This window comes from Paenibacillus flagellatus, from assembly GCF_003217775.1.
GTDB classification, from domain to species: Bacteria; Bacillota; Bacilli; order Paenibacillales; family NBRC-103111; genus Paenibacillus_AB; species Paenibacillus_AB flagellatus.
Window position 1 is genome coordinate 57,672 of record NZ_QJVJ01000010.1, and the last position, 56,501, is coordinate 114,172.

A 56,501-nucleotide genomic window follows, 5' to 3' on the forward strand; every position below is an offset into this window, starting at 1 on the left:
ACGGAAGCTCCGCCGTCGGGGGACGTTTCGCCTCCGCCGCCCCGAAGCGCCCATACGGCGACAAGGACGGCCAGGATCGCCGCGAACGCGGCGCCGGCGATGATCGTGTTGCGGTTGAAGCGCATGCGTAAACTCCTTTCTGCCTTGTCGAATCATTCCTAAGTCTATCATTTTTCCTATCACCCCCACAAACGATTTTGCCGGGTCGAATGGATTTATCAGTACCGGGAACCCTTCGCGAAGGTTCAGGACTCAGGCGCGCATGAGTCTTTACCCGAATCGAGCTACATACAACACGAACCGACATCGAACGATTCCAATAATCGATCATGGGGAGAGGAAGAAGAACATGAAACGAGTGCTGAAACAGGCGGTTGTTACGACGATGACGCTGGCTATGGTAGTAGGAGGCGCCGCATCGGCGTTCGCCGATTCGAAGGGGAAGGGCAACGACAAATGGAACGACCGCGGCAACGGCTGGAAAACCGAGTCGAAAAACAACGGCAACAACGGCGGCAACGGCAACAAATTCAACATCATTATCAACTTCAACGACCTGAACGGCGGCGACGTCGAATGGGCGCTTAAAAATATCGCCAGCTTGGCGTCGAAACGCGTATTCGAAGGCTACGAGGACGGCACGTTCAAGCCGAGAAGCACGGTCAGCCGCATCGAGGCGATCACCGCGGCGGTCCGCCTGATGGGACTGCGCGAGCAGGCCGAATCGCAGGCCGAAATGAGCACGGACCTCAACTTCAAGGATGCCGACAAAATCGAGAAGCAGTATCCGTGGGCGGTCGGCTACGTAGCGGTAGCGGCCGAAAACGACCTGTTCTCCGAGGCGGACGCTTCCGTTCAGCCGGAGAAGGCGGCGGATCGCCTGTGGGCGACGACGCTGCTCGTGAAGGCGCTGAAGCTGGACGCCGAAGCGAAGGCGAAAATGAACACGAAGCTGACGTTCAAGGACGCCGACCAAATTCCGGCAGGCTCCGTCGGCTACGTGGCGGTAGCGGTCGAACGCGGTCTCGTCAACGGCTTCGAAAACAATACGTTCCGTCCGAACGAGCCGGTTACGCGGGCCCAGCTGGCGGCGCTGCTCGACCGTACGAGCGACCAGATGCCGGATCAGGAGCAAAACGTCGTAACGGGCACCGTAGCCGCGGCCGTGACGGGCAACGCGCTCGTCTTGACGAAGGGCGGAACCAGCACGACGGTTGCGCTCGATCCGAACGCGTTCATTTTCCGCAACGGCGTGCGGGTCGCGCTCGGCGCCATCCAAGTCGGCGACGAAGTGCGCGTCAAAACGTTCAATAACGTCGGCATCTACGTCGAAGTGACGAAAATGGCGACGCCCGCCGTCGACTTCACCGTGAGCGGCCGGTTGTACTCGCTCGAGTGGAACCAAGGCAAAATCAGCAAAATCGGCGTAAATACGGCCGTGTACGGCTCGACGACGCCGACGCTTCAATACTACAACGTCGATCCGAACTACACGGTGATCGGCAACGCGGCGCTTCTCGTCTACGATCATAATATCGAAGTGAAAGGCCGCAACCAAGTCGTCACGTCGATCGAAATCAAGTAACCTGCACGATAGATACCGAAGCACGGTCCGGACGCAACCGTTCGGGCGGAGGAGAAACGAAAAGGTTGGAACGGCGGAAGAGCCGCTTCGCAGGCCGATCGGGCTTGCGGGGCGGCTCTTGGCCGTCTGCCCCGACGGGCCGCTTCGCTGCCGCATGCGGTTGACAAGGGAAGCGTCGCATGCTAATATACCGATTAAATAGATAGGAATAATATAATATCGGCCCGACCGGACGTCCGGAGGCTCCTGCGAACCCGATTGCCACGGCCGGTTCGCGGGGGCCTTTCGTTTATGGCCGGCGGCCGATGCGGGGAGGGAATCGAGATGCGCAACAACGGCGCCGTTCGGCCCGCCGAGGCGGTTGCGGATCCGGCTGCGGATCGAGCGGCCGATCCGGAAGAGGCCGCCCACTATCCCGACCATCGCTTCGTCCGGCTCTGCTTCGAGCGGCACGGCTTGAACAAGGGGATTTACAATGCGATTGACGAATGGTTTTACGACCGGGGATGGACGGATATCGCCGAGAGAAGGAAGCTCATTTTGCGCTTTCTCGAGCAGACCGACCCGAAGCGGGACGATTCCGAATTCGCGGCTCGCCGGTTTTTGAAGTTCGGCAAAGGCCAGCTGGTCCATACGCTGGAAAAGTTTGCGCGTCATGCGCCCGCTCCGGCCGGAATCGTCAAGCGGCCGGCAGCGGACGCTTGAAGAAAGCGACGATCCGTCCTCCCGCCGGGACGACGGATACGAGCTGCCAGCCGTAGCGTCCCCAGTGGGACAACGCGTCGTCCAACGACCAGCTGTGCGTCTGGCCGTCGTCGTCCTCGCCGCGCAGGCAATCGCCGATCGACACGTCCGTCGCGTATTCCCACCCGGCTTCTCCCGGCGCGAAGCGGAAGTCGTCCGGGAGCGGCTGCCGTTCGGTCGGAAGGTCCCATCGGACGCGTACGGAGGCGTCGGACAGCGCGGCGACGATGCGTTCCCGCTCCGTCTCTTCCAGGGCGAACAGTCGCGGTGCCCGGGGGACATGAAACGCCCGGTGCGAATGGTACACCTGCAGCACCATCGTGCCGATCGGCGCGCCTTCGCCGTCTTTGACGACGTACCAGACGCACCGCTCCCTCTCCTCCGGAGGCCCCCAATTTTCCACGGAATCGTTCCGATTGAAGCCTCCTTTCACGATATAGCCCTCCGCGGTCAATTGCTCGAACACCGGCGCCATGAACTGCTGGATCCAGACGCCGTAGGCGCGGTCTCCGTACTGCGCGAACAAGCCCGCCAGCTCCTCTCGACGTTCCTCTAACACGGATTTCCAAGAAACGGACATGACGGTTCGGAGCTTTCGAACGACGGAATCGAATACAGGTTGAGTCATAACAACATCTCCTTTTAATTTAACATTGTTAAATTTAATTTAATACCGTTAGATTAATCCGATATGATATAATTGTCAACAAAAAAATATCGGGGTGACGACGTGGCCAGAAGAAGAATTCATCGTCCGTCTGAGGAACGGGACGAGGGACGCGAGGAGCCGCTCCATACGCCGCTCGACCGGTCGCGCATCGTGAACGCGGCGCTTGCGGTGCTGCAGGCCGAAGGGCTGGAGCGGATCAGCATGAGGAACATCGCGGAGCATCTCGGGGTTAAGGCGGCCGCCCTGTATTATCACGTGAAGGACAAGGAGCAGCTGCTTCATCTGCTGGCGGAGAAGATCGGCTCGGAAACGGAGCTTCCCGGCGAAGAGCTGCCGTGGCGGGAGCGGCTTTCGCAATGGGCGTTCGGCTTCCGCGGGACGCTGCACCGGTACCGGGACGCCGCCGCGATCATGGGGGCGACGATCGCGGCGGGCCCGAGCCGGCTCGACCATATCGAATTTTTGTTTCGAACGTTGAGCGAGGCGGGGTTCCGGGACGAGCACGTCCCGTGGCTTGCCGCCATGCTGAAAAACTACGTGACCGGCTTCGCCGACGAGGAGGCGCGGCTTGCCGACCGGGCGCGGCGGGAGGAGACGAATGCGGACGGACTGGCCGACGCTTACGCCGGGAAGTTCCGGGCGCTCGCGCCGGACCGGTACCCGCATATGATCCGGCTCGCGTCCCGCACGACGGCGGTCGAATGGGAGCGCGAATTCCGGTTCGGGCTCGACGTCTTGCTCGACGGCTTCGAGGCGAAGCGGCCGGTCCGCTCCGACTAGTCGACGCCGTCCCGAATCTTGACCGAACAAAAAAAGGTACAAATGTACGTTATTTCGCCGAAAACTCGCGTTTTCGCTCCGAATAGCGTACACATGTACCTTTTTGTTAGGCATGGCGGGATTTACTTCGCCGTTACTTTCTCCACATCTTTCACGCCGGCGTAAATCGAATCGAACAGCTCCCCCAGATGCTCGACCTCGATGCACGAGAAGGCGACGCGCAGATCGGTTTCGCCGAGAGCGATCGTACCGATGCCGTATTGGTCGAGCAGGTGGACGCGGAGCGTCTCGGCGTCGACCGTCTTCAGCTTCAGACACATGAAGTAGCCCGAGTTGAACGGATAGTACGTCCAGGCGTCATCGAACTTGCCGCTGTCGAGCAGCTGCTTCGTCCGGTTGGCGCGGGCTTTCATGATCTCGAACTTCTCCTTGCGCTGCGCCTCGAAGTCCGGCGATTGCAGCGCGCGCAGGACGAACGTCTGCGACGGGTGCGGCCCGCTCGAAATGGTCGCGCGGATAATGCCGACCGTCTTCTGCTCGAGCGCGCTCAGCAGCTTCTCGCTCTCCGCCGCGTACGTGATGAAGCCGACGCGGAAGCCCCAGACGAACTCTTCCTTCGTCGCTCCGTCGACCTTCACCGGCAAAATGCGCGGATGGATGCCGGCCAGCTGGCCGAACAGCGATTCGTGCAGCGAATCCTCGAAGAACAGGCTGAAGTAGGCGTCGTCGGTGACGGCTACGATGTTGATGCCGGCTTCGGCACCGGCGAGCAGCGCGGCGACGATCTCGTTGCCTTCCTCCGCGTTCGGCGTATAGCCGGTCGGGTTGTTCGGGAAGTTCAGCACGACGATCGCCTTGCCCTTGCTCTTCTGCGCCAGCACCGCTTCGCGCAGCGCCTTCGCGTTGAACCGGTCGTTCTCGTCGTACAGCGGGAAGTTGACGATGTTCGCGCCGCGGCGGACGTTGAAGCACAGCTCGTAATTCTCCCAGTTTTTGTCCGGGAAAATGACCGCGTCGCCCTCGTCCGCGAACAGGTCGGCGACGATGCTGAGACCGTGCGTCAGCGCGTTCGTCACGACCGGATTGCCGTATGTTTTCCCTTGCAGCGAAGGGTTCTCGATCAGCATTTTATCGCGCCAAGCTTTGCGCAGCTCGGGCTTGCCTTCCGGCGGCGCGTACGGGTAAATGTCTTTCGGGTCGTAGGCGCTCAGCGTTTCCTGGATCGCCTTCAGATGCATCGGCTTGCCCTGCTCGAGCGCGATGCCGATCGTGGCGTTGAACTTTTTCGCCTTCGCCTTCGCTTCGGCCGATTGGCTCAAGATGCCTTCCTTCGGGAAATAAATCGCTTTGCCGAGTCCCGACAGCATGTCGAATACGTGACGGTTTTCCTGCTCGATCGTTGCGTTCAGTTGTTTTACCAAATCGTTCATGGGGTCCATCCTTCCAAACCGCGATAATGGTCACTGCAGCAAGTGTCGCCTTATTATACCATTTCGCTCCGGGGGAGTCACCCGTCGATTCCGCGCCTTCGCGGCCGCCTGCCGCCGCCTGCGGACGCATACTCCGTTTCCTTGCGCGGCAAGGCCGGATAGCCGGATTATTGCTTGTTCAGGACGAGCTCCAGCCGGACGGTCAAGTCGTTTTGCGTATCGAGGACGACGGCGTGCGGGTTTTTCATCCCGAAGTCGGCGAACGTGACGACCGTCTGCCCCGACAGCTTCAAGGCTCCTTGCTCGTACAACGCATTGGAGTCGAACGTCACTTCCTTCTCGATGCCCCGGACGGTCAGCTTGCCCTTCAGCTTGAACGGAGCGACCGCGCCTTCCTTCCATTCGGCGGGCAGTCCTTCGAACGACGTCGCTTGGAACGTCGCGGTCGGGTGGGCGGACGCCTGCAAATAATCGTCGCCCTTGACGTGGCCGTCGCGCTGGCCGTTGCCGGAGCTGAGCGAACTGATATCCACCTCGCCCTTGCCCTGCATGCGGGACGGATCGGCCGTATCGACGATCCATTCGCCCTTTACCTTGTCGCCGACGAAGTTGACCGTTTCTTTCGACGTCGTAACGGAAAAATACACTTTGGACGCGTCGGTCGTCGCCCACGTCCCGTTCAACTGCTGCGGCTGCACCGAAGCGGACCCCGCCGCGGCGGCGCCGCCCGCGCCGGAGGCTTGTCCGGCCGCCGGGATGACCTGCTCGATCTCCACATGGTTGCCGGCGTAATAGTCGTACGCCGCATAGCCGCCGACGAGCAGCGCGACGGCCAGACCCGACGACAGCAGGACGGTTTTTCGTTTTTGGTTCGATTTCGATTTCATTATGGTTCCCTCCGGTTTCCTATGTCTATTTGGGGTTCGGACGAGATCAGTGTACCAATGTTCGATGTCGAGAATATGTCGGCTCGCTGAAAAAATAAGGAAATCGGCCATCATTTGACGGATGAGCCGTCTGCTGGTATACAATGAGGGCAAGGACAAGCGGAAAGGATGGGGCGGATGCGGACGGTACTGCTGGTCGAAGACGAAGAGGCGATTGCGCGCGTGCTGGCCGCTTACTTGAAGCGGGCCGGCTTCTCCGTGGAGCGCGCCTGGGACGGGGAGGAGGCGCTGCGGCTGTTCGACGCCGGAACGCCGGACATCGTCCTGCTGGACGTCATGCTGCCGGAAACGGACGGGTGGGAGGTGCTGCGGCGAATCCGCGAGCGGAGCAGCTGCCCGATCATCATGGTGACGGCCAAAGGCGACATTCAAGACCGGCTGGAAGGGCTGAACCGGGGGGCGGACGACTATATGTCGAAGCCGTTCGTGCCCGAGGAGGTCGTCGCCCGCGTCCAGGCGGTGCTGCGCAGGCCGGCGCGCTGGATCGAGGGCGGGGATATGCGACACTTCGGCCGCCTGTCGGTCGACTTCGCGGCCCGCCGCGTCTGTCTGAACGGGGCGGAGGTGCAGCTCAGCCCGCGCGACATGTCGCTTTTTCTGTTTTTGGCCGAATATCCGAACCGTACGTTTACGCGCGAGCAGCTGATCGAGCAAGTATGGGGGATCGATTACGACGGCAGCGACAGAGCGGTCGATTTATCCATCAAGCGATTGCGTCAGGCGCTCTCCCATTGGCCGGCCGGCGAAGGGGAGATCCGGACGCTGCGGGGAACGGGGTATCAGTTTTGGGTGGGCGAATGAAGTCGACTTCGATTTTGTCGTATTGGACGTACCGGTATTTGCTTATCTTGTGCGTCGGCCTCGTGCTGGTCGCGACGGCGGCGGCCGTCTGGGTGCGCCAGACGACGATGGACAGCCGGATGCGGATGACCGGGCTGCTGGCGCAGGAAATCGCCGAACGGGTATCGTCCGAAGGAAGCTCGCCGGTCATTCCCGAGTCGCTGGACGCGTTGATCGAGAAGCGCAAACGGTTTTTCAACCTGAGCGACGAGCTGTGCGTGACGATTACCGGCAACGGCGGCGTGCTGCTGTACGCCGATCGGGCGATGTCGCCCGGCGAGCTGCGCAGCCGGCTGACCGAGGATTTGTCGGAATCGGCGGACGACGACTACGTGACCGTGTCGTCTCCGGTCGTCAACAAGGCGGGAGCGACGATCGGCCACGTCACGCTGCTGCAGTCCAAGAAGGCGCTGACGTTCATTCCGAACGAAAACCGGCTGCTCGCCGTCCTGCTGACCGGGCTCGCCGCGCTGGGCTGGCTGACGATCTACCTGCTGTCGCGCAAGCTGTCGCGGCCGATCCGGCAAGTGGCGGAGGCGGCCAGACAAGTGAGCCAAGGGCGGTACGACGTCCGGCTCGAGGGCGAATGGCGCGAACGCGAAATCGGCGAGCTCGTCGGGTCGTTCAAGCATATGGCGGCGCGGCTGAAGCAGTTGGAGGACTGGCGGGCGCTCATGCTGGCCGGACTGACGCACGAGCTGAAGACGCCCGTCACGTCGGTCAAAGGGCTCATCCACGCCGTCCGGGAACGGGTCGTCGACGGCCAGGAGGCGGACGAGTTTCTCGATATCGCCTTGAAGGAGACGGGGCGGCTGCAAAGCATGGTGTCCGATCTGCTCGATTACAACGCGCTCGCTTCGGGCTTCGTCAAGGTGCGGCGCGACGAGCTGAACGCGACGGCGCTCGTCGCGGAAATCGTCCACCAGTGGAACGTGATGCAGGACGGCGAAGAGACGGCCGCCGTGCCGGAGCTGCCGGAGGCGAACGTCCCCGTCGCCGGCGACGCTTTGCGCATCCAGCAAATCGTCGTCAACCTGCTGAACAACGCGAAGGACGCTCGGGTGCCCGGGCGCCCGCTGCGCATCGCCGTCGGCCTGCGCCGGGAAGCGGGCGGCGTCGAGGTGGTCGTCTCCGACAACGGGCAGGGCATACCGGAGGAGGAACGGGGGCTCGTGTTCGAGCGATTTTTCCGCGGGGAGCGGAAGCGCGACAAGGTGCGGGGACTCGGCTTGGGGCTGACGTTCAGCCGGATGCTGGCGTGCGCGATGGACGGCGACCTGCGGCTCGTGAGCAGCTCGGCGGAGGGGACCGTATTCGCGCTGCGCCTGCCGGCCGGGGGCCGTTAAGCGCGGGCGGTAAGGAGCGGGCAGGGCGCGCGCCACTTTGCGGCGGTGCCCGCCGGCGTGAGCGAAAAGCGCGCATCTTTTGCGGCGATGCCCGCAGGCTCGCGGGGGCGGCCTTCCCTTCGCCGCCGACGTTCCCGTTAGCAGGCGCCCTTCCCTCGGGTAGGCGGAAAAATCGGGGTTGGAAGAACGGGCGCTGGTGTGGTAATCTGGATATGGGCTTTTCCGTCTCAAAATTTAAACGTTTAAATTAAAGACGGACGTCATCATCATCGTCAATCGAAGAGGAGGAGCTTGTACGTGGAAATTCGGTTCGCATCCCATCCGCAAGACGTCAAGCAGTACGATACCGACCGTCTCAGAAAGCAATTCATGATCGAAACGGTGTTCGTTCCGGGCGAAATTCGTCACGTATACAGCCATGTGGAACGGTTCGTCATCGGCGGGGCGGTTCCGCTCCAAGAGCCGCTTCGTCTCGAAACGGACAAATCGGCCATCGGCGTCGACTATTTCCTGCAGCGGCGGGAGATCGGCATCATCAACGTCGGACCGGCCGGCTACGTGACCGTCGACGGCACGGAGTACGAGCTCGGGACGAAGGACGGCTTGTACGTCGGCATGGGCAACAAGGACGTGACGTTCCGCAGCGCCGACCCGTCCAACCCGGCGCGCTTCTATATGCTGTCCACGACGGCGCATACGTCGTACCCGACCGCGAAGGTCGGCATCGAGCAGGCGGAGCCGGTCCATCTCGGCAGCCTCGCGCAGTCGAACGAGCGGACGATCTACAAATATTTCCACGCCCAAGGCGTGCAGACGTGCCAGCTTGTCATGGGCATGACGCTGCTCAAGCCGAACAATATGTGGAACACGATGCCGAGCCATACGCACAACCGCCGGGCGGAAGTGTACTTCTACTTCGACATGCCGGACGACGGCGTCGTCTTCCATCTGATGGGCGAGCCGACCGAAACCCGCCATCTCGTCGTCCGCAACGAGCAGGCGATCATCTCGCCGACGTGGTCGATCCACTCGGGCGTCGGGACGAGCAACTACACGTTCATCTGGGGCATGGGCGGCGAAAATCTGGACTACACGGACATGGACCCGGTCCCGATGAAAGAGCTGAAATAACGATCGGCGCAAGCCGAACGAAACGAATCCCCGTACGGAGCAGAGCGGGCCCGCAAAGCCGCCTCGCGCCGCCGGGGATTTTTCGTTTGCCCGCCGCGCCTAGCGCGGTACCGGACGGGAATGCGGGACGGAGCGTTCGCGGGCCGAAAAACGTCCGCCGCACTCATGCCGCTTCCGATGCCGCCATAGTTATGTATAGAATGGGTCGCCGACGCCAATACCAACATAATAAAGGACGGGAATTCCCGACGGCCGTGCGGTTTGTACCGGTCCTATCCGGCATTTGCGGGTCGATAGGGCGGTAGCCGCGGTTATCGCTGCCATCGACAATCGGTTACGATTTTCTTTTTTTCATGGGATCGGTTACAATGAATGGACACTGTCACTTTATGGCTGTCGCCGAGTTTCTGGGCGGGAAGGGGGACGTATGAATCCGAAACTTAGAGCCGCCGGTGTGATGATCCGCGATTTCGAAGCGGGGGACCCCCGGTACGGAACCGAACGGCAAGTGCTGGTGCAATGCGACGAGGACGAATCGTTTTACCGGTTTGCCGGCGGAACGGTGGAATATGGAGAGACCGCCTCCGAGGCGATCGTGCGCGAATTTATGGAGGAATACGATCTGGAGGTTCGCGTCGGGCCGCTGATGGCGGTGAACGAGCATTTTTTCCAATATTACGGCAAGGAGCATCATCAGGTGACGCTGATTCATCTGTGCGAGCTGGAGCATACGAACGACATTCCGGAGCCGCTCTGGCACAAGGAGCATTCGTCGGTCAAGCTCGTCTGGCGCACACTGTCCCAGCTCAAGCGGCGGCCGGTTTATCCGGAAGGCATATTCGCCCTGCTGGACAAAGATGCGCCCCCGATCGCCCACTTGGTGACCGGGAGAGGCCCCAGGTAAGCCGGCGTAAAGGTTGAAGCGGTTAGGCACTTCTATTCGTAGTCAAAGACGGCGTTCGCAGGCGGCATTCGCGAAGGAGGAGAGAGGCTCCGGCGATGCGGGCTTGCGGAACGCCCCGGTTGACTCCGGATAAGAGGATCTAACCGCTTCTTTATTGTTTCTCGGCGCTTGCGAGGGCGAAGAATCCGCTATCAGTCGAACGGGCAGCGGCCCGAGTAGCGCTCCATCAGTCCGGCGGTTTCGAGGTCGGCTTCGGCTCCGCGGCGCTTCAGGCCCCCGCACACTTGCTCGAACCGTGCGTCGTTCAAATGTTGGCCGAAGGCGAACTTGGCGGTCGTCGAAACGGCGTCGAGGCGCAGCACGGCTACCCCTTCCAGCCTCGGCTTGTAAGCCGGATCCGCCGGATCGATCGGATCGTATCCGCCTTCCGGCTGCAGCTTGCGCATGAGCGCCCCGAGCGCCTCGGCTTTTTCCGCCGGGTCTTCGACCGGCACGATCCGCCCCCGGATGAGGACGGACTTGAAGTAGGCCGTCGCCGGGCAGGCGAGCTTCGGATCGCTGAAATACGACGGTACGATCGCGTATTCCTTGCTGACGCTGAAGGCAACGTTGCCGCTTTCGCGGATCGCGTCCATTTTGTGCCCGACCTTGCTGCCGTGCAGGTAGACGCTTCCCTCGTGGTACACGTAATTGATCGGGACGGCGTACGGCCACTCTTCCCCCCGCATGGCCAGCGTCCCATAGCTCATCTCGGACAGAAACGATCCGATTTCCTCCTCGGACGTCATTTCGTAGGCCGCTCTTCTCATCGGCTCGCGCTCCTTCCGGCCCCTCGATGGGGCATGTGCTTATCCCGTCGTCCAGGCGGGATTTCTGCTATAATAGTCGAAAAGGTGGCTGCGGAAAAGTGCCAATTTCGATGCAAACGAGTAGGCCATTCGGTGCGACCGACGTTAAAGGGAAGCGAGGGGGGAACCGGACATGACCGATTTTCATGTGCCGTTCCTGTCTTATTCGGAACGGTATCCGCTCAAATACGAGGCGCTGTACCACGCCATCAAAGATTCGATCGCGGACGGCAAGCTCGAGTACGGCGCCAAGCTGCCGTCCAGCCGGGAGCTCGGGAAGCTGTACGCGCTGTCGCGAGGCATCGTCAGCCAGGTGTACGACATGCTCGCCTCGGAAGGCTACGTCGAGAGCGAGGTCGGACGGGGCACCTACGTGGCGTACCGCCGCGACCGGATGCCCGCCGCGGACGAGGGCGGCGGCCGGGAGTGCGATTTGTCGGCATGGGGGCGGCGAATCGCCGCGGAGCCGCCGCACCCGTCCCCGGAGCCGAAGGCGCCGATTGAATTCGCGATCGGCTACGGCGACAAGTCGTTGTTTCCGACGACGGCGTGGAACCGGGCGCTGTACGCGCAAGTGCGGCGGATGGGCGACGTCTCCGACGGCGACGTCTTCGCGGCGGAAGGGCACGAGCCGCTCCGCGAGGCGGTCGGCCGCCACCTTCGCCGGGTGCGGGGCATTCGCGCGGACGCGTCGTCCGTCGCAATCGTGAACGGGTCGATGCAGGCGATCGGGCTGCTGACCCAGTTGCTTGTCGAGCCGGGGGCGCCGGTCGTCGTCGAGAACCCGTGCTACTCCGGCTTTTTGTCGGCGATCGCGGCGGCCGGCGGGCGTCCCGTCGCGGCGGAGACGGACGAGCACGGGATCGTGCCGTCCGATTGGGACGCCAAGCTGCTGTTCGTGACGCCGAGCCGGCAGTTTCCGACCGGCGCGGTGCTCGGTCTGGAGCGGCGCCAGCGGCTGCTCGCCTGGGCGGCGGAACGGGGGGCGATCGTCGTCGAGGACGACTACGACAGCGAGTTCCGCCACCGCGGACGGCCGATCGAGCCGCTGAAGGCGCTCGACCGCGACGACCGCGTCGTCTACGTCGGCACGTTCACGCGGACGATGATGCATCATTTCCGCATCGGCTACGCGGTGCTGCCCGCCCGGCTCCGGGAGCCGTTTCTGCGCGCGAAGCGGCTGTTCGAGCCGCACCCGGCGTCGATTCTCGAGCAGCGGGCGCTCGCCGCCTTCATGAACGGCGGCGAGTACGAGCGGCATTTGCGCCGTCTGGGCCGCGTCTACAGCCGCAAGTTCGAGCTGCTCCGCGGCTTGCTCGCGAGCGAGCTGGCGGGCGCGTTCGCGCCGGTGCCGTCCGACGCCGGGCTGCACGTGTTCGCCCGGTGGCGCGGCTCGGCGGAGTCGTACGGCGCGTTCCGCCGGGACTGCTTCGACGCGGGTGTCGCGTGGTCGGACGGGAGCCGCTACTACGCGGAGCGTCCCGTCGCGTCCGCCTGCTTCGGCTTCGCGCATTTGAGCGAGGCGGACATCGCGGAGGGCGTGAGGCGGATGCGCGAGGCTTGGGAGCGGCGCGGATAGCGTCGGGGAAAGCGGCCCGAAAACCGAACAAAAGCCCCGCCCCGGCGCGAAATCACGTACAACCGTACGCTATTTCGCCGGGAACGGGGCTTTTTCGCCGCACGGCACCGGCACGGCACGACGCCGGGCTTACTTCGCGTGCAGCCGGCCGAGCGCTTCGCCCATCTTCACCTTCGAGCCGACCGCCAAGTCCGGACGGGGCTCGAAAATGCCGTTCTCGGTCAGCAGGACGACCGTCGAGCCGAACTCGAAATAGGCGAGGTCGCCCCCGCGCTCGAGCCGGTCGGGCAGCGGCTCGACGTAGCGGATGCTGCTGACGTTCATCGCGCCGACCTTGACGACGGCGATTTCGCCGAACTCGTGATCGATATACGTAATAAGCCGCTCGTTGCGGCTGAGTACCCGCTTCATATGGCGCAAGCCGAAATCGTTCACGGGGTAAACCTTGCCCTTCACGTGCTCCTTCTCGAGCACGTTCCCCGTCGCCGGCGAGTGGATGCGGTGGTAGTCCGTCGGGCTCAAATACAGCACGAAAAAGAACCCGTTCCGGTAATTGACCGTTCTCGGGGACCGGTTGAGCAGCTCCTCCACGGTGTAGCTCTGGCCCTTGACGTCCAGCATCGTCCCGGCTTGGATCGCCCCCATCCCGGTAATGAGCGCGTCGACCGGACTGAGCAGCGCGTCCGGGGCTTCGTCGAGCGGACGCAAGCCGGGCTTCAACCGCCGGGTGAAAAATTCGTTCAGCGTCCGGTATTCCCCGATCGCTTTCTCCGCATCCTCCAATCGGATGCCGTACGATTTGGCGAATTGGGGGATGAGCAGACGGCTGGCCCCCGATCGGGCGAAAGCGCCGGTGATGCGGGATATCCATTTGCGCGAGGATAGCTCGGTCATGAGTCGAAATAACGGTTTCATTCTCGCCCACCTTACGAAAGTAATCCCCGGGTCGGGGCATGATCTATTCTATTATCTTGACACATCGCCGCCCGCAACGCAACTGGGGCTCCCGCCATTGGCGCGCAACAAAAAAAAGCAGCCGATCAGCTGCCGGCGGCGGCGTCCGGGCGCTCCGGCCGTTTCCCGCTCCGTTTATACTCTTGGCACGACAAGCAGGTGGCGGCGTTCACCAGCACCGGGATGGCGCAGCCGGAATATTTGACGCAGTGAACCGGCGTTTTGTCGTCGGGGTCTTGGGATATTTGCACGCAAAAACGGCAGCCGGCGATCAGTTGCTGCGTGACGTTCAGCATCGTCTGCTTCAATCGAACGGTATCGTCCATGCGCAAAAGGCTCCTTCGAAAATTCGGTCGCGGCCAAACGGCTTCGAAGCCGACGATCGGCAAGCCGCGGCAAGGCCACGTTAATAGTACCATACCGGCGAAGCGATTGTCACTATTTGGAAAACGGCCCGATGTCTCCCGCAAACGGCATCATTGACAATCGCCCGAATCGTGTTAATATAAATGTGTCACTAGGGGAGCCCGTCGGGGCTGAGATTGGATGCGCGCATCCTAGACCCTTCGAACCTGATCTGGATGATACCAGCGTAGGGAAGTGGGACACCTGACCTTTCGAAACGATATCGTTCCTTTCGAATGCGCGTCCACCTCTATGGGGTGGACTTTTTTTATTGTCAGCGGTCCGCGAGCTCGAACCCGGGGACAAATTCCGTTAACAGGAGAGGATCCACATGCCTTCCAGCACCAAAGCGCCGAAAGGGTTGAAGCTGACCGACATTTTGGTCACCGTCGTCATCGCCGTCGTGTTCGGCCTGATTTACCGCATATGGGGGCCCGTGTACGACATCGTCAAAATCGTCGGCCTCCAGGCCGAGCAGCTGACGTACGGCGTATGGTACATCGCCGCCACGGTCGCGTTTCTCATCATCCGCAAGCCGGGCGTCGCCTTGCTGGCGGAGGTGGCGGCCGCGCTGTTCGAAATGCTGATCGGCTCGCACTACAGCGTCGAGTCGCTGACGTACGGCATCGCGCAAGGCATCGGCGCGGAAATCGTGTTCGCTTTGTTCGCTTACCGCTCTTATTCGCTCGCGACGACGTGCCTGGCCGGAATCGGGGCGGCCGCCGGCTCGCTCGCCATGGACTGGTACAAAGGGTATCTCGTCGAATTGGCGGGCTGGAACTTGACGCTGTACTTCGTCTTCCGGCTGATCAGCGCCCTCGTCATAACCGGCGGCGTCGCTTATTATCTGGTCAAGGCGCTCGAGGCGACGGGCGTCACCCGGATCGTCCGCCCGGTATCGGAAGCGGACCGGCGCTCGCTGCACGATTGATTAACGAACGGAGGGGACGCTCATGGAAACGGCGGCGGGAGTCGAACGGTTGAGGCTGAAATTTCCCGGCGCGCCGGCGCTCACATTCCGGGATTTGACCTTCTCCGTCCGGAGAGGGGAACGCGTGCTGCTGCTCGGTCCGAGCGGCTGCGGCAAGTCGACGCTGCTGCAGGTGCTGACCGGCCTCATTCCGGAGGCGATCGACGTGCCGATCGCCGCCGATTCGATTCGGGTGCCGGACAAATGGGCGTACGTGTTCCAAGACCCGGACACGCAGTTTTGCATGCCGTTCGTGGACGAGGAGCTGGCGTTCGTGCTGGAAAACCTGCTCGTCCCGCGCGCCGACATGCCGCGGCGGATGGAGGCGCTGCTCGAGCGGGTCGGCCTTCGTCTCGACCGGCTGCATACGCCGATCGCGTCGCTGTCGCAAGGGATGAAGCAGCGGCTGGCCATCGCGTCCGCTCTCGCGCTCGAGCCGGACGTCCTGTTCGTCGACGAGCCGACCTCGCTGCTCGATCCCGAAGGGACGAAGCAGGTGTGGGAGACGATCCGCGAAGCCGGAGCCGGCCGAACGGTCGTCATCGTCGAGCACAAGATCGACGAAATCGTCGATTACGTCGACCGCGTCGTCCTGTTCAACCGGTCCGGCGAAATCACGGCGGACGGCCCGGCCCGGGACGTGTTCGCCGAGCAGGCGGACCGGCTCGTCGAGGACGGCATCTGGTATCCCGGCGTGTGGGACGATTACGTCCGAAGCGGCCGTTTTCCCGCTCGCGAGCGGGTAACCGCCGACGGGGCGGCACGGCCGGAGACGCCGCTCGTCCGGCTGAACCGGTTCGCCGTATGCCGGGGAAAGGACACGAAGCTGCGGGTCGAAGCGGCGGACATCCGCGCCGGGGAATGGATCGCCGTCGTCGGTCCGAACGGGGCGGGGAAAAGCACGCTGCTGCTCGGCCTCATGCAGCTGCTCAGGACGGAAGGCGAATATGCGCTGAACGGGCGACCGGCGGGAAGCGATCGGAGATTGTCCGACGAAATCGCCTTCGTGTTCCAAAATCCGGAGTTTCAATTCGTGACGAACTCCGTCTACGACGAAATCGCGTTCTCGCTGCGGCAGGACAAACGGCCGGAAGCCGAGGTCGAGGCGAAGACGGCGGAGCTGCTTGCCGCCTTCGACTTGGCGGACCGCCGGGACCATCATCCGTTCCAGCTGTCGCTAGGTCAAAAGCGCCGGCTCAGCGTCGCGTCCGCGATCGTGAAGGAGCAGCGCATTCTGCTGCTCGACGAGCCGACGTTCGGCCAGGACGCCCGCAGCACGTTCGCGCTGCTGGAGAAGCTGGAGAGCTGGCGCCGGCGCGGCACCGCGATCGTCATGGTGACGCACGACCCGGATATCGTGAGCCGGTTCGCGACGCGCGTCTGGGACGTAAGCGGCGGGGAGCTGCGCGCGGACCGGTCGCCGGAGCAATGGAAGGCCGCATTCGACGCGGCTCAGCCGGCGGGTCGCGATCGACGCGAGCCGGGACGCGTGCGGGAGGAGGAGCCGGAGCCATGCCGATAACGTTCGCGTACCGGGAAACGTGGCTGCATCGCGTCAATCCGACCTTGAAGCTGGCGCTGTGCCTCGCCTGGTTCGTCCTCGTCCTGTTCACGCACAATCCGAGCGTCATGGCGAACATGACCGCCGTCTCGCTGCTCGCGCTGGCGGCGTGGAGCGGCCATCCGGCCAAACGGCTCGCGCTGTACGTGCTGCCGGCGGTCATTCTGTTCGTCTCGTCGTCCACCTCCATGATTTTTTACGGCAAAGGGGAGACGACGTGGTGGGAATGGGGACTGATCCACGTTACGAAGGAAAGCTTTTATCGCGGCGTGCAGGTCGGCTTGAAGTCGTTATGCTTCGCGTTCGTCGGCTTGGCGTTCGCGCTGACGACGCGGCCGGTGCTGCTGTTCTATTCGCTCATGCAGCAGTGCAAGGTGCCGCCGAAATACGCCTACGGCTTCATGGCCGCCATGCGGCTGCTGCCGATGATGGCCGACGAGGTTCAGACGCTCCGCCACGCGCTGGCGGTACGGGGCGTCGGCCGGGAGCGGGGGCCGAAGGGCTGGTACCGCAAGGCGAAAGCGTACGCAGTGCCGATGCTCGCCCAGAGCATACGCCGCGCCCAACGGATCGCGGTGGCGATGGAGGCGAAGCGGTTCGCGGGAAGCGGCCGGCGAACGTACTATTACGAGGTCGGCTTCGGACCGGCGGACGCCGCGTTCGCCGCCGGCGCGCTGGCGGCCATCGCGCTCGCTTACTTGGCCGGCGTGCAGTGGCCGTACGTGGACGTGACCGACGTCCGATAAGTCGATGACGAAGGAGAGAGGACGATGTTATTTTCGAAACGGCTGCGGGAAGCGGCGGATGCGAGCTGGGAGGCCAGCTTCGCGCATCCGTTCGTCACCGGGATCGCCGACGGCGGCTTGCCGCTCGACCGGTTCAAGTTTTACGTGCTGAACGACGCCTATTACTTGTCCTGCTTCGCGCAGGTGCAGGCGCTCGGGGCGGCGAAGGCGCCGGATTTGCACACGGCGAACCGGATGGCCGCCCACGTGCAGGGGACGTACGGCGCGGAGCTGTCGCTGCACGAGAAGTTTTCCAAGCTGCTCGGCATTACGGACGAGGAGCGCAGCGCCTTCAAGCCGGCGCCGACCGCCTACGCGTACACGTCGCACTTGTTCCGCGCGGCGTATACCGGCCATCTGGGCGATATCGTGGCGGCCATTTTGCCGTGCTATTGGCTGTACTACGAAATCGGCGAACGGCTGAAAGGCTCGACGCCCGACGAGCCGATATACCGCGAATGGATCGCCGCCTACGGAGGCGAATGGTTCGGAGAGCTCGTGCGCGAGCAGATCGACCGGGTGGACGACATCGCGGACAAGGTGACCGAGTCGGACCGGGAACGGATGCTGTCGCATTTCGTGATCAGCAGCCGGTACGAGCTTCAGTTTTGGGAGATGGCGTACCGCAAGGAGCAATGGCCGGCGTAACGGTCCTCCATGAAAGCACGCTTCCGGACGAACGGGTATGGGCAAGGGCGCTTCTGCCGATGATGAAGGCAGAGGCGGTGATGAAGCATGAAAACGTTGATCGCGATCGGTACGATTGTCGGTCCCTTCGCGTTCGTCCTCCTGCGCTGGACGTCCGCCAAGCTGAGAACGGCGCTCGACGCGCTCGGCGTCGTCAGCGCTTTCGGGTTCGGCCTGCTGTCGGCGTTCGCCGTGGCCGACATCCGGGCGCACGGTACCGTATACGCGACGGAAGTGCACAAGCTGTTCGACAACCCGGCGTTTTTGGCGTTCGCCGGCTATTTGGGGCTGTATATGCTGTACCGGCTGCTGTGGAGCGCTTTCGCGTCGTTTCGCGAAGGCGCCCGCTAGCCGGCCTATCGTCAACGGAAACGAAGAAAAGAGTCCGACGCATCGAAGCATCGATGCGCGGACTCTTTTTTCGCCGTTGCGGTCGTACAAGCCGCCTCCCGCGAATACAATAGTACGGACATCGGCAGCGCTCTCGATCCGACTATCGGAAATCCGCGCCGCGGGAGGGAACAGGTTGAGCGTATTTTGGAGTTATCTCCTATTGGGTTTGTCGCTGGCCGCGCCGATCGGGCCGATCAACGCGGCCCAAATCCGCACGGGCATCCGATCCGGATTCGTCCAGGCGTGGCTCGTCGGACTCGGCGCGATGGCGGCGGACGTCCTGTACATGCTGCTCGTCTACATGGGCGTCGTCCATTTCATCGACATCGCGTTCATGAAGACGTTTCTATGGCTGTTCGGCTGCTTCGTGCTCGTCTATACGGGCGTCGAAACGCTCGTCGCCGCCGGACGGCTCCACGAAGGGGACGGGACGCGAAGCGACGGGACGAGCCTCCGATCGTTCTCCTCCGGCTTCGTCCTGTCGGCGACCAATCCGCTGACCGTACTGTTCTGGCTCGGCATTTACGGTTCGGTATTGGCGGAATCGGCGGCCAGCCTCGTGCCGGGCAAGCTGCTGCTGTACAGCCTGGCGATCGTGCTCGGCATCCTGCTGTGGGATTTGTTCATGGCGGGCACCGCTTCCGGGTTCCGGCGGCTGCTCAGCCCCCGGTTTTTAACGATCGTCTCGATCGTGTCCGGGCTGTCGCTTCTCGTCTTCGGCGCCTACTTCGGGCTGGAAGCTTTCCGAGCTTTGTTCGGCTAAAAACGAAACTCGCAGCCGGGGGTTCCAATCGGGCACGAAGGCGGCCCGGACGCCGCCGGCGGAGCCGGCCTCGCTGCGCTTCCACCGCTTCCGCATGATCAGGGCGACAAGCCCGATCGCCGCCGCGAACGCCAAGCTGACGAAGAAGCCGGGCCGGCTCGTCGGATGAAGCGTCGTGCCGGCGACGGCCAGGACGATCGCCGCCAGGCCGGTGTACCGGATCGCACGGAACGGGCCGGACGGGCGGACGAGCCTGCCGGCCGACAGCAGGATGAACAGCCAATTGTACAGCAGCATGAGCCCGGCCGCCGTCGTCACGACGACATAGACGGACTCGGGGATGAGGAACGCCGCCGTCACCGAGGCCGCCATTCCTCCGGTCGTCAAGGCGAGCGCGAGCACGGGAATGCGCCTGCGCCCCATCCTCCGGGCGAACGGACGCGGGGCGTCGCGATCCTCGGCGAGCGTCACGATCATGCCGGTTACCGCGAACATCGAGGCGATCATCGTGGAGAAGCCGGCGACGATCAAGATCGCATTGAACGCATGCGGTACGTACGGCAGGCCGAAGCCGCCCAGAGCGACGGCGAACGGACTTTGCTTCTCGGGAAACGTCCCCGGCGCCACGAGCGTCACGACGAGCGCGATCGAGCCGGCGTACAGAACGGCGAGCGTACCGAGCATGAACCGGCCGGCTTTGGGCGCTTCCTCCGGGTTTCGCAGCCGGTTGGCCATCAGGCCCATAATCTCGATGCCGCCAAACGCGTAAAACGCAAAAATCAGCGAGGACCACGTACCGAGCGCGCCGGCCGGAAACAGCGCCGCCGACGTCGCCGGGAACGCAGGGGGACGAGCCCCTCCGCCGAACGTCCCGAACAGCGCCAGCCCGGCCAAGACGAGAAACAGGGCGATGGCGGACAGCTTCACGACGGCGAACAGATGCTCCAGCCGTTCGAACCCTTTCGTCCCGGTCAGCATGACGAGAAGGGCGAGCGACGCATACGCCGCCGCGAACGTCCACATCGGCCACCCCGGCAGCCACAGCCGCGTGAACAGCGACAGCGCGGTCAGCTGGCTGCCCATAATGAGCAGCTCCGAGCAGCCGTACACCCATCCGACGCTGAAGCCGGCCCATCGTCCGAACGCCCGCTTCGCGTACGTCCGGAACGAGCCTTTCGCCGGCTCGGCGGCCGTCATTTTCGCCAGGGCGTCGTAAACCGCATACGTGCCGGCGGCCGCCAGCGCGAAGGCGAACAGGAACGAAGGCCCTCCGATCCGAAGCCCTACGCCCGACCCGAGGAAGTATCCCGTGCCGATCGTACAGGCGACCCCGAGCAGCGATAGCTGCCACCACTTCAACGGTTGCTCCGGCTTGCCGTCTTCTTTGCCTGCCACAGGTCGATCATCCTCCAACGGAATATCGGTTAACGTCAAACAAGACCAGTATCCCCAACTTTCTGGAAAATCCGCGATCGCGAAACGATCCGATGAGGGAACGAGTCCGTTGTGGTATGATAAGGACGTTTGGCGGAGAAAGAATAGAAAGGCAAAGTACCAATCGGACACCGGAGAGGAGAGCTTGGAAGGCATGAACGTGCTTATGATGATCGTGGTGCTGCTCGGGGGCGCGGCGACGGCCGTGCAGGCGGGCGTGAACGGCGTGCTGGGGCGCAAGGTGGGCACGATCGAAGGATCGTTTACTTCGTTTTTAATCGGAACGGTGGCGCTGTTCCTGGTCATGATCTTTCTCGGCAAAGGCAACGTGCTCCAAATCGTGTCGCTTCCGAAATGGCAGCTGACCGGAGGCTTGCTTGGCGCCGTATACGTCATCGGAATGGTGTTCGCCGTTCCGAAAATCGGCGTCGCTTCGGCGATGGTGGCCGTCATATCCGGGCAGCTGCTGACGAGCACGGTGCTCGATCATTTCGGGTTGATCAGCGGCAAGCCGATCCCGATCGACTGGCAGCGGGTGGCCGGGATCGTGCTGATGATCGCCGCGCTCGTGCTGTTCTATAAGAAGTGACGCAGCACCGCGTCCAATACACGATTGTAATACGCGGTCCCGTGCGGGACGAAATCGCGAACGCGCAAAAGACGGCGAACCGGCGACGGGAGGCCGTCTTTTCCCGTTTCCACGCCGATCGCCTCGACCTCGCCGGTCTGTCCGGCGAACAGCCGCGACGCTTCGGCCGCGTCGATCCGCACGAGCCCGACGACCTCGTCCGGCTGCATCGCATACGAGTCGAGGGGCTGGTCGCATGCGTACAAAAACGTATGGTAAAATTCCCGGTCGATCCACTGCGCTCCCTCCATCTCGACAGGCATGACCCCGATCGGGATCAAGTCGGCGAACGAAGCCCGCACGCCGAGCTCCTCCTCCAGCTCCCGCACCCCGTCCTCGACCGTTTCGCCGGCGAGCAGATGACCGGCGCACGTAATGTCGTACAGGTTCGGATTCGTGTCCTTGTCGGGATGGCGTTTTTGAAACAGGACCGACGGGCCTTGCGGGCCGCGCGCCACGATCCAGCATTGGAACGTCTTGTGCCAAAGCCCTCGCGCATGCGTCTCGCTTCGGCTTGCCGTGCCGATCCGGTTCATCCGTTCGTCGAATATGTCGAAAATTTCGTTCTTCATGTCGTATCCGTCTCCTGACCGATATGGTATAATCATGCAATTATAACACGAATACGGACAAGCGCGAACCGGTTCGAAGGGTGGCGGAGAGGGTGTCGGGAGCAGAGGAATCGAACGGATACGGGGAATGGAGCGGGCACGCGAACGGGAGTACGGAACCGGGCGGACGAGGCGAGGGCGGGAGGACGAGCATCGCCCTGATCGCGGCGATGGGCCGAAACCGGGTGATCGGCCGTAACAACGATATCCCGTGGCGGCTGCCGGCGGAGCAGCTTTATTTCAAGGCGGTGACGATGGGACACACGGTCGTCTCCGGAAGGAAAAACTTCGAATCGATGAAGCGCCCGCTGCCGGGCCGGCGGAACGTAGTCATGACGCGGGATCCGGCATTCGCGGCGGACGGCTGCGAGATCGTTCGTTCGGTCGAGGACGTGCTGGAGCGGTACGTTCAAGACGGGCGGTCCCCGTTGTTCATTATCGGCGGGGAGCAGCTGTACCGGCTGTTTCTGCCGCTTGCCGATACGATTTACTTGACTGTCATCGATGAAGAGTTCGAGGGGGACACGTTTTTCCCCGAATTCGATTCCGCCTTATGGGAGGAAACATCGCGAAGAACGGAACGGCGGGACGAACGGAATCCGCACGACCGCGATTACGTCGTCTACCGGCTGAGGCGCTAAGCGATCCGGTACGTCGCCCACCAGAAGCAGGTGGCGGCCTGTACGCGAAGCTCCGAGGCGTACGGGGTGAACAGGCCGATCAGCTCGTCGGCGGTGTAGTAGTTTTTGAGCACTTCGAACCGGGTACCGTCCGACAGCGTCCGCAGCTTGTACGTATCTTGCTCGCCGGTGCGCCGGACGAGCTCCCCGCCGACGCCGTCCACGTACATGTTGTCGGCCATGAAGACGACGGCGCCCGAGCCGAGACGGTCGTGCAGGCGCTGCAAAAATTCGGGCAGCCGGAGCTTGGGGACGTGGGACAGCCAGAAGTTGGCGAGGCCGGCGTCGAACGTGCCGGGAATGAGGGCCGGCTCGTACGCATCCGCCTGCCGGAAGCGGACCTTGCCCGGCGGAAGCGGCTTGGTCATCGCGATTTCGAGCGCTTCGGGCGTCAGGTCGGTCGCCGTGATCCGATCGGCGGAACGGGCCGCGCGCTCGGTCCAATAGCCGGTGCCGCAGGCGATTTCCAGCACGCTCCGCCCGCGGAGGGCGTCCCGCATGTCTTGCTCGAGATCGGCCAGCTCCTTGAGCCGGACGGGGTCGTCCCGATCGTAAACGCTTTCGTATTCTCTGGCGCGTCGGCTGTAATAATGCTGCATGGTGCCCCTCCCCGTTCGATAAAGTCGGTCCGCGGCGGCGCATCGGCGGGCCGCGGCCGTTTATCATCCTATCCCAACGACTCGGCTTGTCCAAGCTTTTCAAGCCGCATCGGGATTAAAATCTTTTGATGTTGCGGATCTCCTCGCGCTCTTGGCGCATTTTCTTCCGATATTGCATCTCCAGCCGGATCGAATAGGCGAAGCCGAGCACGCCCAGAATGACGATTCCGATAATGATTGGAGTGCTGTACGTCGTCAACACGTCAAGTCACCCCCTTCCGATTCCTACTTGTTGAAATTATTTCCATAGAACATATTTCAAATTATACACCATGTATTGAATAATCGGCAACATCATTTTGAACGAAATTTAAATCTCTTATACTGTAGGTCAGAGGTGATAGAACTCATGACTTTCGGTGCGAGATTGAAAAGCGCCAGAAACAGCAAGCGGCTCACCCAGCATCAAGTGGCCGACTCGCTCGGCCTCAACTATACGACGGTTTCCAAATACGAGAACGACAAGTCGCAGCCCGACAACGAAATCTTGCAGAAATTGGCGGCGCTGTACGACGTTTCGATAGATTGGCTGTTAACCGGCGACGCGGGCGGCGCCTCGTCCGGCGGCGCGAAATCGAAAGTGTACTTCGGCGGCGAGGTCGAGGAGCTGACGGAGGAGGAAGCGAAGCATTTGCGGGACAGCCTGGAAATGTTCCGCCTCCTGAAGGAGAAGCGGGCGAAGTACGAAAGCGGGCGTCACAACGGAAAATAGAGGAAGAGCCGGAACGATTTCGGAACCGGCGACAGGACGCATCTCCCGCCGGGGGTGCGTTTTTGCATGCGCGAAAAGCGATATGCGCACGCGAAAAGCCGGGGGACGGAGAAGTTGACGGCGCATTTGGGTCCAATTTACAATTGGATTGTACGGACAATCTTCGGCAACCCATCCTACGAACGAGAAGGAGGCGAGGCGTCGTGGCGAACGACGAAACGTTATGGAACGGCTTGGCCCGGTCGCTCGACTATTTGGAAAGCGCAAGACGCATTCTCGACAAAATCGGTACGACCCAATCGTACCCGATCGGCAAGGCGGTCGCCCTATGCGCGGAACGGATCGCGCGCGGCGGCTTGATCCATCTGTTCGGCAGCGGCCATTCGCGGATGGCGGTCGAGGAAATGTTCCCGCGGTACGGCAGCTTTCCCGGCTTTCATCCGATCGTGGAGCTTTCGCTGACGAACCACCATGCGGTCGTCGGCAGCAACGGACAGCGCCAGGCGATGTTTCTGGAAAACGTGGAGGGACTCGGGCAAACGATCGTTTCCAACTTCCGCTTCGGCCCGGACGATGCGATGATGCTGTTCTCGCACAGCGGCACGAGCTGCGTCGTCATCGATATCGCGCTCGAGATGCGCAGGCTCGGACTGCCCGTCGTCGCCGTCACGTCGCTCGAGCATAGCCGGCTCTCGGAGCCGAAGCACGGAAGCGGGCATAAGCTGTTCGAGCTGGCGGACATCGTCATCGACAACGGCGCACCGGCCGGAGACGCGATGGTCCGCATCGAAGGGCTAGACGTTCCGGTCGGACCGGGCTCGACGATCGGCAATACGGCGATCGTCAACATGATCAAGTGCGGCGTGGCGCAGCGGCTCGTCGAGCTGGGCCGTCCGCCCAGCGTCATCGCGTCGGAGCTCGTGGCGGGCCGCGAGCGGTCGAAGCGGCTGTTCGAGGCGGCGTACGACGAATTTCGCGAATCGACGCGCCGCTTGTAAACGACTACGGCGACGAAAGGAGCTGGTCCCATGCATTCGGCCCCCCCCTTCGAAACGGGCAATAGCGAATCGGCGCCGCTGTACGAGCGAATCGCGCGCGAGCTCGAGGCGGAGCTGCTGTCCGGCCGGTACCGGGCGGGCGACCGGTTCGGCACGGAGCGGGAGCTGCAGGAGCGGTTCGGCGTCAGCCGGGCGACCGTGCGCAAGGCGCTGGAAGGACTCGAGGCCGACAAGCGCATCGTGAGGGTGACGGGCAAGGGCATCGTCGTCGCGCCGTTCCGGCTCCGGGTCGAGCTGCCCGAGCTGCTCAGCTTCTCCGAGGAGATGAAGAAGCGCGGCCTCGTGCCGGGTACCCGCTTGATCGAGGCTAGAGTGAAGGAGCCGCCCGAAGAAGTCGGTTCCGAGCTCGGTTTGGCCGATCGGGAACGGGTGTTGACGCTGCGCCGCATCAGGCTCGGGAACGGAAAGCCCATCGCGTATACGGAAGCGTACGTTCCCGAAAGCGCGGGGTTGAGCGAGGCCGACGATTACGGCGGCTCGCTGTACGATCTGCTGTTCGCCGTATCCGGCCGGTGCGTGGAGGAAGCGCGGCAGACGATCGAGGCGGACGTCGCCGACGACCATTTGGCGCGTCTGCTCGACGTGAAGCCCGGCGCGGCGCTGCTCCGGTTCCGCCGGATCGGCTGCTGCGGGGACGGCCTCCCGCTCGTCTACGAGACCGGGGCCGCACGGGCGGACCGGTACTCGTACGAGATCCGGCTGAAGCGGAACGGACGGTAGGCAGGCGGCGCGTCCTCCCGAAGAGGCCGGAAGCCGCGAAACGCTTCGGCACGGCAGCGGTAAACCGCAAGGCGACTTTTAAGCCTTGCGGTTTTTTGTCATTCCCGAATGTGTCGAGGTTTGGGAAAATACGGTATTGACAAATTGACCTACACCTTGTAGTTTTATATTGACCTACACGGTGTAGGTGATAGAGGAGGGAACGCCTATGACGAAATGGCAGCGCATGTCGGAAGCGGAGAGACAGATTATGGACATCATCTGGGCCAGCGATCGTCCTCTCACGACTTCGGAAATTATCCGGAGACTGCCGGAAGAGAAAGCTTGGAAGCAAAATACGGTCATCACGTTTTTGGCCCGCTTGTCGGAGAAAGGAATCGTATCCGCCGAACGGATCGGCAAGGCGCACCATTACAAGCCGAGCGTCAACGAACAGGAATACGTCCGGCTTGAAACCAAGCAATTCGTACGGGACGTCCATAAAGGCTCCGTATTCGGCCTGGTCAGCGCCCTGTGCGACAACGGGGATTTGACGAAGGACGATATCGAAAGCCTGATGAAACGGCTGAAAGAAGAGTAGGTGAGAAGACGTGACTTTCGTTTGCTTGTCCCTGCTCGTCATGTCGGCCGTCACTTCGGCGCTGTATTTGGTTATGAAGCTTTGCGCCCGTTGGACGCATCGCTATTTCACGGCTTCGTGGCACTATTATTCGTACAATCTGCTTTATACGTTTTTGTTGATCCCTTACTTCGGCTTACTTCCGTTTTTGGGCATTAAGGTCCCGGACGCGATTCGGAACGATGCGGAGGCGCGGTACGCGGGCGAACCGGAGGTTCCTTTCGCCTCGCAAGCCGGCGACGCTTCTTCATGGCTCGATCGGGTCGATTGGCCGGATTGGCTGCCCTACATTCTTCCGTCCGGGACGATCGTCTTCATCGCGGTAATCGCGGTTCAAATGATACGGCTGCATCGCCGCTTGTTCCGGCTGTGCGAAAGAGTCGACGACCCTTCGATCGATCAAGAGCTGGAGGCGTGCGGGAAACGGCTTGGCCTGTACAAACCGATCCCGGTATACTGGTCCCCCTACGCCGGTACGCCGTTTTTGTACGGATTGTTCAAGCCGCGAATCGTATTGCCTGCCTCGATGGGGTTTGCGCCGGAGCAGTATCGTCACGTGTTTCTGCACGAATTGACGCATTATAAGCGCCGCGACATCTGGGTCAAGTTTCTGCTCCTGCTCATGAATGCGGTGCATTGGTTCAACCCGTTCGCGTATGCGGCAAGACGCGACATCGACCGATACGGCGAGCTGTCATGCGACGAAAGGCTCGTCCGGTCCATGAGCGGCAAGGAGAAGAGGCGATACTGCGAGCTGCTGCTCCAGGTGCTGTGGAACGCGGCGGATCGGAGAGACCATCTGTCCACCGCCTTCGGCAATGAACGGAAATATATGGAGAGGAGAATCGACATGATCTTGAAAAGCGAATGCTCGGGAAGAACACGGGCGGTCCGCACGCTTGCCGTCGCGACGACCTTGTCCATGGCGTTGATCGGCACGGCCGCCGTGCATGCGGCCAGCCCGAAGGCGGAACCGCAAACCGTTCAACAACCGCGAACCGCTCCGGAACCTCAAACCGCTCAAGACGCTCAAGACGTCCAGGAACCGCGTACCGCTCAACCGAACAAGCTGGCGCCTCCCGCGCCGTATCCGGGGAAGGAACGTCCTACATACGGATACAACATCAGCGTTCAGCATACGGACGGGACGATCGAAACGTACGACAAGCACGGCAACGTCACCGTGAAAACCGCGAAGGAGCTTACCTATGAGGAGCTGAAGGAACGGATCGGCAGGCTGCAGGCGGCGGGCATTTCCGTGCCGAAGCCATATTTCAAAGCGCTGAACGATTTGTTGGAGAAGCGGCCTCAAGAGCCGAAATAGAAAAAACGCTTACTGTACTATATGCCATAGGAGATGATCGATTTGAAACGGAACGGGTTGAACTATGCGGCGCTCGGCTTGCTGCTTGCGTTGGCGATCGGGAATACGGCCGACGCCGAAACCGAAAGGGTATTTTTTTGGTCGGATTCCGTGCCGAGACCGTCGTGCTACGAAGGCAAAGACGGAGAAGGCCGAGTGCTCGGCATTTCGGAGAGCGGCAAGAAGAGAGACGAGGATGATTCGAAGTGGATTATTCCGACGTGCGAGGAAGCGAAGAAAACATGGGTCGTCGTCAAGGTGAACGGCAACTATTTGCAAGTCGTCGCCGGCACGAACGCGGAGCCGTACATCGAGAACGGTCGAACGATGATTCCGCTAAGAGCCGTCGCGGATGCGTTCGGGTTCGAAATCGAGTGGGAGCCGAACGGGCAAAAAATTACGCTGACGAAGGAAAAGAAAAAGATCGTGATGCACGTCGGGAAAGCGGAAATGTCGGTCGACGGCCAACCGGCCCTGTTCGAGGAAGCGGTGCCGACGATCAAAAACGATCATACCTTTTTGCCCGCCAGACAGCTCGCCGAAATACTCGGGATTCAAGTGGAATGGGACGAAGCGAACCGAACCGCGACGTTTACCGCTCCGGCGGCGGCGACGTCGCCCTGATCCCGCATGGGCGGGAAGCGTCCGCGCCCGCGTCGTACCGTACCGTCAGCCTGACGCGATATGGCGGGACAGCTCGTCGACGAACAGCGAGGCCGCGATCGACAGCGACGCGCCCGGCGCGGAGACGACGCCGATCGACCGCTCGGGGATCGGCTCGACGGTACGGATCTCGATCAGCTCGCCGGACTCCAGCTCGCGGCGGATAAAGTCGCGGGTGACGAAGCATACCCCGATATTTTTCGCCGCGAACTCGACGAGCAGGTCGACGCTGCCGAGCTCGATGTCGGGCTCGATCTCCGCCCCGTGCGACTGCATCCACGCGCGCAGGAACGTGCGCGTCCGGCTGGACGCCGACAGCAGGACGAACGGCTGCCGCGCCAGCTCGCGCCATTCGATCGGCTTGGCGGCGAGCTCCGCGAAGGCGGGGCCGGCGGCGAAGCAGTCGCGGATCGGCCGGCTTGCCGTGATGCGGGCGCCGTCACCCGCCGGCAGATGGACGATGCCGCAGTCGACGGCGCCTTCGGCAAGCCGCTTCGCGATGTCCTCGCTCTTGCCGTGCGACAGCTGGATGCGGATGCCGGGATAGCGGGCCCGGAACGATTCGAGCAGCGGAAGCACGTAATGCTTGCACAGCGAGTCGCTTGCGCCGAGGCGCACGATGCCCGCGCCGTAGCTTTTCATCTCCCCGATTTTCCGCTCCCCGGCCTGCAGCAGCCCGAACGCCCTTTCGACGTAATCGAACAGCACCCGTCCTTCACCCGTCGGCTCCACGCCCTTGGACCGCCGGACGAGCAGCTTCGCGCCCAACTGCTCCTCCAGCTGCCGGATGGCGTAGCTGGCGCTCGGCTGCGTCATGTACAGCTCCTCCGCCGCCTTGGTCAAGCTTCCCGTCTTCACGGCCCGATAGAATACTTTGTAATGGTCCATTGCGCTCATGATATAAATCCTCTCTATGTTATGCATGGAAAACATCGATTATCTAACTATCATAATTCCCCTTATAATGAAACGCAAGGCTGTTTCTCAAGCCGTATAAGGAGGGGAGCAAGATGCAGGCATCGGATCCGGAGGCAAGATCGCCGTGGTCGTCGCTTGACGGCGTCGCGGAAGCGGAGCTTCATCCGCCGGACGCCTCGGCGGGCGGGCCGGCGGTACGGCTGGCCGCGGCCGGGAGCAAAAGCGTCACGAACCGGGTATTGCTTTTGGCGGCGATGGCCGAAGGCACATCCGTCGTTCGGAACGTGCTGAGGAGCGACGATACGTACTGGTGCATCGACGCATTGAAAAGGCTCGGCGTCCCGATCGACGTATCCGCCGACGCGGTGCGGATCGTAGGGACTGGAGGCGATTGGCCGAACCGGAGCGGAACGCTGTACGCGGGAGCGGCGGGGACGGTCGCCCGGTTTTTGCCCGGCGTACTGGCCGCGTCCGAGCGGGGCGAGTGGCGGCTCGAAGGGAGCCGGAGCTTGAGCGACCGGCCGGTCGGGCCGCTCGTCGAAGCGCTCGGCCGCATCGGGGCAGACATCCGCTGCGAAGCCGAACCGGGGCGGCTGCCGCTCGCGGTGTCGGCGAAGGGGCTGAGAGGCGGCCGGGTCGTTCTGTCCGGCGGCTTGTCCAGCCAGTTTATTAGCGGCGTTCTGATGGCGAGCCCGTATGCCGCCGGTCCGACGGAAATCGTCGTGCCCGACGGCATCGTGCAGCACGCGTACGTCGGCATAACGGTCGACCTGATGAAGCGTTTCGGCGTAACCGTCGAGCACGACGAGCGCTACGGGCGACTCGCCGTCAAGCCCGGGCGGTACGCGGCGCAAGACACGGCCGTCGAGGCGGACGCCTCCACCGCGTGCTACTACTTGGCCTTCGCCGCCTTGACCGGCCGAAGCGTCCGGGTCGACAATCTGCCGCCGGAAACGCGCCAGCCGGACGCCGGCTTCGTCCGCCTGCTGGAGCGGATGGGATGCGCCGTCGACGAGACGGGCGGAGGCGTCGAAGTGCGCGGGCCTGCCGGCGGCCGGCTGCGGGGCGGCTTCGCGGTCAGCATGAAGGAGATGTCCGACCAGACGATGACGCTCGCGGCGCTCGCCCCGTTCGCGGACGGGCCGATCGCGATCGGGGACGTCGCCCACATTCGCGGCCACGAATGCGACCGCATCGCGGCGACGTGCGAGTCGCTTCGCCGGCTAGGCATCGACGCGGAGGAGCGCCGCGACGGGTTGACGATCCGGCCGGGGACGCCGAAGCCGTCCGGCGCTCTCCCGACGTACGACGACCACCGGATGGCGATGTCGCTCGCCTTGATCGGGGCGAGGGTGCCGGGCGTCCGGCTGCTCGACCCCGGCTGCGTATCGAAGACGAACCCGCCGTTTTTCGACGAGCTGCGCCGTCTCGGCATGGGTGTCCGGCTGACGCCGAACGGCTGAGCCGGACGGTTGCGATACGCCAAAGAAGCTCTTCCGCGCGAGGCGGAGAGCTTTTTTGGGTTCGTTTCCGTTCGACGGGACGGGCGCGGACGCCGATCTAATACGAGAGCCATTCCCGGTCGAGCAAATATTTGGCATAGCCGATCGGGTTCGAATACGTGCGCTGAAACTCGTCCGGCATGCTTCCTTTTTGAAAGCTGTAACGAAGGTCGCGCCCATTGCATTCAATGAACATAGGGTAACCGTATTCCGTCAAGCCGACATCCAGCCCGATGTCGGCCAAGTGCGGCAGCTCGCCGCTCAATTGCCGGGCGACTCGCAGAGAGAACTCGCAGACGGACTGCCGTACCGTGTCCGCGTTCAACCGCGGATAAGCTTCCAACACTTTCTCGAGGGGATAGACGACGCCTCCTTGCGCCACGTTCGTGCGAAACGAGCCGCGCTTCGCGACTTTGGCCGCGATGCCGGTGACCTGCCAGTCGCCGGTGAAGTCGCGCTGCACGGACACGCGCAAGTCGAAAGGCCGTCCGAGATAAGTGGCCAGAGGGAGCAGCTGCTGCACGAGGTAGGGGCGAGCCTGCAGCTTGCGCCTTACCGCCTGCGGCAGCCGGCTCCGGAAGGCGATCGTTTTGCCGCCGCCGAGGGCGCCGCGCACGAGCCAGCCTTCCGGCGTCCGCTCGAGCTTCATGATCCCTTTGCCGATGCTGCTGCTGTTCGGCTTCAAAATAAGACTCGCATACGACTCCATCATGTCCCGCAACGCGTCGGGCGTCGCTTCGCGCGTGACCGGCAAGTGGGGCCGGAGCGAGTCGTCTTGCATGAGCAGATCGTGAATATACCCCTTTCCGTATCGATTCCATTCGTTGAATATGCGTTTTCCGTCCCGCACGAGCTCCCGAATCGCCCGCTTCGGGCGCGGGTTCGTGTACAGCGTCCGGTTATGGATGACGGCAGGAACGGGAATCCGGCATCGCCGGTAGCCGCGCTCCGTCTTCACATAAGCGTTCACAAGCGCCGAGCCGGGTCGCACGTCCTTCAGTCGGAAAAAGCATGGCGTCACGCCGTAAAGCCGGCCGGCCCGCTCGTAGCACGGCAGCGACTCGTGGCCCATGCGGCCTTCGGGGATGCCCCGAAACCACGAATCGTTGACGAGAACGCCGACATATCGATTGTCCATGGCTGCTCCTTCACCTCCCGTATACCCTATGCGCACGAGCCCGTCCGGGTCTGGACGAGTGTCGGTGGCGGCGGACAATTCCGCTAGTAGCCGCCGCCGCGTCCCTCGACGGGCGGATCCGGACGAGCCCGTCCGGCGGGTGCATAAACGTACCCGGCTTCCGCATACTAACAGGGCAAGCCGAAAGGAAGCCACTGGAAAGGAAGGTGCCGACATGGGCCGCAATCAAACCGACAACAACGGGAAACGAAAGCAGCCGGGCAACCGCGGCGATTCCGAAACCGCCCAATCCGGAACCTCGAAAACGAAATAAGGCCGCGGTGCCCCCGACGGCCGTGGTTGGCAAGAAACCGTTCGCCGGAAAAGGCGGACGGTTTTTTGCGATGCAGCGGCGAAACCGCGGTCATTTCCGCGAATTGCGCGTCCGTCCTACGTCTCGCTTAGCACCGTTCCGGTGAGCGACAAATCGTAGCCGCCGATCGCCTCGAGCTCCCGCCGGAACGGGGCGGAGCCGATAACGGAAAGGACGGCGCCGATCCAGTCGCGATTGTCCGGCGTCCGGAGCATGACGAGATCGTACCGCTCGCGGATGAGCGGGATGAAGTCGACGCCGCCGACGAGCGCGGCCGCCTTCTCGATGCCGACGCCGGCGTCGGCGTCTCCCGTGGCGACCGCCCCGGCGACGCTCACATGGTTCGTCCGCTCCAGGCGGTAGCCGTTCACGCGGTCGGCCGCGATGCCGTGCAGCCGGAGCTGCTCGTCCAGCAGCACGCGAGCGCCCGAGCCGAGCTCGCGATTGACGATCTTCACGCCGGGCCGGCCGAGGTCGGTCCACGTCCGGATCGATTTCGGATTGCCGGACCGAACGTACAGGCCGGCCATCCGGCTGACCAGATTGACGACGACGTACGGGCGCCCGGTCAGCAGCCGGCGGATATAGGGCATATTGTATTCGCCGCTGTCGCCGTCGAACAGATGAGTGCTGACGATGTCGGATTCGCCGCGGTACATCGCGACGAGGCTGTCCAGGCTGCCCGCGTGGGAGCGGAGCGGTCTTACGCCGGCGGCGGCGCTCTCGAGATGCTTCGCCAGCAAATCCAGGCTGACGTCCTGGCCCGTGATGACGAGCGGTCTGACGGCACCGGCGCCGGTCCCCGCGCGGGAGCCTCCCTCGGCGGCGGGGCGGTCGGCGGAGCCGGCCGACGCGAAGGCGGCGCCGGACTTCGCCCGGGCTTTGTACCGCTCCAGATCGGCGGCGTCGACCCGCATTTGCTTGCCTACCCGGTAGGCGGGCAGCTCGCCTTTTTTGATCAGATCGTAGACGGTCAGCTTCGATATTTTGAGCAGCTTGGCGATTTCTTCGGTCGTGTAGGACGCGTCGGCCGTCATGCGAGAATATCCCCCGATCCCTGAATAAGTTCTGTTCCCATCATACCTTGCCGGCCGGCGTCGTTCCAATACCCGTTTACAACGAATCGGATCGCTTGTATACTATCGATTAGTGCGAAACATAACCAATTATATCTAATTATATTCAAACATAACGATGCAGAGGGGCGTGGGGACATTGATTCGTTGGATTCGAACGCAGGCGGGACGTCGGAGGCGGACGGCGCTGTGGGCCGCGGCCGTGCTGGCGCTGGCCGGCTCGACCGGGTGCGGTGCCGGCGGCGATGCCGGTCGCGCGAGCACGGGGGAGGCCGCTGCGAACGGGCCCGAGCCGGTCGAGCTGCTCGTCTCGGCCGCCGCCAGCATGACGGACAGCTTGAACGAAATCAAGCGCGGCTACGAAGCGAGCGTCCCCGGCGTCCGGCTCACGTTCAATTTCGGTGCTTCGGGCGCCCTGCAGCAGCAAATCGAGCAGGGGGCGCAGGCCGATCTGTTCGTCTCCGCGTCCGAACGCAACATGAACGCGCTCGTCGATAAAGGGCTCGTGGCGGAAGCCGACCGGGAGCCGATCGTGCGCAATGAGCTTGTCGTCGTCGTTCCCGCCTCGGACAAGCTCGCATGGAGCGCCGTCGCGGACTTGTCGCGGGCGGAGGTGAAAACGGTGGCCGTCGGCATTCCCGAGAGCGTGCCGGCCGGCGCCTACGCGAAGGAAGCGCTGACCCGCGCCGGCTTGTGGGACGCGCTTCAGCCGAAGACGGTGCAGGCCAAGGACGTGCGGCAAGTGTTGACCTTCGTGGAGACGGGCAACGCCGACGCGGGCTTCGTCTATAAGACGGACGCGCTTTCGTCGGAGCGGACGAAGGTCGCGTTCGCCGTCGACCCGGCCGCCTATACGCCGGCCGTCTATCCGGCCGGAGTCGTCAAGGCGACCAAGCATCCCGACGAAAGCCGGGCGTTCTTGACCTACCTGCGAAGCAAAGCGGCGGCCGACGTCTTCGCCCGATACGGCTTCAGTCCGGTCGGGGCCGTACCCGGATCGTGAGCGGCGTGTCGTGGCCGGCATTCCTCGATCCGGTCGTACGCTCGATCCAAGTGGCGCTGCTCGCATCCGTCCTCGCCTTCGTCGCGGGCGTCGCGGCCGCCAAGCCGATGAGCCGGGCCCGCTTTCGAGGCAAGGCGCTGGTGGAGACGGTGGCGATGCTGCCGCTCGTCCTGCCGCCGACGGTCATCGGCTTCGTGCTGCTGACCGTTCTCGGACGGCGCAGTTGGCCGGGCCGGCTGGCGGAGTGGCTGTTCGACCGGCCGATCGTCTTCTCGTGGCAGGCGGCGGTCATCGCGGCGGCCGTCGTCGCGTTTCCGCTCGTCTACCAGACGGCGAAGGTCGGCTTTGCCTCGATCGACCCGGATTTGGAGGCGGCCGGCCGTTCGATGGGAGCGGGCGAATGGCAGCTGCTCCGTTACGTGACGCTGCCTTTGGCCGGCCGGGCGCTGCTCGCCGCCTACGTGCTCGGCTTCGCCCGCGCGATCGGAGAGTTCGGCGCCACGCTCATGCTCGCCGGCAACATTCCCGGCAAAACGCAGACGCTGCCGACGGCGATCTACATCGCGTCCGAGACGGGAAACGCGAGCCTGGCTTGGTGGTGGACCGGGACGATCGTGGCGTTTTCGTACGCGCTGCTTTTGCTCGTGTCGCGCAAAAACTGAATATTCCGTCCGCCCTCGCTCAAGCCCGCCGGTCGTTCCGGCGGGCTTGAGGCGCGCATACGGACGCAAAACCGGTATAGGCGGGTGTCCCGTCCGGATGTCAGCCCGCCCGGCGCCGGCATATGGTATAAGGGCCGAAAGTTTCCCGACCGTGGGTCGGGCTGGGGGAGTGACGCCTATGCCGTCGATCCGAATCATCGTCGATTTGTCGGACCGGAAGCTCCATCTGCTGCAGGACGACCGCGTCATCCGGACGTATCCCGTCGGCATCGGCAAAATGCTGTCCGCCACTCCGACGGGAACGTATACGATCGTCAACAAGCAGGCGAACCCGGGCGGACCGTATGGAGCGTTTTGGATGGGGCTGTCGAGAAAGCATTACGGCATTCACGGCACGAACGACCCGTCCTCCATCGGCAAGCGGGTGTCGAAGGGCTGTATCCGCATGCACAACCGGGACGTTCTCGAGCTGTCCCGCCAGGTGAACGTCGGGACTCCCGTCACGATCCGGAACTGACCCGTATTATAAAGGAGGTGACGCGTTTGTCCCGAATACGGATCGCGATCGTAACGCCGGGAACGTTCGCCGTGCCGTCGGGCCGCAGCAGCTCGGTCGAGCTCGTCGCCACGGAAGTGGCGGAACGGCTGGCCGAACGCGCGGACGTGACCGTCGTCGGCAAGAAAACGCGCAAGCAGCCGAGCCGCGAAGTCCGGCAAGGCGTCCGGTTCGTGCGGCCGCCCGCCAAGACGTATATCGACAAGGTCGGTCGGCTGCTCGCGCGGGAGACGCCGGACGTCATCCAGGTGGAGAATCGCCCCCGGTACGCCCGCCGGCTCAAGCGGCGATACCCGGACACGCCCGTCGTCCTCAGCTTCCATTCCACCGTATTCATGTCGAAGCCGCACATATCCGCGGCCGCGCTCCGCTCCTGTCTGAAGGCGGCGGACGCGGTCGTCGTGAACAGCGCCTTTCTAAGAGAAAGGCTGCTCGCCGCCGACCCGTCGGCCGAACCGAAAATCGTCGTCAACCATTTGGGCGTCGATACCGGAACGTTCACCTCGCGGTGGACGCCGGAAGCCGAGGCCGAGCGCAACGACATGCTGGGCCGGCTCGGGCTGCAGGGCAAAAAAATCGTCCTCTACGTAGGCCGGCTCATCCCGTCGAAAGGGGTGCACCATATCGTTCGCGCGATGCCGGCCTTGACGACGTTCGAGCCGGACGCCGTCCTGCTGGTCGTCGGGAGCGCCTTCTACGGATCCGACCGGACGACGCCGTACGTGCGCAAGCTGCGACGGCTGGCGGCGATCGTCAAGCCGCACGTCCGCTTCGTGCCGTACGTGCCGCACGGCGAAATCGCCTCCTGGTTCCGGCTGGCGGACGTCGTCGTCGTGCCGTCGGCGAGCCGGGAGGCGTTCGGCCTCGTCAACGTCGAGGCGATGGCGGCGGGCGTTCCGGTCGTCGCCACGGCGGCCGGCGGCATGACGGAAATAATCGAGCACGGCCGGACGGGACTGCTCGCGGACCCGAATCGGATCGCCGAGCAGCTCGTGGCGCACGTCGCCGCCGTTCTCGCCGATCCGGACTACGCCCGAAGCTTGGGCGAGAACGGGCAGCGCCGCGTCCGGGAAAGCTTCGCGTGGACCGCGACGGCGGATCGTCTGCACGAGCTGTACGTCCGGCTGGACGGAGCGGCCCGGGAAGCACGGGCAGCCCGGGAATCCGGCGAAGCCCGGGAAGCCCGCGAAGAAGACGCGAACCGGGCGTAACGCGACCAAGCAAAATCCCCCGAACGATGCGATTCGGCCTACGAGGCTCGTCGCGGTTCGGGGGATTTTGGCTTGTCATCGCTCGATCGTCGTCACATGTCCTCCAATTCCTTCAAGAGAATGTCCCGGCGTTCCCGGATATAATCGCGGATCAGCTCCGGCTCGGAATCGAATACGCGCAGCGGCCACTTGCGCGTATCGTCGTTGTATATGCTCGGCGCGATGCGGCTGTGCATCCGGTTCACCATCGGCATGATGCGGCTTTCCGTAAACGCGGTTCGCAGCAGCGCCCGCATCAACTCCCGGTACCGCCCGCGCACCGTCTTGTCGGATAGCAGCGCCTCGGTCAGCGCGTTGTAGCCCGTAATGCGCACGATGTCGCTCGCGCAGCGGCGGCCGTAGCAATTGCGTCCCCACGTCCCCTCGTAGTCCCAAGGAACGATACGGTATTTGCCCGTCGGCGCATGTTCGTACAGCGCGTAGTTTTGATCGAAGCCGTCGTAGTTGCCGGTCAAGACCGCTCCCGCCAGCCAGCGCAAATAGTTGTCGATATCGAGCTTGCGGTTCAAGTAGCGGGATAGCTTGGCTCCGCGGAGCCGGTGAATGGAGCGGATGAACCGCTTCAGCCGCGTGCGGGCCGCCGCTTTGCCGATGACCAGCCGGTAGCCCTCGAACAGCGTACGCTTGCGCCGGCCCGTCTCCGGACTGATCAGCGAGAAGTTGGCGCTGTCGTTGCTCGCGTAGACGAGGGAGCGGACCGCGATCTTTCTCCGGCGGAAATAGGCGCGGTTTACCGCCTCGATCAACAAGTACACCCCTTCGCTCCGACCGTTGATGTGAAGGACGCAATGTCGCGTGAACGGGCTCGGAACCCCGATCGTTTCGAGAAATTGAAACGACAGCGCGTTGCGCATCATCGAAGGATCGTCGTATTCGGCGTTGAAATGGTACGTTTTGTTGCCGACGCGTATTTCGTACGATTTTTTCGGATAGTCCCTCGTATGTCCTCCCCGATAACGGACGCGAATCGGCACCTTTTTGCCTTCGTACAGCAGCTGCGCCTTGACGAACGTCCCGTCCCATATATGCTTTTGCATCAGTTTCCGTTCGTAGGCGCCAATGACGATGTCGTATTCGGCCAATGCCATAAGTCCGTTCCGCCTTTCGTACCAGTCGAACAGCCTACCCGTATGGGTAGGCTGTTGTGGAATACGATATGCGGAGGATGCGATGAGCGCGACGGCAGGCGCCCGGTTCTCTTCATGTTTGGCTGTCTCTATCGTTTGTTTCCTGAACGAGGGTTATGCAGACTTGGCGGCCGCTTCGGGTGCCTCAGATGCAGCGGTTGCAGCGGTTACCGTGAGATCCTTTCGTACCGCGAGCGCCTCTTGTGCCATGGGTACCTTTCGTACAGCGAGTGCCCCTGGTGCCATGGGTACCTTTCGTACCGCGAGTGCCTTTGGTGCCATGGGTACCTTTCGTACCGCGAGTGCCTTTGGTGCCGCGGGTACCTTTCGTACCGCGGGTGCCTTTGGTGCCTTTGGTGCCGTGAGTACCGCGAGTGCCGTGAGAGCCGTGAGAGCCGTGCGTGCAGCGAGCTCCGCCGGAACCGTGGCTGCCGCCGTGGCCCCGTTTGCATACTTCGACCGCCGGTTCCCATTCATACAAAAGATCGGGAATTGGTTGCGCCATCGATGCTTCTCCTCCTCTCTTGCAAGGATAGTAAAGTGTATGACCTGTCCGCCGATTCGGTTCTGGTTATCCGTTGATAGAAACGAAAAATGGTAGAATGCCGCCCGGTCATTGGGACTTGGCGTGCAAACGAATCTACCGGATATATGAACCTTCCCGACACGAGTGGAAATATGGAAGAAATAGTTGTACAACCAGTACTTCTCCTTGCCGGACACATATGAATACATTACGGAAGAACTTTAAGGACGAACAGGAGGGGACGCCGGCGGAACGCCCGGTTTGGAATCGTCGATCGAAGGTTTGCCCGAATCGATCGAAAGAGTTGCAAGACTAGCAAGTTCCTTAAGACAACAAGATGAGAGGAGCAACCCGCGATGGCAGCGAATTACACGGGATACTTGATGTATTTGGTAGGAAGAGAGGTTCGCATCAACCGGGGCGGCCCCGATGCGATTACGGGACGACTCGTGGCGGTGCAGTCCGATTATTTGGTATTGAGAACGAACGAAGGCATCGTATATGTCAACGCGACGCACGTCAAAAGCATCAGCGAGACGAATAAATCGGGAGGCCGCAGCGGCTCCGGCTCGCGCATCATTCATGCGTACAGCTTCAGCGATCTGCTCCAGCGTCTCCGTTACCAGAACATCCAAATCAACCGCGGCGGACCGGAGAAAATCGAAGGATACGTCGCCGACGTCGGCCGCGACTACTTGCTGCTGTTGGTGAAAGAAGAGGTCGTCCGCATCCCGGTGTTCCACATCAAGTCGGTGAGCCTGAGCGTCCGCGGCGGCCGAAGCGGGGGCAGCCAAAGCGGAGGCAGCCAGAGCGGCGGGAACAAAAGCGGCGGCAATAAGAGCGGCAGCAACAAAAGCGGCAACAAGAGCGGGAACAAAAGCGGCAACAAGAGCGGCCACAAAAGCGGCAACAAAAGCCATGCGCGCAACAACGCGCTTGTCCGCAACCTGCTTCGCAAACGTCTCGCCTCCGTTCGCAAATCGCGTAAACCGTCCGGCAAATAAAAGGAGCCGAACCGCGGAGAACGCCGATAAGGGGGGAGGAACAGATGGTCGTCTTTCTCGTCATCACCGCAGCAGGGATCGCGCTATATCGGATCGTAAAGCCCGGGCCCCCGCAATCGGCGGACGCCGAGCCGGTACGGGGAACGGAGCTTCTCCCGTTCGGTACCGAGGTGAAGTCCAATGCCTGACTATGCCATATGGCTGACGCTCGGCGTCTTCGCGGTGACGGTGGTCCTGATGACGGTGCGACCGGGCGGCATGAACGAAGCGATTCCGACGGCGCTCGGCGGAGCGGTCCTGCTCGCGGCGGGGATCGTCCCGCTCGCGAAGCTGGCGGACGTGTTCGAAGTCGCCGGAGGCGCAGCCTTCACGATTTTGTCGGCCGTTCTGATGGCGATCGTGTTGGACGGCATCGGCGGTTTTCGGTGGGTTGCAGGCAACCTGGCGTATCGCGCCCAAGGATCGGGCTATCGGCTTTATTGGCTCGTCGTCCTGTTCTGCTTTGCGATGACTTTGTTTTTCAACAACGACGGAAGCATTCTCGTGACGACCCCGGTCATTATCCGGTTATGCGGCATGCTCGAACTGGACATGCGGCAGAAGATCCCTTACCTGCTTTCGGGGGCGCTGGTCGCTACGGCGTCGAGCGCCCCGATCGGGGTAGGCAGCTTGACGAACGTCATGTCGCTCCATTACGCCGGGCTCGATCTCGACCGGTATACGGCGTATATGCTCGTACCTTCCGTCCTCGCCATCGCGGCGATCGCGGGCACGCTTCTCGTCTGCTTCCGGCACGATATTCCGCGTTCCGTCGCCACGTTTCCGGGAGGACCGCCGACGGCGGAAAAGGTGCCTTACGGCTACCACAGCCGCATGCTCGTGGACCGGCTCGCGGACTGCCGCGAAACGACGACGCGCACGCCGCTCCATGCGCATCCGCTCCCATCCGGGAACCATTCGTTCGTCGACTGGAGACGGTTTCGGTATTGCATCGCGACGGTCGTCTTGTTCCGGGCGGGACTGTTTTTGGCGGAGGACGTCGGGATCGCCGCCGAGCTGCTGGCCCTGTGCGGCGTTCTGGCTCTGCTGGCCGCTCGCTTTTACCGGATCGGCACGGGGATAGGGGACGTTTTCGCCAGGATGTCGTGGCACGTGCTCCTGCTCGCCTTCGGCATCGCGATTATCGTCGAGGCGTTTCGCGACGCGGGAGCCGTTGCGATGCTGGCCGACCGGCTGGCGCCATATGCGAACGCCGGAGACGGACAGGCCGTCGCGGCTGCGGGCTTGACGCTTGCCGCGCTGTCGAGCGCCCTCCATCAGCTGCCGTCCGTCCTGATCGGCGCGATGTCGATGGCGGAGATGGGGTTGGACCCGCAGACGATGCAGCTCGCCTATTTCGCCGGCATGATCGGAAGCGGCATCGGGTCGCTGCTGACTCCGGCGGGAACGCTGGCTATGCTTCTGTGGATGTCCTTACTGCGCAAGCACCAAATCGCTTTTACCTGGAAGGCCTATATCAAAACGTCGATCGTCGTCATTCCCGTCGGGCTGCTCGTCGGCCTGTGCAGCTTGTACGGCTGGGCGAAGCTGATCGCCTGAAAGGAGGTATTCCATGAGCCTGTTGAACCCCATGCTCGGAAGTCGGATCAAGATCGAAATATCCGGGCGCTTCCTGCCGATCCGGGGCACGCTGATCGATATCGGAACCGACATCATCGTCGTGAACAACGGAACGCAATATTTGTACTTGCCGGTGCTGCATATCCAGAAGCTGGAGCCGGACGATTCGCTCGAGACGATCGCAGCCGCAGGCGGCGATCAGGAGCAAATGTTCGACCATACCGATATTTCGTACCGGAAAATATTGATGAACGCCAAAGGGATTTTCACCGAAGTCGGCATTACGGGCTTCCAGTCGCTGCACGGATATATTACGAGCATCATGAACGACTACTTCGTGTTCTTCTCTCCGGTGTACCGGACGGTGTACGTCTCGCTCCAGCATGTGAAGCTCATTATCCCGTATGCGCCGAACCGGACGCCCTATTACTTGAGCCGGGAACGGTTTCCGCTTCAGCCGCCCGGCATCACGCTCGCGCGGACGTTCGACCAGCAGATGAAGAAGCTGGAAGGGGAGCTGATCGCGCTCGACCTCGGCGAAAGCCCGTCCAAAATCGGACTGTTGAAATCGGTCGACAATCGGCTCGTCGAGCTGGTCGGAGCGAACGGCCAGCATCTGTACATGCACGGCGAACACGTCAAAACGATACACGTCCCGTAACGACGGGCGAAGAGTCCTCTCCGGAGGGCTCTTTTGTTTCTACATAAAGGGCCGCAAAGCCCGCCCCTTGCAAATTGGCGTTTTGGCGGATTTTAATCAAATTTTCCCTTCACAGCGTAACAATGTTATGCTAAATTAAGTAGGCGAGGAGGTACCGAAGCGGGAGCCGTTGATTGGGAGTCGTGTTATAGCAGCTGAATCCGATCGGTTGGCGCAACATTCGGTTGCCCGAGAACGGTTAGAATCTCGTAACACTGTTTTATCATAAGAAAGAATAAGATTGCGGCGCTCCGCCGGTCGTCTCCGTCCGGTCAGATCGCCGTTCGAAAAGCAGGAGGTCGAGCCATTTTGGAAATGCAGCAAAAGGGAGGCGCAGCTCCCAGTCTTTTTCGCAACGGTTTTTTGCAGACGATCTTGTTGTCCAACGTGCTGCTGCAAATCGGCATATGGGTGCGCAACTTCGCCATACTTCTCTACGTCTCGGAAACGACGGCCAAAGATCCGTACGCCATCTCGCTTATCAGCGTCGCGGAGTTCGCCCCCATCTTCGTATTCTCGTTTATCGGAGGCACGTTCGCCGATCGCTGGCGGCCGAAGCGAACGATGGTCTGGTGCGATCTGTTGTCCGCCGTATCGGTGTTCGCCGTGCTGCTGACGATCCATTTCGGTTCGTGGCACTTCGTCTACCTGGTTACGTTTATTTCGGCCATTCTGTCGCAGTTCTCGCAGCCTTCGGGCATGCGGCTGTTCAAGCGTCACGTTCCGGAGGAGCAGCTGCAGCAAGGGATGGCGCTGTTCCAGTCGATGATGGCGATCTTCATGGTGCTCGGGCCGATGCTCGGCACGTTCGTATACAGCACGTTCGGGTTGGAGACGTCGATTGCGGTTATGGGCGTCGTGTTCCTGCTTTCCGCGCTCGTCCTCGTCCGTTTGCCCAAGGATGAGCAGGAGCCGCGTACGGAGGAGGGCAAGGGCCAATTCCGCCGGGAGTTCGTCGAAGGCTTCCGGTACGTCTGGCATAGTCCGGTGCTGCGGATGCTCGGGGCCGCCTTCATTCTCGCGGGCCTCGCCGTCGGCGTCGCCCAAGCGCTCGGCTTGTTCGTCGTCACGGAGCGGCTCGGCAAAACCGAGGAGTTTCTGCAGTACATGCTGATGGTGAACGGGGCCGCCATGCTGATCGGCGGGGGCATCGTGGCCGTCTTCGCCAAGCGCGTCGCGCCGCAAATTTTGCTCGCCATCGGCATGGTGGTCGGCGCCGTGTGCACGATTCTGGTCGGCTATTCGACGAGCGTGCCGGTTACGCTGGTCGTCCAGTTCGTGAACGGTCTCGTCTTCCCGTGCATCCATATCGGCATCAGCACGATGATTTTGCAATGGTCGCACGCCTCCATCGTCGGCCGGGTGAACGGGGTGCTCAATCCGATGTTCGTCGGGATGATGGTCGTCTCCATGTCGCTCGCCGGTCCGCTGAAGGACGCGTTCTCGCTCGTCTCGATTTACGTCGGCTCGGGCCTGTTGTTTTTGTTCGGCGCCTTGATGATGATTCCGATCATGGGCCATAAAGCGCCGGAAAAGGCGCAGGCGGCCGCACCCGCACCCGCGGCCGTCCGAACGGAGCCGTAACGGCAAGCCGGTCCCTCTTCCAAGAGGCGACCGGCTTTTTTTTTGTTGTCGGGCCGGTCCCGATCCGGTTCGCGCCGGATGAGGGAATTGGGCGCGCAGATCAATTCGCGGGCGGTTGTGACCGGGTTCTGGGTATACGCATATGTTACAGATGACTATATAGCCGGCACAAAAGATGCTCCGTCGTCTAGCACCTAGCGTTTCGCCGCGAGGGAGGCCGTTTCCCGGCGGAATGCAAAGCGACATTCCCGACTCTTTTATGCCGCAACTATTTTCTGGACAAAAGAAAGGTGACCCGGATGAAAAAGAACAGGCCGAACGACGGATCGAGGCGAAAAAAGCAATCCGTACAGAGGATCTACAACGCGAACACGAACGAGCTGAGCTGGCTGGACGACGATAGAGAGAGAGTTCCCCGCAAAAGGAGATTCCAGGACGAAAGCCAGCCGGCCGTCGTCGACTCGCCGGCGCCCGAGAAGCCGGAAGAGCCGCAAACGAATATCGCCTCGGTAGCGGCGGTTTCTGCGGTCGCGATACCCGAGCCGGAAAAGGCTGAGAAGGTTGAACAGATCGAGAAGGTCGAAAAGGTCGAGAAAGTCGAGAAGGTCGAAAGAGTCGAGAAGGCCGAGCCGGCCAAGCCGGAGCCGATTCCTGCGCCGCCCGTCGAAATGTTCGCCGAGCCGGAAGACATTTCGCCGGTGCTGCTCCTGTTCGAACGCGCCCAGCACGAGAACGTCGCCGTCGTCTATACCGACGATATCGTCGACGAGGCGGTTACGAACGAGAAGATCGCGAACCGCGCGATCGACGGCACGAAGCTGAAGCCCGGCAGCATCGGCCGCGATTCGCTCGCCGACTACGCCGTGGACAACGCGAAGCTGGCGGAAGGCAGCGTAACGGCCAGCAAGCTGGCGCCTGCGTCCGTGGAGGATCGCCACATCGTGCAAAATACGATATCGGGCAAAAAGCTGAAGCCGAAGTCGATCACCGGCGACAAGCTGGTCGACAACAGCATTACGTCGGAGAAGCTGGCCGACAAGACGATCGATTCGATGAAAATCGCCGAAGGCTCGATCGAGGCGAAGCATCTGCACAGCCAATGCATCTCGACCGACCTCATCCAAGACCAGGCGATCGTCAGCGAGAAAATCAAGAGCGGCGCGATCTTGTCCATCAATTTGGCGAACGGTGCGGTCAATTCGGCCAAAATTGCCGACGGAGCCGTGCTGACGGAGAAGCTGAGGGAGGGCGCGGTCACGTCCGAGAAGCTCGGCGAATCGAGCGTCGGCACGATCCACCTGCAGAGCGGTGCCGTACTGGGGGAGCATTTGGCGGCCGGGTCGGTCGCCGCCGAACATCTGACCCCGGGAATCGTCCGGGCGGAGCATCTGACCGCGGAGTCGGTCGGCGCTCGTCATCTGCAGCCCGATTCGGTAACGGCCGCCAAGCTGGCCGCCGAATCGGTCGGGTCGTCGCAGCTGCAGCGGCATTCGGTCCAATCGTCGCACCTGACGTACGGGTCCGTACTCGAAGCGCATTTGTCGGAAGGAGCCGTCACGGCATCGAAGCTGGCGATCCGGTCCGTTACCGAAGCCGCGATCCAAAACGGCGCCGTTAGTGAAGGGAAGCTGGCGGAAGGCGCAGTGACGGAGCCGAAGATGGGCGACGGGGCGGTGAAGGCTCGCACGATCGCGGACCGGGCCGTCGAGCGGCGGCATTTGTCGCCGGGGGTGATCGGCACCGACGAGCTGGAGGCGGAATCGGTCGGCGAGACGGAGCTTGCGGAAGCGAGCGTCTCGACGGAGAAGCTGCAGAACGGCGCGGTGACGGAAGCGAAGCTGGCCAACGGGGCGGTAACGTCCGCCAAGCTGGCGCCGGGTACGGTAACGGCCGCTCATTTGGCCGACGGGGCGGTAACGGCGGAGCTGCTCGCGGACGGCTCCGTACAGTCGCGGCACATCGGGGCCGGCGCGATCGGGGCGGAGCAGCTCGGCAAGCATTCCGTCGGAGGAGAGGCGATCCAGGACTATTCGATCACATGGAACAAAATCGCGCTCGGTTCGATTACGCGAAACCATCTCGTGCAAGGGACGGTGTACACGCACCATATCGTCGACCATGCGGTGACGACGGCAAAGCTGGCGCCGGAGACGGTTTCGACCGACAAGTTGACCGACTTGGCCGTCACGAGCTCGAAGCTGGCCGAACGGAGCGTGACGGCCGCGAAGCTGACGCCGGACTCGGTGCACAGCTACCATATCGCCGAAGAGGCGGTCACGTCCGAGCATTTGGCGGCCGGATCGGTGCAGGCCGCGCATCTGGCTTACGGATCGGTCGAAACCGAGCACCTGGCCGCGGGAGCGGTATCCTCCGAAGCGCTGCGGAAAGGGGCGATCACGTCCGACAAGCTGGCGCCTTCGTCGGTGACGTCGGAGCATATCGCGAACGGTTCGATCGGAGCGGTTCATTTGCAGCGGCAATCGGTCGCGCCGGAGACGCTGCAGGACGGAGCCGTCGTCTCGTCGAAGCTGGCGCCGTCGGCCGTAACGGCGGAGCATGTGGCGAACGGGTCGATCGGGGCGGCCCATTTGCAGAAGCAGTCGGTCTCGTCGGAGACGCTGCAGGACGGATCGGTCGTTTCGTCGAAGCTGGCGGCATCGTCCGTGAGGGCGGAGCATATTGCGAACGGGTCGGTCGGGGCGTTCCATCTGCAGTGGCGGTCGGTCTCGTCGGAGACGCTGCAGGACGGCGCGATCGGACCGACGCATTTGTCGGACGAAGCGGTGACGTCCGCGAAGCTGGCGCCGAACAGCGTCGAAGCGGCCAAAATCGCGGACCGGGCCGTTACGTCCCGCCATATCGACGTCGGCGCGGTCGACGGCGACGGGATCGCCGCCGGCGCGATCGGGCCGGCACATCTCCGGCCGCGGGCGGTCGGGACGGATGCGCTCGCCGACGGATCGGTCGGAACCGACAAAGTGGCCGACGACGCGATCACCGTCGCGAAGCTGGCGGCCGGAGCCGTGACGGCCGACAAGCTCGCGCCGAACGCGGTGACCGTCGATCATTTGGCTGCGGACGCCGTATCCGGCAAACATATTCGTCACGAGGCGATCCAAGGGTTCCATATCAAGGGCGGCACGATTCGCGGCATTCATCTCGAGCCGGGCGCTATAACCGGAGACCATCTCGTCAATGACGCCGTCGGCGGCGAGAAGCTGCGTGACGGCGCCATCGCGGAACGCCATATCGGCGACGGAGCGGTTTCGACAGCCGGCCTTCAGGACGGATCGGTCACCGCGGAGAAGGTGGCGGACGGCGCGATATCGGCCGAGAAGCTGGCCGCGGGCAGTGTAGGCAGCGACCATGTCATGCCCGCTTCGCTGCTGAGCGTTCACTTGAGCGAGGGCGCGGTGACCGGCAGCCACGTCGCGCCGGAGGCGATCCGCGTCGACCATTTGGCGGACGGAGCCGTCACCGGCGAGAAGCTGGCTGCGGGCGTCGTCGGCACGGACCATTTGACGGACGGTGCGGTGACGGCGGAGAAACTGGCGGCGGAGTCGGTGTTCGGAGTCCACCTTCATAACGAGTCGATCGAATCGCGGCATTTGAGCGACCGATCGGTTGCCGAGGAGCATATCCAAGACGGCGCGATTACAAGCGCGATGCTGCAGGACGAAGCGGTAACGGGGGATAAAATCGCACCGGGCTCGGTCGGGGCCATCCACATCGCGGCCGGCAGCATTTACGGCGCCCATATTGCGACAGGCAGCGTAGTCGGACCGCATATCGCGACAGGCAGCGTGAGCGGCATGCATCTGGCGGCCGGCAGCGTCGCCGGGACGCATTTGGCGCCCGGCAGCGTAAGCGAGGAGCATCTGGCGGCCGGCGTTCTGAGCCGAGTGCGGCTCGCAGAGGGAAGCGTAAGCGGAGCGCACCTCGCAGAGGGAAGCGTGAGCGGAGCGCACCTTGCGAAAGGGAGCGTGAGCGGATCGCACCTCGCAGAGGGAAGCGTGAGCGGAGCGCACCTTGCGGAAGGAAGCGTGAGCGGAACGCACCTTGCGGAAGGAAGCGTGAGCGGAGCGCACCTTGCGGAAGGAAGCGTGAGCGGAGCGCACCTCGCAGAGGGAAGCGTGAGCGGAGCGCACCTTGCGAAAGGGAGCGTGAGCGGAGCGCACCTCGCAGAGGGAAGCGTGAGCGGAGCGCACCTTGCGAAAGGGAGCGTGAGCGGATCGCACCTCGCAGAGGGAAGCGTGAGCGGAACGCACCTTGCGGAAGGAAGCGTAAGCGGAACGCACCTTGCGGAAAGAAGCGTGAGCGGAACGCACCTTGCGGAAGGAAGCGTGAGCGGAACGCACCTTGCGGAAGGAAGCGTGAGCGGAACGCACCTTGCGGAAGGAAGCGTGAGCGGAGCGCACCTTGCGGAAGGAAGCGTGAGCGGAACGCACCTTGCGGAAGGAAGCGTGAGCGGAGCGCACCTCGCAGAGGGAAGCGTGAGCGGAGCGCACCTCGCAGAGGGAAGCGTGAGCGGGACGCACCTTGCGGAAGGAAGCGTGAGCGGAACGCACCTCGCAGAGGGAAGCGTAAGCGGGACGCACCTCGCAGAGGGAAGCGTGAGCGGAACGCACCTTGCGGAAGGAAGTGTGAGCGGAGCGCACCTTGCGAAAGGAAGCGTGAGCGGAACGCACCTCGCAGAGGGAAGCGTGAGCGGAACGCATATAGCCGAGAGGTCGATCGGCGTATCCCATTTTGCGCCGGGGACCGTTCGGGAGCTGCTGTTCCAAAGCGGCGGCGCACCGGTCGCCGACGGCAGCGTGACGTCGGCGAAGCTGGCGGCCGAAAGCGTCGGCAGCGAGCATTTGCGCCCGGGATCGGTGAAGCTGCATCACCTTGACCCCGACCTTCTGAACGCCCGCCTTGCCCGCGAGGCCGAGGAGGCGGCCGCCACCGTCCCCGCCCCGGCCGGGGAGCTCGAGGACGGATCGGTGACGGCCGCCAAGCTGGCCCCGCAAGCGGTGACGGGCGACCATGTGGCGGATGGCGCCCTATCGGCCGCCAAGCTCGATTTTCGTCCCGTAAGCTCGGTCGGCGGCATGGCCTCGGGAGCCGCTCTTCAGCAGTTCGGCATGCAGCCGTTCAAGTTCAGCGCTCTCGACGAGACGGTGGAAATCGTCGTCGAGCTGGACGCCGCCTTCGACTCGGCGATTTACGTCGTCGTAGCGATGGCAAACCATCCCGCTTGCCAGCCGATTTTGAAATCGCAAAACGGACGCCGTGCCGTCATCGAAGTGGTGCGGACGAAGTTTGTGCCGGAATTCGCCGGCATCGTCAATTGGATTGCGGCGGGAGAGAGAACGTCGCAGTAGAACGGTTCGAATCGAATACGTTTGGAAAGTCCCGGACAACGCCGCGTGGTCCGGGATTTTCCTTTTTTTACTTATACGGTTGGATTTCCTCCAATCGAATGACGAACGTAGGCCTCCTTCGGCCCCCGCCATTGGAAACGATCCAACAGACGGCCTCCACCCGCGTTCATACAGCCGAATCAGGACGATCCGATTGGATAAACTCCAATCGGCGGTCGTTTTCCGCCTTTATCGGGGTCGCGCTATTGGATGAAATCCAATGGGCTTCGTTCATCGTGCCCTTCCACGTTCTTTTGCGGCCGCAGCCGGGGCTTCCCGGCGACGGCGTCGCGTCCTCTCCCCCGGCGGACGGCCAGCCCTTTTTTCGGACAATCGGCACTTGCCCTTCCGCCGAATGCGGATTCTCATAGAATGATTGGTGAAAGCAGTCCACCCATTCGCGGAGGTGACGGTATGCCCAAGCTGCGTAACGACCGCAAGCGGCGCGCGAGCATCGAAGGGGCGCATCGGTCCGTCCGATCCCCGGAAGAGCCGGTCGTTTCGGTCATCATTCCCGTCTTCAACGAAAGGAAAACGATCGTGCCCGTGCTGCGGAACGCGGCCCGGGTCCACCCGCAAACCGAAGTGATCGTCGTCGCCAACGGGACGACGGACGGCACCTGCCGGATCGCCGAGCGGATGGGGGCGCGGGTGATCCGCTATCCCGAGCGTCTCGGCCACGACGTCGGCCGATCGATCGGCGCCCGCTATGCGAGAGGCGCCGTCCTGCTATTCACCGACGGAGACATCGTCGTTCCCGCAAGCGACATGCGGGCGCTGGCGGACGCCGTCGGGCGGGGGGTGGACGTCGCGCTGAACAGCTACTCCGGCCCAACGCGCCAAAGAGAGAACGTGCATGGCGTCGTGCTGGCGAAGCATGCGCTCAACGCGGCTTTGTCGCGGCCGGATTTGAGGGGGGCGTCGCTGACGACCATTCCGCACGCCATCAGCCGCAGCGCCCTGTCCGCGATCGGCGTCGAGTCGCTCGCCGTCCCCCCTATGGCTCAGGCGATAGCCGTGCGAAAAGGACTGCGCGTCGAGGCGGTCCGGCTGATCGACGTCGGCCGCAAAAACCCGCTTCGCCGCAGAAGAAGCCAAGGAAAAGATCCGCTCGAATCGCTCATCGTCGGCGATCATTACGAGGCGCTGCACTGGCTCGCGGCATCGGAGGGCGAGCGGGGCGGCCTCCCCGATCTCGGCCGGATGAGGGAAACGGTGAGGTGAACGCATGAGAACGAAACGATCCACTCGAAGGAGGACCCGTAACGATACGAGAAAGTCCAACGCGGCGTACGCGAGAAGAGCGATTCGCGGACGTCGAACGAAAGGCCGGGCCGGCCGCCGGCTGTCCGCGTCGGCAAGGCGCCGCCTCCGGGGCCACGCGGGCGCCCGGCGCCCGCACATCGCGTCCGGCGCCGGGCCGATGCGGGCCGCGGCCGCCTACGAGGCGGGGCGGCTGGCCGCCGCGCAGCATCCGGTGCCGCCCGGCGCCGACCCGATCCGGTGGATCGGCGGCTGCTGGAGCGACTTATGCCGCGACCGGCCGCTGCATGCGGACGGCGCCGCCTACCGTCAGGCGGCCGACCGGTTCGCCGCCGGATACGGCAGCGTCAGCGGCCACCGGACGGACGACCGCGTCCTGCTGCCGACGCGGCGGTCGGTCGCCGCGGTCGTCTGCATCATGAACGAGGAAGCGACGGTGCCGCTGATCGGGGCGCAGCTCGCCCGCCTGTCGCTCGACGAAATCGTGTTCGTCGTGAACGGCTCGAGCGACGGCAGCTTCGCCGCCGCCCGCGCCTGTCCCGGCGCCACGGTCGTGCACGTCCCCGAACGGCTCGGCCACGACGTCGGCCGGGCGATCGGAGCGAAGCAGACGCGCTCGGACATCGTGCTGTTCCTCGACGGGGACATCCCGGTCGCCGCGGAGCGGCTCGTGCCGTTCGTAGCGGCCGTCGACCGCGGAATCGACGTCGCCCTGAACGACATTTCCCCTTACGTCGGCGACTTGTCGCAGCGCGATTCGGTGACGATCGTCAAGCAGTTTCTGAACCGGGCCGTACGGCGGCCGGACCTCGACGCGAATTCGCTGACGGCCGTCCCTCACGCCTTGTCCCGCCGGGCGATCGATACGATCGGCTGCCGGACGCTCATGGTCCCGCCGCTCGCCCAAGCGAAAGCGATCCGCGCCGGACTGACGGTTCGGGCGGCGGCCAGCGTGGACGTCATCGCGCCGAACCGGGTACGCGCGCACAACGACGGCGAGCAGAGCGCCGTTTCGCGGATGATCGTCGGCGACCATGTCGAGGCGATGGCCGCGCTGCTGCGGGAAGCGGGAGATCGGCTCGGCGAGCCCGACACCACCCGCAAGCGGCACCTGCTGTCGGGGGGTGACGCGTCATGACGCTGACGAGCATCATCATTCCGACCTATAACGGCTTGTCGTATTTGGCGGATTGCATTGCGTCGATCCGCGCCTATACGACGCCGCCGTACGAAATTGTCGTCGTCGACAACGGATCGACCGACGGTACGACGGACTTTTGCCGCCGCGAGTCGCTCCGCTTCGTCTCCCTGCCCGATAACCGGGGGTTTCCCGCGGCGTGCAACACCGGACTCCGGCTCGCCTCCGGCGACCGGCTCCTGCTGCTCAACAACGACGTGATCGTCTCGCACCGGTGGCTCGACAACATGGCCGACTGTCTGGACCATGCGCGGGACGTCGGCATCGTCGGACCTTATACGAACTACGCGAGCGGCAAGCAGCGCATGATCGCGCCCTACGAGACGATCGGGCAGTACCACGAGATGGCGATCCACCTGAACGCGCCGAACCCGTACCAGTGGCTGCAGGTCGACCGGCTCGTCGGGTTCTGCTTCCTGTTCAAGCGGGAGCTGTACGAACGAATCGGCGAGCTGGACGAACGGTTCTCGCCGGGCCACTACGAGGACGACGATTACTGCTACCGCGCGAGGCTGGCCGGCTACCGGCTCATGATCGCGGGCGACACGGTCGTCCATCACCACGGCAGCGCCAGCTTCTTCAAGCAGGACGAAGGCCGTCTCGCCGCGCTCATCGACCGGAACCACCGGCTGTTCGTCGAGAAGTGGGGCGTCGATCCTCTGGCGTTCGTCTGAACGCCGTCGCGCGAACGCGCGAATTCGGCGGGCAAGCCGCAACACGAAACGGACAGGAGGAATGTTCTCGATGAAAGGCATCATTCTCGCGGGAGGGACCGGAACGCGGCTGTTTCCGCTGACGAAAATCGTCAACAAGCATATGCTGCCCGTCGGGAAATATCCGATGATTCATTACGCCGTCCAAAAGCTCCGGCAGGCGGGTATAACCGACATCCTTCTCGTGACGAGCAAGCAGTCCGCCGGTCTGTATGCGGACTACTTCGGAGGCGGGACGGAGTGGGGCGTCGACATTTCGTATAAAATCCAGGAATCGGCGGGCGGAATCGCCCAGGCGCTGGCGCAAGCCGAAACGTTCGTGCCGCCGGGCGAGAAGCTCGCCGTCCTGCTCGGCGACAACCTGTTCGCCGACTCGCTGGCCGGAGCGGCGCGCCGGTTCGCCGCCCAGCCGGAGGGGGCGATGGTCATGCTGAAGCCGGTAGACGATCCGCGCCGGTACGGCGTCCCCGTCCTCGAGGGAGGGCGGATCGCCAGAATCGTCGAGAAGCCGGCCGACCCGCCGACGAATTATTGCGTCACCGGCATTTATTTTTACGACTCCGCCGTCTTCGACATCATCCGGACCCAGCGTCCGTCCGAGCGGGGCGAGCTGGAGATTACGGACGTCAACAACGCGTACGCGGCCGCGGGGACGCTGACCCACGAGCTGTTGACCGGCTGGTGGACCGACGCCGGGACGTTCGATTCGCTGCGCGAGGCGACCGAATATGCGCTCCGGGGGGAATTGGAATGAGCCGCACGATATGGGTGACCGGAGGAATGGGGTTCATCGGCAGCAACTTCATCCTGCACATGCTGCGGGAGCATCCGGATTATACGATCGTCAACTATGACGCGCTTACGTACGCGGGCGACCCGGACAACGTGCGGGAGGCCGAGCCGAATCCGCGCTACCGGTTCGTCCGCGGCGACATTACGGACGCCGAAGCGGTAGAGGACGCGATGGAGGGGGCGGACGCCGTCGTTCATTTCGCCGCCGAATCCCATGTGGACCGTAGCATTGCGGACCCGGCCGCCTTCGTCCGTACGAACGTCCTCGGCACCCAGATGCTGCTCGAGGCGGCACGGCGGCTCGGCGTGCGGCGGTTCGTGCACGTCTCGACGGACGAAGTGTACGGCACGCTCGGGGCGACCGGCCTGTTCTCGGAGACGACGCCGCTCGCGCCGAACAGCCCGTATTCCGCCAGCAAAGCGGGCTCGGACCTGCTGGTGCGCGCCTATTACCATACGTACGGCATGGATGTCGTCACGACCCGGTGCTCGAACAACTACGGGCCGCGCCAGCATCCGGAGAAGCTGATTCCGCTCGTCATTACGCGGGCGTTGCGAAACTTGCCGATACCGGTATACGGAAACGGGCTGAACGTCCGGGATTGGCTGTACGTCGAAGACCATTGCCGGGCCGTCGACCTCGTCCTGCATCAGGGCCGCGCCGGCGAGGTATACAACATCGGCGGCGGCAACGAGCTGACGAATCTGGAAGTCGTCCGCCGGATCCTCGACGAATTGGGCAAGCCGCATTCGTTGATCGAGATGGTGCAGGACCGCCCGGGCCACGATTTGCGCTACGCCATCGACGCCTCCAAGCTGGCGTCCGAGCTGGGCTGGAGGCCGGCGCATACGTTCGAGCAAGGGCTCCGGCATACGCTGGACTGGTACCGGCAGCGGACCGCGCGAGGACGAAGCGATCCGGACGGTGCGGACCGTCCGCGCCAACACGATACCGAAGGGTGAGATTGCGATGAGAGCTGTCATCACGGGCGCCGGAGGCCAGCTCGGGCACGACCTGATCCGGGTGCTGGCCCCGGACCACCGGCTGTACGCCTATACGAAAGCCGAGCTGGACGTTACGAACATGGAACGGGTACGGGAGGCGGTGGAGGATGCGCGGCCGGACGTCATCATTCACGCGGGCGCCTACACGAACGTCGACCGGGCGGAGGGCGAGGCGGAGCACGTCTTCCAAGTGAACGCCATCGGCACCCGGAATATGGCCGTCGCCGCGCAGGCGTCGGGAGCGAAGCTCGTCTACGTCAGCACCGGCTACGTGTTCGACGGGCGGAAGAAGTCGCCCTACCACGAATTCGACCAGCCGTCTCCGATCAGCGTGTACGGCGTGTCGAAGTGGGCGGGAGAGCAGTACGTGCAAATGTTTTGCGACCGGTTTTTCATCGTTCGGACGTCTTGGCTGTACGGCTGCAGAGGAAACAACTTCGTTTCGAAAATCGTCGCGCTCGCCGAACGATCGGATTCGCTTTCGATCGTCAACGACCAATTCGGCTCCCCGACGTACTCGCTCGATTTGGCGGAGGCGATCGGCAGGCTGATGGCGACCGACCGGTACGGCATTTACCATGCGGCCAACGAAGGCGGCTGCTCCCGCCTGGACTTCGTGCAGTTCATTCTGGACGAACTGGGCATGCACGGCATCCGGCTCGTGCCGTGCAGCTCGGAGCAGTTTACGGCCGCGGCGGCGAGGCCGGCCAACTCGGTGTTCGACAGCCTCGCCTTGCGGCTGAACGGCATGCCTCCGCTGCGCGACTGGCGGACGGCGCTCCGGCTTTTCCTGAAACACGACTATCGACGGCAAGAGGTGATCGGAAATGATTGACGGAGTTGCAACGAAAACGTTGGTCCGGCACAACGACGACCGCGGGTTTTTCATGGAGCTGCTGCGCGAGGACGATGCGATGTACGGACGATTCGGGCAGGCGTCCATATCGAAATCGTTTCCGGGCGTCATCAAAGCGTTCCACTACCACAACGGCCAGGACGACATCTGGTATTTCCCGTTCGGCTACGCCCAGGTCGTCCTGCACGATATGAGGCCCGACTCGCCTACATTCCGGCAAACCGACGTGTACTACATGGGGGAGGACCAGCCGTACCTGCTCTTCATCCCCCGCGGGGTCGCCCACGGATACCGGGTGCTCGGCAACAGCCCCGCCTATCTCGTCTACTTCACGAATACCGCCTACGATCCGGCCCGGCCGGACGAATTCCGAATTCCGTTCGACGATCCGGGAATCGGCTTCGACTGGCGGACGAAAAACCGGTGACGGGGCAATCGCCCCTCGAACCGGAACCCATGGACCGGAAAGGAGTGACATGATGAAACGGAAACGAGCGAGGGTACGCAAGCCGCCTTCGACCAATCCGCCGCCGATCCATCCGCTGCAGCTGGCCGAATCAAGCGGGTGGCACGACGGGTATCGGGCCGGCTCGGAGCACGGTTATCATCACGGGCGATGCGCCGTCGTCCTCGAGAGAATTCCGCCGGATCAGGGCGTCAAGTGGGGCTTGCGCGTGCTGTACGTGCAGCCGAAGGAGGCTTTGCCTTACGTTCCCATCGACCTGGGCATCATCGACGCCTTGCGGGGGCTCGTCGCGGAGCTGGTCGTCTGCAAGCCGACCGACGACGTGGTCGGGCTGGCCGCCTCGATCCGGCCGGACGTCGTGCTGGTGCTCGATTCGATCCACTCGCTGCCGATCGAGAAGGCGAGGGCGATTCGCGAGCTCGGCATCCGCACCGCCGTCTGGTTTACCGACGATCCGTATTACACCGACGTGACGCAGCATATCGCCCCCTGCTACGACTACGTGTTTACGACCGAGCTGACCTGCGTGGCGTTTTACCGCGATCTCGGCTGCCGCGAGGTGCACTACCTGCCGTTCGGCATCAACCGGGCCGCCACGAAGCCGGTTCGGGTCGGGACGCCGTACCGGTCGGACATTTGCTTCATCGGCACCGCATACTGGAACCGCGTCGAGCTGATCGACCGCATCGCCGACTACTTGGCGGGCAAGAACACGATCATCATCGGGTATTGGTGGGATCGCCTGAAAAACTACGAGAAACTGAAGGATAAAATCAAGCTGGGCCAATGGATGTCTCCCGAGGAGACGCTGAACTATTTCAGCGGCGCCAAAATCGTCATCAACCTTCACCGTCTTCACGACGATCCGACGTTCAACCAGAACAGCCGGAACATTCCGGCCGTGTCGGTCAATCCGCGCATGTTCGAAATCGGCGGCAGCGGCGCGTTCCAGCTGACCGACATGCGCGGCGACCTGTACAACGTCTACACGCCGGGCGTCGATCTCGCCGTCTACCATTCGCCGGAGGATCTGATCGGCAAGCTCGAGCATTACCTCACGCATGAGGAGGAACGCCGGGCGATGGCCTTGAACGCGCTCGCCCGGACGGTTCGGGACCATACGTACCGCAGCCGGCTGAACCAATTGTTCGGGATCGTCGCGTCACCACAAACTGTCGGGGGGTAATCGGGATGCGCCTGCGACTAACCAAAGGCAGCAAGCGGCCCGCCGGGAAAAGGCGGGTCCGACTGACGAAACGAAAAATACGCAAAAAACAACCGCCGAACCGGGCGGC

Annotated in this window: 57 protein-coding genes and 1 riboswitch (2 of these 58 cut by a window edge); of the genes, 42 read left to right on the forward strand and 15 right to left on the reverse strand. The window is 63.0% G+C overall.

Features of this window, described 5'->3' with window-relative positions; translation table 11 throughout:
- A protein-coding gene (locus tag DLM86_RS21480; RefSeq protein WP_110842129.1) for an FAD-dependent oxidoreductase crosses the window boundary here: on the reverse strand, positions 1-125 show its beginning. The gene continues 1,531 nt to the left of window position 1, outside the view; the window shows 125 of its 1,656 coding nt (coding positions 1-125); its start codon is at positions 123-125; its stop codon lies off the left edge, out of view.
- A gap of 224 nt (positions 126-349) precedes the next feature.
- Here DLM86_RS21480 and DLM86_RS21485 point away from each other — a divergent pair, with 224 nt between their 5' ends.
- Positions 350-1,585 carry an S-layer homology domain-containing protein gene (locus DLM86_RS21485; protein WP_110842130.1) on the forward strand — a complete coding sequence of 412 codons (1,236 nt, stop codon included), beginning with the start codon at positions 350-352 and terminating at the stop codon, positions 1,583-1,585.
- A gap of 324 nt (positions 1,586-1,909) precedes the next feature.
- A complete protein-coding gene (locus DLM86_RS21490) occupies positions 1,910-2,290 on the forward strand; it encodes a hypothetical protein (RefSeq protein WP_211326566.1) in 381 nt (126 codons plus the stop codon).
- Here DLM86_RS21490 and DLM86_RS21495 read toward each other — a convergent pair.
- Positions 2,265-2,957 carry a DUF6022 family protein gene (locus DLM86_RS21495; protein ID WP_110842131.1) on the reverse strand — a complete coding sequence of 231 codons (693 nt, stop codon included), beginning with the start codon at positions 2,955-2,957 and terminating at the stop codon, positions 2,265-2,267. The genes DLM86_RS21490 and DLM86_RS21495 overlap by 26 nt on opposite strands.
- 102 nt (positions 2,958-3,059) lie before the next feature.
- Here DLM86_RS21495 and DLM86_RS21500 point away from each other — a divergent pair, with 102 nt between their 5' ends.
- On the forward strand, positions 3,060-3,779 hold the full coding sequence (locus DLM86_RS21500) for a TetR/AcrR family transcriptional regulator C-terminal domain-containing protein (RefSeq protein WP_110842132.1): 720 nt from the start codon (positions 3,060-3,062) through the stop codon (positions 3,777-3,779).
- A 122-nt stretch (positions 3,780-3,901) separates the two neighbouring features.
- Here the strand turns inward: DLM86_RS21500 and DLM86_RS21505 are convergent, their stop codons facing one another.
- Together DLM86_RS21505 and DLM86_RS21510 are read right to left on the reverse strand one after the other, a co-directional pair.
- Positions 3,902-5,209, reverse strand: a complete 1,308-nt coding sequence (locus DLM86_RS21505) for an aminotransferase class I/II-fold pyridoxal phosphate-dependent enzyme (protein ID WP_110842133.1) — start codon at positions 5,207-5,209, stop codon at positions 3,902-3,904.
- Between the two features lie 167 nt (positions 5,210-5,376).
- Positions 5,377-6,096: a YceI family protein gene (locus DLM86_RS21510; RefSeq protein WP_110842134.1), complete on the reverse strand. Its 720-nt coding sequence runs from the start codon at positions 6,094-6,096 to the stop codon at positions 5,377-5,379.
- 177 nt (positions 6,097-6,273) lie between these two features.
- Between DLM86_RS21510 and DLM86_RS21515 the strand changes: the two genes are divergently transcribed.
- The 4 genes from DLM86_RS21515 to DLM86_RS21530 all read left to right on the forward strand — a co-directional run bounded on the left by DLM86_RS21515 (position 6,274) and on the right by DLM86_RS21530 (position 10,377).
- Positions 6,274-6,957 (forward strand): response regulator transcription factor, encoded by a 684-nt coding sequence (locus tag DLM86_RS21515; RefSeq protein ID WP_110842135.1) that lies wholly within the window; start codon positions 6,274-6,276, stop codon positions 6,955-6,957.
- Positions 6,954-8,342, forward strand: coding sequence for a HAMP domain-containing sensor histidine kinase (locus DLM86_RS21520; protein WP_110842136.1), 1,389 nt, complete (start codon positions 6,954-6,956; stop codon positions 8,340-8,342). Before DLM86_RS21515 ends, DLM86_RS21520 begins: the two co-directional genes overlap by 4 nt.
- A 297-nt stretch (positions 8,343-8,639) precedes the next feature.
- Positions 8,640-9,473 (forward strand): 5-dehydro-4-deoxy-D-glucuronate isomerase, encoded by an 834-nt coding sequence (kduI, locus tag DLM86_RS21525; RefSeq protein WP_211326567.1) that lies wholly within the window; start codon positions 8,640-8,642, stop codon positions 9,471-9,473.
- A gap of 427 nt (positions 9,474-9,900) precedes the next feature.
- Positions 9,901-10,377, forward strand: a complete 477-nt coding sequence (locus DLM86_RS21530; RefSeq protein WP_425453991.1) for an NUDIX hydrolase — start codon at positions 9,901-9,903, stop codon at positions 10,375-10,377.
- 191 nt (positions 10,378-10,568) lie between these two features.
- Here the strand turns inward: DLM86_RS21530 and DLM86_RS21535 are convergent, their stop codons facing one another.
- Positions 10,569-11,186, reverse strand: a complete 618-nt coding sequence (locus DLM86_RS21535) for a pyridoxamine 5'-phosphate oxidase family protein (RefSeq protein ID WP_110842138.1) — start codon at positions 11,184-11,186, stop codon at positions 10,569-10,571.
- Positions 11,187-11,358: 172 nt separating this feature from the next.
- Between DLM86_RS21535 and pdxR the strand changes: the two genes are divergently transcribed.
- A complete protein-coding gene (gene pdxR, locus DLM86_RS21540) occupies positions 11,359-12,804 on the forward strand; it encodes a MocR-like pyridoxine biosynthesis transcription factor PdxR (protein WP_110842139.1) in 1,446 nt (481 codons plus the stop codon).
- 129 nt (positions 12,805-12,933) lie between these two features.
- Here the strand turns inward: pdxR and asd are convergent, their stop codons facing one another.
- The gene (gene asd / locus DLM86_RS21545; RefSeq protein ID WP_110842140.1) at positions 12,934-13,719 is read right to left on the reverse strand and encodes an archaetidylserine decarboxylase; all 786 of its coding nucleotides are present in this window, start codon (positions 13,717-13,719) and stop codon (positions 12,934-12,936) included.
- 125 nt (positions 13,720-13,844) lie between these two features.
- Positions 13,845-14,084 carry a hypothetical protein gene (locus DLM86_RS21550; protein WP_110842141.1) on the reverse strand — a complete coding sequence of 80 codons (240 nt, stop codon included), beginning with the start codon at positions 14,082-14,084 and terminating at the stop codon, positions 13,845-13,847.
- Positions 14,085-14,267: 183 nt separating this feature from the next.
- Positions 14,268-14,374: riboswitch (TPP riboswitch) on the forward strand.
- A gap of 120 nt (positions 14,375-14,494) precedes the next feature.
- Between DLM86_RS21550 and DLM86_RS21555 the strand changes: the two genes are divergently transcribed.
- From DLM86_RS21555 to DLM86_RS21580, 6 genes are all read left to right on the forward strand, one after another.
- Positions 14,495-15,094 carry an ECF transporter S component gene (locus DLM86_RS21555; RefSeq protein WP_110842142.1) on the forward strand — a complete coding sequence of 200 codons (600 nt, stop codon included), beginning with the start codon at positions 14,495-14,497 and terminating at the stop codon, positions 15,092-15,094.
- 22 nt (positions 15,095-15,116) lie between these two features.
- Entirely contained in the window at positions 15,117-16,655 is a 1,539-nt protein-coding gene (locus tag DLM86_RS21560) for an ABC transporter ATP-binding protein (protein ID WP_110842143.1), read from the forward strand.
- Positions 16,646-17,440, forward strand: coding sequence for an energy-coupling factor transporter transmembrane component T family protein (locus DLM86_RS21565; protein WP_110842144.1), 795 nt, complete (start codon positions 16,646-16,648; stop codon positions 17,438-17,440). Before DLM86_RS21560 ends, DLM86_RS21565 begins: the two co-directional genes overlap by 10 nt.
- Before the next feature lie 24 nt (positions 17,441-17,464).
- On the forward strand, positions 17,465-18,127 hold the full coding sequence (tenA, locus tag DLM86_RS21570) for a thiaminase II (RefSeq protein WP_110842145.1): 663 nt from the start codon (positions 17,465-17,467) through the stop codon (positions 18,125-18,127).
- A gap of 87 nt (positions 18,128-18,214) precedes the next feature.
- Positions 18,215-18,517 (forward strand): transposase, encoded by a 303-nt coding sequence (locus DLM86_RS21575; protein WP_110842146.1) that lies wholly within the window; start codon positions 18,215-18,217, stop codon positions 18,515-18,517.
- A gap of 175 nt (positions 18,518-18,692) precedes the next feature.
- Positions 18,693-19,322, forward strand: coding sequence for a LysE family transporter (locus DLM86_RS21580; protein WP_110842147.1), 630 nt, complete (start codon positions 18,693-18,695; stop codon positions 19,320-19,322).
- Here DLM86_RS21580 and DLM86_RS21585 read toward each other — a convergent pair.
- Entirely contained in the window at positions 19,233-20,717 is a 1,485-nt protein-coding gene (locus tag DLM86_RS21585) for an amino acid permease (RefSeq protein WP_245954801.1), read from the reverse strand. The two genes, DLM86_RS21580 and DLM86_RS21585, sit on opposite strands and share 90 nt — an antisense overlap.
- Before the next feature lie 193 nt (positions 20,718-20,910).
- Here DLM86_RS21585 and DLM86_RS21590 point away from each other — a divergent pair, with 193 nt between their 5' ends.
- Positions 20,911-21,345 carry a DMT family transporter gene (locus DLM86_RS21590; protein ID WP_110842149.1) on the forward strand — a complete coding sequence of 145 codons (435 nt, stop codon included), beginning with the start codon at positions 20,911-20,913 and terminating at the stop codon, positions 21,343-21,345.
- On the opposite strand, the gene DLM86_RS21595 is transcribed toward DLM86_RS21590, so the two are convergent.
- A complete protein-coding gene (locus DLM86_RS21595) occupies positions 21,333-21,956 on the reverse strand; it encodes an NUDIX hydrolase (protein WP_110842150.1) in 624 nt (207 codons plus the stop codon). The genes DLM86_RS21590 and DLM86_RS21595 overlap by 13 nt on opposite strands.
- A gap of 92 nt (positions 21,957-22,048) precedes the next feature.
- Between DLM86_RS21595 and DLM86_RS21600 the strand changes: the two genes are divergently transcribed.
- Positions 22,049-22,636 (forward strand): dihydrofolate reductase, encoded by a 588-nt coding sequence (locus DLM86_RS21600; protein WP_245954803.1) that lies wholly within the window; start codon positions 22,049-22,051, stop codon positions 22,634-22,636.
- Here the strand turns inward: DLM86_RS21600 and DLM86_RS21605 are convergent.
- Both DLM86_RS21605 and DLM86_RS32150 read right to left on the reverse strand, forming a co-directional pair.
- Positions 22,633-23,274, reverse strand: coding sequence for a class I SAM-dependent methyltransferase (locus tag DLM86_RS21605; protein WP_110842151.1), 642 nt, complete (start codon positions 23,272-23,274; stop codon positions 22,633-22,635). The genes DLM86_RS21600 and DLM86_RS21605 overlap by 4 nt on opposite strands.
- A 115-nt stretch (positions 23,275-23,389) precedes the next feature.
- Positions 23,390-23,536, reverse strand: a complete 147-nt coding sequence (locus DLM86_RS32150) for a hypothetical protein (protein WP_158289603.1) — start codon at positions 23,534-23,536, stop codon at positions 23,390-23,392.
- A 147-nt stretch (positions 23,537-23,683) separates the two neighbouring features.
- On the opposite strand from DLM86_RS32150, the gene DLM86_RS21610 reads away from it, so the two are divergent.
- The 6 genes from DLM86_RS21610 (at position 23,684) to DLM86_RS21635 (ending at position 28,430) form a co-directional block, all read left to right on the forward strand.
- Positions 23,684-24,046 carry a helix-turn-helix domain-containing protein gene (locus DLM86_RS21610; RefSeq protein WP_110842152.1) on the forward strand — a complete coding sequence of 121 codons (363 nt, stop codon included), beginning with the start codon at positions 23,684-23,686 and terminating at the stop codon, positions 24,044-24,046.
- Positions 24,047-24,249: 203 nt separating this feature from the next.
- Complete coding sequence (locus DLM86_RS21615; RefSeq protein ID WP_211326568.1) at positions 24,250-25,044, forward strand: sugar isomerase domain-containing protein; 795 nt, start codon at positions 24,250-24,252, stop codon at positions 25,042-25,044.
- A 30-nt stretch (positions 25,045-25,074) separates the two neighbouring features.
- A complete protein-coding gene (locus tag DLM86_RS21620) occupies positions 25,075-25,824 on the forward strand; it encodes a GntR family transcriptional regulator (RefSeq protein ID WP_110842153.1) in 750 nt (249 codons plus the stop codon).
- A 208-nt stretch (positions 25,825-26,032) separates the two neighbouring features.
- Positions 26,033-26,404, forward strand: coding sequence for a BlaI/MecI/CopY family transcriptional regulator (locus DLM86_RS21625; protein ID WP_110842154.1), 372 nt, complete (start codon positions 26,033-26,035; stop codon positions 26,402-26,404).
- 10 nt (positions 26,405-26,414) lie between these two features.
- The gene (locus tag DLM86_RS21630; protein ID WP_110842155.1) at positions 26,415-27,767 is read left to right on the forward strand and encodes a M56 family metallopeptidase; all 1,353 of its coding nucleotides are present in this window, start codon (positions 26,415-26,417) and stop codon (positions 27,765-27,767) included.
- A gap of 42 nt (positions 27,768-27,809) precedes the next feature.
- Positions 27,810-28,430, forward strand: coding sequence for a copper amine oxidase N-terminal domain-containing protein (locus tag DLM86_RS21635; RefSeq protein ID WP_158289604.1), 621 nt, complete (start codon positions 27,810-27,812; stop codon positions 28,428-28,430).
- A gap of 45 nt (positions 28,431-28,475) precedes the next feature.
- Here DLM86_RS21635 and DLM86_RS21640 read toward each other — a convergent pair whose 3' ends face one another.
- Complete coding sequence (locus DLM86_RS21640) at positions 28,476-29,366, reverse strand: LysR family transcriptional regulator (protein ID WP_158289605.1); 891 nt, start codon at positions 29,364-29,366, stop codon at positions 28,476-28,478.
- A gap of 113 nt (positions 29,367-29,479) precedes the next feature.
- Between DLM86_RS21640 and aroA the strand changes: the two genes are divergently transcribed.
- Entirely contained in the window at positions 29,480-30,850 is a 1,371-nt protein-coding gene (gene aroA, locus DLM86_RS21645) for a 3-phosphoshikimate 1-carboxyvinyltransferase (RefSeq protein ID WP_110842158.1), read from the forward strand.
- Positions 30,851-30,947: 97 nt separating this feature from the next.
- Here aroA and DLM86_RS21650 read toward each other — a convergent pair whose 3' ends face one another.
- Positions 30,948-32,027: a YheC/YheD family endospore coat-associated protein gene (locus tag DLM86_RS21650; protein WP_110842159.1), complete on the reverse strand. Its 1,080-nt coding sequence runs from the start codon at positions 32,025-32,027 to the stop codon at positions 30,948-30,950.
- Between the two features lie 429 nt (positions 32,028-32,456).
- Positions 32,457-33,416, reverse strand: coding sequence for a helix-turn-helix transcriptional regulator (locus DLM86_RS21655; protein ID WP_110842160.1), 960 nt, complete (start codon positions 33,414-33,416; stop codon positions 32,457-32,459).
- 178 nt (positions 33,417-33,594) lie between these two features.
- On the opposite strand from DLM86_RS21655, the gene modA reads away from it, so the two are divergent.
- From modA to DLM86_RS21675, 4 genes are all read left to right on the forward strand, one after another.
- A complete protein-coding gene (gene modA, locus DLM86_RS21660) occupies positions 33,595-34,458 on the forward strand; it encodes a molybdate ABC transporter substrate-binding protein (protein ID WP_245954804.1) in 864 nt (287 codons plus the stop codon).
- 5 nt (positions 34,459-34,463) lie between these two features.
- On the forward strand, positions 34,464-35,120 hold the full coding sequence (gene modB / locus DLM86_RS21665; RefSeq protein ID WP_245954806.1) for a molybdate ABC transporter permease subunit: 657 nt from the start codon (positions 34,464-34,466) through the stop codon (positions 35,118-35,120).
- Between the two features lie 178 nt (positions 35,121-35,298).
- Positions 35,299-35,637, forward strand: a complete 339-nt coding sequence (locus DLM86_RS21670) for a L,D-transpeptidase (RefSeq protein ID WP_110842163.1) — start codon at positions 35,299-35,301, stop codon at positions 35,635-35,637.
- Between the two features lie 26 nt (positions 35,638-35,663).
- Positions 35,664-36,887, forward strand: a complete 1,224-nt coding sequence (locus DLM86_RS21675; RefSeq protein WP_110842164.1) for a glycosyltransferase family 4 protein — start codon at positions 35,664-35,666, stop codon at positions 36,885-36,887.
- A 92-nt stretch (positions 36,888-36,979) separates the two neighbouring features.
- Here the strand turns inward: DLM86_RS21675 and DLM86_RS21680 are convergent, their stop codons facing one another.
- Complete coding sequence (locus tag DLM86_RS21680) at positions 36,980-38,035, reverse strand: CotH kinase family protein (protein ID WP_110842165.1); 1,056 nt, start codon at positions 38,033-38,035, stop codon at positions 36,980-36,982.
- 921 nt (positions 38,036-38,956) lie between these two features.
- Between DLM86_RS21680 and DLM86_RS32155 the strand changes: the two genes are divergently transcribed.
- The 15 genes from DLM86_RS32155 to DLM86_RS21755 all read left to right on the forward strand — a co-directional run.
- The gene (locus DLM86_RS32155) at positions 38,957-39,604 is read left to right on the forward strand and encodes a hypothetical protein (RefSeq protein ID WP_158289606.1); all 648 of its coding nucleotides are present in this window, start codon (positions 38,957-38,959) and stop codon (positions 39,602-39,604) included.
- Between the two features lie 44 nt (positions 39,605-39,648).
- Entirely contained in the window at positions 39,649-39,792 is a 144-nt protein-coding gene (locus DLM86_RS32160) for a hypothetical protein (protein WP_158289607.1), read from the forward strand.
- Positions 39,785-41,203 (forward strand): ArsB/NhaD family transporter, encoded by a 1,419-nt coding sequence (locus tag DLM86_RS21695; protein ID WP_110842168.1) that lies wholly within the window; start codon positions 39,785-39,787, stop codon positions 41,201-41,203. Before DLM86_RS32160 ends, DLM86_RS21695 begins: the two co-directional genes overlap by 8 nt.
- Positions 41,204-41,216: 13 nt before the next feature.
- Positions 41,217-41,885, forward strand: coding sequence for a DUF2642 domain-containing protein (locus DLM86_RS21700; RefSeq protein WP_110842169.1), 669 nt, complete (start codon positions 41,217-41,219; stop codon positions 41,883-41,885).
- Positions 41,886-42,239: 354 nt separating this feature from the next.
- Complete coding sequence (locus DLM86_RS21705) at positions 42,240-43,508, forward strand: MFS transporter (RefSeq protein ID WP_110842345.1); 1,269 nt, start codon at positions 42,240-42,242, stop codon at positions 43,506-43,508.
- A 299-nt stretch (positions 43,509-43,807) separates the two neighbouring features.
- Positions 43,808-48,874: a WIAG-tail domain gene (locus DLM86_RS21710; RefSeq protein ID WP_110842170.1), complete on the forward strand. Its 5,067-nt coding sequence runs from the start codon at positions 43,808-43,810 to the stop codon at positions 48,872-48,874.
- Positions 48,875-49,327: 453 nt separating this feature from the next.
- Positions 49,328-50,137, forward strand: coding sequence for a glycosyltransferase family 2 protein (locus tag DLM86_RS21715; protein ID WP_110842171.1), 810 nt, complete (start codon positions 49,328-49,330; stop codon positions 50,135-50,137).
- Between the two features lie 4 nt (positions 50,138-50,141).
- On the forward strand, positions 50,142-51,314 hold the full coding sequence (locus tag DLM86_RS21720; RefSeq protein ID WP_110842172.1) for a glycosyltransferase family 2 protein: 1,173 nt from the start codon (positions 50,142-50,144) through the stop codon (positions 51,312-51,314).
- Positions 51,311-52,048 (forward strand): glycosyltransferase family 2 protein, encoded by a 738-nt coding sequence (locus tag DLM86_RS21725; RefSeq protein WP_110842173.1) that lies wholly within the window; start codon positions 51,311-51,313, stop codon positions 52,046-52,048. The genes DLM86_RS21720 and DLM86_RS21725 overlap by 4 nt, the downstream gene beginning before the upstream one ends.
- Before the next feature lie 70 nt (positions 52,049-52,118).
- A complete protein-coding gene (locus DLM86_RS21730; RefSeq protein ID WP_110842174.1) occupies positions 52,119-52,841 on the forward strand; it encodes a sugar phosphate nucleotidyltransferase in 723 nt (240 codons plus the stop codon).
- The gene (gene rfbB / locus DLM86_RS21735) at positions 52,838-53,842 is read left to right on the forward strand and encodes a dTDP-glucose 4,6-dehydratase (protein ID WP_110842175.1); all 1,005 of its coding nucleotides are present in this window, start codon (positions 52,838-52,840) and stop codon (positions 53,840-53,842) included. The genes DLM86_RS21730 and rfbB overlap by 4 nt, the downstream gene beginning before the upstream one ends.
- Before the next feature lie 7 nt (positions 53,843-53,849).
- Positions 53,850-54,719 (forward strand): dTDP-4-dehydrorhamnose reductase, encoded by an 870-nt coding sequence (gene rfbD / locus DLM86_RS21740; RefSeq protein ID WP_110842176.1) that lies wholly within the window; start codon positions 53,850-53,852, stop codon positions 54,717-54,719.
- A complete protein-coding gene (locus tag DLM86_RS21745; protein ID WP_110842177.1) occupies positions 54,712-55,167 on the forward strand; it encodes a dTDP-4-dehydrorhamnose 3,5-epimerase family protein in 456 nt (151 codons plus the stop codon). Before rfbD ends, DLM86_RS21745 begins: the two co-directional genes overlap by 8 nt.
- 52 nt (positions 55,168-55,219) lie before the next feature.
- The gene (locus tag DLM86_RS21750) at positions 55,220-56,392 is read left to right on the forward strand and encodes a CgeB family protein (RefSeq protein WP_110842178.1); all 1,173 of its coding nucleotides are present in this window, start codon (positions 55,220-55,222) and stop codon (positions 56,390-56,392) included.
- Between the two features lie 5 nt (positions 56,393-56,397).
- A protein-coding gene (locus tag DLM86_RS21755) for a GT-D fold domain-containing protein (protein ID WP_245954807.1) crosses the window boundary here: on the forward strand, positions 56,398-56,501 show its beginning. 913 nt of this gene lie beyond the right edge of the window; the window shows 104 of its 1,017 coding nt (coding positions 1-104); its start codon is at positions 56,398-56,400; its stop codon lies off the right edge, out of view.

Coding starts and splice junctions, on each gene's coding strand:
- DLM86_RS21655 (WP_110842160.1), bottom strand. CDS start 33,416: ATGACGGCCGACGCGTCCTACACGACCGAAGAAATCGCCAAGCTGCTC.
- DLM86_RS21745 (WP_110842177.1), top strand. CDS start 54,712: ATGATTGACGGAGTTGCAACGAAAACGTTGGTCCGGCACAACGACGAC.
- DLM86_RS21650 (WP_110842159.1), bottom strand. CDS start 32,027: ATGGACAATCGATATGTCGGCGTTCTCGTCAACGATTCGTGGTTTCGG.
- DLM86_RS21705 (WP_110842345.1), top strand. CDS start 42,240: ATGCAGCAAAAGGGAGGCGCAGCTCCCAGTCTTTTTCGCAACGGTTTT.
- DLM86_RS21720 (WP_110842172.1), top strand. CDS start 50,142: ATGAGAACGAAACGATCCACTCGAAGGAGGACCCGTAACGATACGAGA.
- DLM86_RS32155 (WP_158289606.1), top strand. CDS start 38,957: ATGGCAGCGAATTACACGGGATACTTGATGTATTTGGTAGGAAGAGAG.
- tenA (WP_110842145.1), top strand. CDS start 17,465: ATGTTATTTTCGAAACGGCTGCGGGAAGCGGCGGATGCGAGCTGGGAG.
- DLM86_RS21620 (WP_110842153.1), top strand. CDS start 25,075: ATGCATTCGGCCCCCCCCTTCGAAACGGGCAATAGCGAATCGGCGCCG.
- DLM86_RS21605 (WP_110842151.1), bottom strand. CDS start 23,274: ATGCAGCATTATTACAGCCGACGCGCCAGAGAATACGAAAGCGTTTAC.
- DLM86_RS21510 (WP_110842134.1), bottom strand. CDS start 6,096: ATGAAATCGAAATCGAACCAAAAACGAAAAACCGTCCTGCTGTCGTCG.
- DLM86_RS21520 (WP_110842136.1), top strand. CDS start 6,954: ATGAAGTCGACTTCGATTTTGTCGTATTGGACGTACCGGTATTTGCTT.
- rfbB (WP_110842175.1), top strand. CDS start 52,838: ATGAGCCGCACGATATGGGTGACCGGAGGAATGGGGTTCATCGGCAGC.
- asd (WP_110842140.1), bottom strand. CDS start 13,719: ATGAAACCGTTATTTCGACTCATGACCGAGCTATCCTCGCGCAAATGG.
- DLM86_RS21625 (WP_110842154.1), top strand. CDS start 26,033: ATGACGAAATGGCAGCGCATGTCGGAAGCGGAGAGACAGATTATGGAC.
- DLM86_RS21590 (WP_110842149.1), top strand. CDS start 20,911: ATGAACGTGCTTATGATGATCGTGGTGCTGCTCGGGGGCGCGGCGACG.
- DLM86_RS21490 (WP_211326566.1), top strand. CDS start 1,910: ATGCGCAACAACGGCGCCGTTCGGCCCGCCGAGGCGGTTGCGGATCCG.
- DLM86_RS21550 (WP_110842141.1), bottom strand. CDS start 14,084: ATGGACGATACCGTTCGATTGAAGCAGACGATGCTGAACGTCACGCAG.
- pdxR (WP_110842139.1), top strand. CDS start 11,359: ATGACCGATTTTCATGTGCCGTTCCTGTCTTATTCGGAACGGTATCCG.
- DLM86_RS21670 (WP_110842163.1), top strand. CDS start 35,299: ATGCCGTCGATCCGAATCATCGTCGATTTGTCGGACCGGAAGCTCCAT.
- DLM86_RS21715 (WP_110842171.1), top strand. CDS start 49,328: ATGCCCAAGCTGCGTAACGACCGCAAGCGGCGCGCGAGCATCGAAGGG.
- DLM86_RS21610 (WP_110842152.1), top strand. CDS start 23,684: ATGACTTTCGGTGCGAGATTGAAAAGCGCCAGAAACAGCAAGCGGCTC.
- aroA (WP_110842158.1), top strand. CDS start 29,480: ATGCAGGCATCGGATCCGGAGGCAAGATCGCCGTGGTCGTCGCTTGAC.
- DLM86_RS21530 (WP_425453991.1), top strand. CDS start 9,901: ATGAATCCGAAACTTAGAGCCGCCGGTGTGATGATCCGCGATTTCGAA.
- DLM86_RS21535 (WP_110842138.1), bottom strand. CDS start 11,186: ATGAGAAGAGCGGCCTACGAAATGACGTCCGAGGAGGAAATCGGATCG.
- DLM86_RS21700 (WP_110842169.1), top strand. CDS start 41,217: ATGAGCCTGTTGAACCCCATGCTCGGAAGTCGGATCAAGATCGAAATA.
- DLM86_RS21485 (WP_110842130.1), top strand. CDS start 350: ATGAAACGAGTGCTGAAACAGGCGGTTGTTACGACGATGACGCTGGCT.
- DLM86_RS32160 (WP_158289607.1), top strand. CDS start 39,649: ATGGTCGTCTTTCTCGTCATCACCGCAGCAGGGATCGCGCTATATCGG.
- DLM86_RS21725 (WP_110842173.1), top strand. CDS start 51,311: ATGACGCTGACGAGCATCATCATTCCGACCTATAACGGCTTGTCGTAT.
- DLM86_RS21595 (WP_110842150.1), bottom strand. CDS start 21,956: ATGAAGAACGAAATTTTCGACATATTCGACGAACGGATGAACCGGATC.
- DLM86_RS21680 (WP_110842165.1), bottom strand. CDS start 38,035: ATGGCATTGGCCGAATACGACATCGTCATTGGCGCCTACGAACGGAAA.
- DLM86_RS21495 (WP_110842131.1), bottom strand. CDS start 2,957: ATGACTCAACCTGTATTCGATTCCGTCGTTCGAAAGCTCCGAACCGTC.
- DLM86_RS21565 (WP_110842144.1), top strand. CDS start 16,646: ATGCCGATAACGTTCGCGTACCGGGAAACGTGGCTGCATCGCGTCAAT.
- DLM86_RS21555 (WP_110842142.1), top strand. CDS start 14,495: ATGCCTTCCAGCACCAAAGCGCCGAAAGGGTTGAAGCTGACCGACATT.
- DLM86_RS21710 (WP_110842170.1), top strand. CDS start 43,808: ATGAAAAAGAACAGGCCGAACGACGGATCGAGGCGAAAAAAGCAATCC.
- rfbD (WP_110842176.1), top strand. CDS start 53,850: ATGAGAGCTGTCATCACGGGCGCCGGAGGCCAGCTCGGGCACGACCTG.
- DLM86_RS21730 (WP_110842174.1), top strand. CDS start 52,119: ATGAAAGGCATCATTCTCGCGGGAGGGACCGGAACGCGGCTGTTTCCG.
- DLM86_RS21640 (WP_158289605.1), bottom strand. CDS start 29,366: ATGAGCGCAATGGACCATTACAAAGTATTCTATCGGGCCGTGAAGACG.
- DLM86_RS21575 (WP_110842146.1), top strand. CDS start 18,215: ATGAAAACGTTGATCGCGATCGGTACGATTGTCGGTCCCTTCGCGTTC.
- DLM86_RS21750 (WP_110842178.1), top strand. CDS start 55,220: ATGAAACGGAAACGAGCGAGGGTACGCAAGCCGCCTTCGACCAATCCG.
- DLM86_RS21695 (WP_110842168.1), top strand. CDS start 39,785: ATGCCTGACTATGCCATATGGCTGACGCTCGGCGTCTTCGCGGTGACG.
- DLM86_RS21560 (WP_110842143.1), top strand. CDS start 15,117: ATGGAAACGGCGGCGGGAGTCGAACGGTTGAGGCTGAAATTTCCCGGC.
- DLM86_RS21515 (WP_110842135.1), top strand. CDS start 6,274: ATGCGGACGGTACTGCTGGTCGAAGACGAAGAGGCGATTGCGCGCGTG.
- DLM86_RS21505 (WP_110842133.1), bottom strand. CDS start 5,209: ATGAACGATTTGGTAAAACAACTGAACGCAACGATCGAGCAGGAAAAC.